The sequence below is a fragment of the Mesobacillus persicus genome, from assembly GCF_900109925.1.
GTDB classification, from domain to species: domain Bacteria; phylum Bacillota; class Bacilli; order Bacillales; family Cytobacillaceae; genus Mesobacillus_B; species Mesobacillus_B persicus.
Map to the genome: position 1 here is coordinate 123,052 of NZ_FOBW01000010.1, position 57,671 is coordinate 180,722.

55 protein-coding genes (2 of these 55 only partly in view) are annotated in these 57,671 nt (G+C 40.0%); 13 read left to right on the forward strand and 42 right to left on the reverse strand.

The annotated features are described in order from the left end of the window. From nrfD to BMX30_RS14825, 8 genes are all read right to left on the reverse strand, one after another. Positions 1–294, reverse strand: the start of a protein-coding gene (nrfD, locus tag BMX30_RS14790; protein ID WP_090747218.1) for an NrfD/PsrC family molybdoenzyme membrane anchor subunit. 603 nt of this gene lie to the left of the window's left edge; only the first 294 of its 897 coding nucleotides appear in the window; it begins with the start codon at positions 292–294; its stop codon lies off the left edge, out of view. Between the two features lie 5 nt (positions 295–299). Further along, the gene (locus tag BMX30_RS14795; protein WP_090747221.1) at positions 300–836 is read right to left on the reverse strand and encodes a 4Fe-4S dicluster domain-containing protein; all 537 of its coding nucleotides are present in this window, start codon (positions 834–836) and stop codon (positions 300–302) included. Then, the gene (locus tag BMX30_RS14800; RefSeq protein ID WP_090747225.1) at positions 836–3,031 is read right to left on the reverse strand and encodes a molybdopterin-containing oxidoreductase family protein; all 2,196 of its coding nucleotides are present in this window, start codon (positions 3,029–3,031) and stop codon (positions 836–838) included. The genes BMX30_RS14795 and BMX30_RS14800 overlap by 1 nt, the downstream gene beginning before the upstream one ends. A gap of 82 nt (positions 3,032–3,113) precedes the next feature. Further along, a complete protein-coding gene (locus BMX30_RS14805) occupies positions 3,114–3,719 on the reverse strand; it encodes a TorD/DmsD family molecular chaperone (protein WP_090747226.1) in 606 nt (201 codons plus the stop codon). A gap of 346 nt (positions 3,720–4,065) precedes the next feature. Continuing rightward, the gene (locus tag BMX30_RS14810; protein WP_090747229.1) at positions 4,066–4,500 is read right to left on the reverse strand and encodes a GtrA family protein; all 435 of its coding nucleotides are present in this window, start codon (positions 4,498–4,500) and stop codon (positions 4,066–4,068) included. Next, positions 4,469–5,542, reverse strand: a complete 1,074-nt coding sequence (locus BMX30_RS14815; RefSeq protein WP_090747232.1) for a glycosyltransferase family 2 protein — start codon at positions 5,540–5,542, stop codon at positions 4,469–4,471. The genes BMX30_RS14810 and BMX30_RS14815 overlap by 32 nt, the downstream gene beginning before the upstream one ends. 37 nt (positions 5,543–5,579) lie before the next feature. Beyond that, positions 5,580–7,259 carry a DUF6044 family protein gene (locus BMX30_RS14820; RefSeq protein ID WP_090747235.1) on the reverse strand — a complete coding sequence of 560 codons (1,680 nt, stop codon included), beginning with the start codon at positions 7,257–7,259 and terminating at the stop codon, positions 5,580–5,582. A gap of 175 nt (positions 7,260–7,434) precedes the next feature. After that, the gene (locus BMX30_RS14825) at positions 7,435–8,142 is read right to left on the reverse strand and encodes a hypothetical protein (protein WP_090747237.1); all 708 of its coding nucleotides are present in this window, start codon (positions 8,140–8,142) and stop codon (positions 7,435–7,437) included. Between the two features lie 221 nt (positions 8,143–8,363). Here BMX30_RS14825 and BMX30_RS14830 point away from each other — a divergent pair, with 221 nt between their 5' ends. Then, on the forward strand, positions 8,364–10,109 hold the full coding sequence (locus BMX30_RS14830) for an AAA family ATPase (protein WP_090747240.1): 1,746 nt from the start codon (positions 8,364–8,366) through the stop codon (positions 10,107–10,109). Between the two features lie 50 nt (positions 10,110–10,159). Here the strand turns inward: BMX30_RS14830 and BMX30_RS14835 are convergent, their stop codons facing one another. From BMX30_RS14835 to BMX30_RS24100, 4 genes are all read right to left on the reverse strand, one after another. Beyond that, positions 10,160–10,405: a cytoplasmic protein gene (locus BMX30_RS14835; RefSeq protein ID WP_090747242.1), complete on the reverse strand. Its 246-nt coding sequence runs from the start codon at positions 10,403–10,405 to the stop codon at positions 10,160–10,162. Between the two features lie 70 nt (positions 10,406–10,475). After that, positions 10,476–10,847 (reverse strand): VOC family protein, encoded by a 372-nt coding sequence (locus tag BMX30_RS14840; RefSeq protein ID WP_090747245.1) that lies wholly within the window; start codon positions 10,845–10,847, stop codon positions 10,476–10,478. A gap of 607 nt (positions 10,848–11,454) precedes the next feature. Then, complete coding sequence (locus tag BMX30_RS23585) at positions 11,455–11,622, reverse strand: hypothetical protein (RefSeq protein WP_170843901.1); 168 nt, start codon at positions 11,620–11,622, stop codon at positions 11,455–11,457. A gap of 214 nt (positions 11,623–11,836) precedes the next feature. After that, positions 11,837–11,968, reverse strand: a complete 132-nt coding sequence (locus tag BMX30_RS24100) for a hypothetical protein (RefSeq protein ID WP_280139976.1) — start codon at positions 11,966–11,968, stop codon at positions 11,837–11,839. A gap of 236 nt (positions 11,969–12,204) precedes the next feature. Here BMX30_RS24100 and BMX30_RS14845 point away from each other — a divergent pair, with 236 nt between their 5' ends. Beyond that, positions 12,205–12,987 (forward strand): GNAT family N-acetyltransferase, encoded by a 783-nt coding sequence (locus tag BMX30_RS14845; RefSeq protein ID WP_090747248.1) that lies wholly within the window; start codon positions 12,205–12,207, stop codon positions 12,985–12,987. A gap of 170 nt (positions 12,988–13,157) precedes the next feature. Here BMX30_RS14845 and ltaE read toward each other — a convergent pair whose 3' ends face one another. Further along, complete coding sequence (ltaE, locus tag BMX30_RS14850) at positions 13,158–14,189, reverse strand: low-specificity L-threonine aldolase (protein ID WP_090747251.1); 1,032 nt, start codon at positions 14,187–14,189, stop codon at positions 13,158–13,160. Between the two features lie 218 nt (positions 14,190–14,407). Continuing rightward, positions 14,408–15,373, reverse strand: a complete 966-nt coding sequence (locus tag BMX30_RS14855) for a C40 family peptidase (RefSeq protein WP_090747254.1) — start codon at positions 15,371–15,373, stop codon at positions 14,408–14,410. 405 nt (positions 15,374–15,778) lie between these two features. On the opposite strand from BMX30_RS14855, the gene BMX30_RS14860 reads away from it, so the two are divergent. Continuing rightward, complete coding sequence (locus BMX30_RS14860; protein WP_090747433.1) at positions 15,779–16,948, forward strand: TIGR04053 family radical SAM/SPASM domain-containing protein; 1,170 nt, start codon at positions 15,779–15,781, stop codon at positions 16,946–16,948. 177 nt (positions 16,949–17,125) lie between these two features. Next, positions 17,126–17,422 carry a HesB/YadR/YfhF family protein gene (locus BMX30_RS14865; protein ID WP_090747257.1) on the forward strand — a complete coding sequence of 99 codons (297 nt, stop codon included), beginning with the start codon at positions 17,126–17,128 and terminating at the stop codon, positions 17,420–17,422. 171 nt (positions 17,423–17,593) lie between these two features. Here the strand turns inward: BMX30_RS14865 and selB are convergent, their stop codons facing one another. The 5 genes from selB to BMX30_RS14890 all read right to left on the reverse strand — a co-directional run bounded on the left by selB (position 17,594) and on the right by BMX30_RS14890 (position 26,602). Beyond that, positions 17,594–19,477: a selenocysteine-specific translation elongation factor gene (selB, locus tag BMX30_RS14870; RefSeq protein WP_280139977.1), complete on the reverse strand. Its 1,884-nt coding sequence runs from the start codon at positions 19,475–19,477 to the stop codon at positions 17,594–17,596. 111 nt (positions 19,478–19,588) lie between these two features. Then, positions 19,589–20,392, reverse strand: coding sequence for a type II pantothenate kinase (gene coaW, locus BMX30_RS14875; RefSeq protein ID WP_090747262.1), 804 nt, complete (start codon positions 20,390–20,392; stop codon positions 19,589–19,591). A 265-nt stretch (positions 20,393–20,657) separates the two neighbouring features. Beyond that, the gene (locus BMX30_RS14880; RefSeq protein WP_090747265.1) at positions 20,658–23,798 is read right to left on the reverse strand and encodes an AAA family ATPase; all 3,141 of its coding nucleotides are present in this window, start codon (positions 23,796–23,798) and stop codon (positions 20,658–20,660) included. Beyond that, on the reverse strand, positions 23,795–24,940 hold the full coding sequence (locus tag BMX30_RS14885; protein WP_090747268.1) for an exonuclease SbcCD subunit D: 1,146 nt from the start codon (positions 24,938–24,940) through the stop codon (positions 23,795–23,797). Before BMX30_RS14885 ends, BMX30_RS14880 begins: the two co-directional genes overlap by 4 nt. 579 nt (positions 24,941–25,519) lie before the next feature. After that, positions 25,520–26,602: a CotH kinase family protein gene (locus BMX30_RS14890; RefSeq protein ID WP_090747270.1), complete on the reverse strand. Its 1,083-nt coding sequence runs from the start codon at positions 26,600–26,602 to the stop codon at positions 25,520–25,522. A gap of 196 nt (positions 26,603–26,798) precedes the next feature. Between BMX30_RS14890 and BMX30_RS14895 the strand changes: the two genes are divergently transcribed. Further along, positions 26,799–27,356 carry a CotG/ExsB N-terminal domain-containing protein gene (locus BMX30_RS14895; RefSeq protein ID WP_090747273.1) on the forward strand — a complete coding sequence of 186 codons (558 nt, stop codon included), beginning with the start codon at positions 26,799–26,801 and terminating at the stop codon, positions 27,354–27,356. Between the two features lie 116 nt (positions 27,357–27,472). On the opposite strand, the gene cspD is transcribed toward BMX30_RS14895, so the two are convergent. From cspD to BMX30_RS14925, 6 genes are all read right to left on the reverse strand, one after another. Beyond that, a complete protein-coding gene (cspD, locus tag BMX30_RS14900) occupies positions 27,473–27,670 on the reverse strand; it encodes a cold-shock protein CspD (RefSeq protein ID WP_090747276.1) in 198 nt (65 codons plus the stop codon). Positions 27,671–27,815: 145 nt separating this feature from the next. Beyond that, on the reverse strand, positions 27,816–28,367 hold the full coding sequence (locus tag BMX30_RS14905) for a 4Fe-4S dicluster domain-containing protein (RefSeq protein ID WP_090747278.1): 552 nt from the start codon (positions 28,365–28,367) through the stop codon (positions 27,816–27,818). Continuing rightward, a complete protein-coding gene (locus BMX30_RS14910) occupies positions 28,364–28,627 on the reverse strand; it encodes a chaperone NapD (protein WP_090747281.1) in 264 nt (87 codons plus the stop codon). The genes BMX30_RS14905 and BMX30_RS14910 overlap by 4 nt, the downstream gene beginning before the upstream one ends. An 18-nt stretch (positions 28,628–28,645) precedes the next feature. After that, positions 28,646–29,044, reverse strand: coding sequence for a nitrate reductase cytochrome c-type subunit (locus BMX30_RS14915; RefSeq protein ID WP_090747284.1), 399 nt, complete (start codon positions 29,042–29,044; stop codon positions 28,646–28,648). 15 nt (positions 29,045–29,059) lie between these two features. Beyond that, positions 29,060–31,594 (reverse strand): nitrate reductase catalytic subunit NapA, encoded by a 2,535-nt coding sequence (gene napA, locus BMX30_RS14920; RefSeq protein WP_090747287.1) that lies wholly within the window; start codon positions 31,592–31,594, stop codon positions 29,060–29,062. Between the two features lie 193 nt (positions 31,595–31,787). Beyond that, positions 31,788–32,201, reverse strand: a complete 414-nt coding sequence (locus BMX30_RS14925; protein WP_090747290.1) for a hypothetical protein — start codon at positions 32,199–32,201, stop codon at positions 31,788–31,790. A gap of 573 nt (positions 32,202–32,774) precedes the next feature. Here BMX30_RS14925 and BMX30_RS14930 point away from each other — a divergent pair. From BMX30_RS14930 to BMX30_RS14940, 3 genes are all read left to right on the forward strand, one after another. Further along, positions 32,775–33,407, forward strand: coding sequence for a LysE family transporter (locus BMX30_RS14930; RefSeq protein WP_244532621.1), 633 nt, complete (start codon positions 32,775–32,777; stop codon positions 33,405–33,407). A gap of 83 nt (positions 33,408–33,490) precedes the next feature. Further along, positions 33,491–33,811 (forward strand): hypothetical protein, encoded by a 321-nt coding sequence (locus BMX30_RS14935; RefSeq protein ID WP_342028078.1) that lies wholly within the window; start codon positions 33,491–33,493, stop codon positions 33,809–33,811. 138 nt (positions 33,812–33,949) lie between these two features. Then, positions 33,950–34,444, forward strand: coding sequence for a spore coat protein (locus BMX30_RS14940; protein ID WP_090747299.1), 495 nt, complete (start codon positions 33,950–33,952; stop codon positions 34,442–34,444). Positions 34,445–34,876: 432 nt separating this feature from the next. On the opposite strand, the gene BMX30_RS14945 is transcribed toward BMX30_RS14940, so the two are convergent. Further along, on the reverse strand, positions 34,877–35,491 hold the full coding sequence (locus BMX30_RS14945; protein WP_090747302.1) for a LysE/ArgO family amino acid transporter: 615 nt from the start codon (positions 35,489–35,491) through the stop codon (positions 34,877–34,879). Between the two features lie 160 nt (positions 35,492–35,651). Here BMX30_RS14945 and BMX30_RS14950 point away from each other — a divergent pair, with 160 nt between their 5' ends. Then, complete coding sequence (locus tag BMX30_RS14950) at positions 35,652–36,446, forward strand: TIGR00266 family protein (RefSeq protein WP_090747305.1); 795 nt, start codon at positions 35,652–35,654, stop codon at positions 36,444–36,446. Between the two features lie 571 nt (positions 36,447–37,017). Here the strand turns inward: BMX30_RS14950 and BMX30_RS14955 are convergent. The 16 genes from BMX30_RS14955 to BMX30_RS15030 form a co-directional block, all read right to left on the reverse strand. Next, complete coding sequence (locus BMX30_RS14955) at positions 37,018–37,836, reverse strand: ABC transporter ATP-binding protein (protein WP_090747308.1); 819 nt, start codon at positions 37,834–37,836, stop codon at positions 37,018–37,020. Positions 37,837–38,012: 176 nt separating this feature from the next. Further along, positions 38,013–38,540 carry a gamma carbonic anhydrase family protein gene (locus tag BMX30_RS14960; protein WP_170843902.1) on the reverse strand — a complete coding sequence of 176 codons (528 nt, stop codon included), beginning with the start codon at positions 38,538–38,540 and terminating at the stop codon, positions 38,013–38,015. Between the two features lie 25 nt (positions 38,541–38,565). Beyond that, a complete protein-coding gene (locus BMX30_RS14965) occupies positions 38,566–40,074 on the reverse strand; it encodes a tripartite tricarboxylate transporter permease (protein ID WP_090747311.1) in 1,509 nt (502 codons plus the stop codon). A 36-nt stretch (positions 40,075–40,110) separates the two neighbouring features. Then, positions 40,111–40,617, reverse strand: coding sequence for a tripartite tricarboxylate transporter TctB family protein (locus tag BMX30_RS14970; protein ID WP_090747314.1), 507 nt, complete (start codon positions 40,615–40,617; stop codon positions 40,111–40,113). Between the two features lie 73 nt (positions 40,618–40,690). Then, positions 40,691–41,683, reverse strand: a complete 993-nt coding sequence (locus BMX30_RS14975; protein WP_090747317.1) for a tripartite tricarboxylate transporter substrate binding protein — start codon at positions 41,681–41,683, stop codon at positions 40,691–40,693. Positions 41,684–41,975: 292 nt separating this feature from the next. Continuing rightward, entirely contained in the window at positions 41,976–42,770 is a 795-nt protein-coding gene (locus BMX30_RS14980; RefSeq protein ID WP_244532612.1) for an enoyl-CoA hydratase/isomerase family protein, read from the reverse strand. A gap of 13 nt (positions 42,771–42,783) precedes the next feature. After that, positions 42,784–43,998, reverse strand: coding sequence for a CaiB/BaiF CoA transferase family protein (locus BMX30_RS14985; RefSeq protein WP_090747320.1), 1,215 nt, complete (start codon positions 43,996–43,998; stop codon positions 42,784–42,786). Positions 43,999–44,330: 332 nt separating this feature from the next. Continuing rightward, the gene (locus BMX30_RS14990) at positions 44,331–44,978 is read right to left on the reverse strand and encodes a GntR family transcriptional regulator (protein WP_090747322.1); all 648 of its coding nucleotides are present in this window, start codon (positions 44,976–44,978) and stop codon (positions 44,331–44,333) included. 660 nt (positions 44,979–45,638) lie between these two features. Next, positions 45,639–47,006: a (Fe-S)-binding protein gene (locus BMX30_RS14995; RefSeq protein ID WP_090747326.1), complete on the reverse strand. Its 1,368-nt coding sequence runs from the start codon at positions 47,004–47,006 to the stop codon at positions 45,639–45,641. A gap of 22 nt (positions 47,007–47,028) precedes the next feature. Further along, entirely contained in the window at positions 47,029–48,465 is a 1,437-nt protein-coding gene (locus BMX30_RS15000; protein ID WP_090747329.1) for an FAD-binding oxidoreductase, read from the reverse strand. 12 nt (positions 48,466–48,477) lie between these two features. Further along, positions 48,478–50,370, reverse strand: a complete 1,893-nt coding sequence (locus BMX30_RS15005) for a sigma 54-interacting transcriptional regulator (RefSeq protein ID WP_090747332.1) — start codon at positions 50,368–50,370, stop codon at positions 48,478–48,480. Positions 50,371–50,491: 121 nt separating this feature from the next. Then, positions 50,492–51,214 carry an aconitase family protein gene (locus BMX30_RS15010; protein ID WP_090747335.1) on the reverse strand — a complete coding sequence of 241 codons (723 nt, stop codon included), beginning with the start codon at positions 51,212–51,214 and terminating at the stop codon, positions 50,492–50,494. Between the two features lie 33 nt (positions 51,215–51,247). Next, positions 51,248–52,414 carry a pyridoxal-phosphate-dependent aminotransferase family protein gene (locus BMX30_RS15015; RefSeq protein WP_090747338.1) on the reverse strand — a complete coding sequence of 389 codons (1,167 nt, stop codon included), beginning with the start codon at positions 52,412–52,414 and terminating at the stop codon, positions 51,248–51,250. A gap of 343 nt (positions 52,415–52,757) precedes the next feature. After that, on the reverse strand, positions 52,758–53,522 hold the full coding sequence (locus tag BMX30_RS15020) for a sulfite exporter TauE/SafE family protein (RefSeq protein WP_090747341.1): 765 nt from the start codon (positions 53,520–53,522) through the stop codon (positions 52,758–52,760). 304 nt (positions 53,523–53,826) lie between these two features. Beyond that, positions 53,827–54,108: a hypothetical protein gene (locus tag BMX30_RS15025; protein WP_090747345.1), complete on the reverse strand. Its 282-nt coding sequence runs from the start codon at positions 54,106–54,108 to the stop codon at positions 53,827–53,829. 12 nt (positions 54,109–54,120) lie between these two features. Then, entirely contained in the window at positions 54,121–55,365 is a 1,245-nt protein-coding gene (locus BMX30_RS15030) for an MFS transporter (RefSeq protein ID WP_090747348.1), read from the reverse strand. Between the two features lie 167 nt (positions 55,366–55,532). Between BMX30_RS15030 and BMX30_RS15035 the strand changes: the two genes are divergently transcribed. The 4 genes in view from BMX30_RS15035 to sat are tightly spaced (at most 36 nt apart) and all read left to right on the forward strand, a layout consistent with a single transcriptional unit that may run on beyond the window. After that, complete coding sequence (locus tag BMX30_RS15035; protein WP_090747351.1) at positions 55,533–56,318, forward strand: phosphosulfolactate synthase; 786 nt, start codon at positions 55,533–55,535, stop codon at positions 56,316–56,318. Beyond that, positions 56,284–56,823, forward strand: a complete 540-nt coding sequence (locus tag BMX30_RS15040; protein WP_090747354.1) for a histidine phosphatase family protein — start codon at positions 56,284–56,286, stop codon at positions 56,821–56,823. Before BMX30_RS15035 ends, BMX30_RS15040 begins: the two co-directional genes overlap by 35 nt. Before the next feature lie 15 nt (positions 56,824–56,838). Next, positions 56,839–57,549: a phosphoadenylyl-sulfate reductase gene (locus BMX30_RS15045; RefSeq protein ID WP_090747357.1), complete on the forward strand. Its 711-nt coding sequence runs from the start codon at positions 56,839–56,841 to the stop codon at positions 57,547–57,549. 36 nt (positions 57,550–57,585) lie between these two features. After that, positions 57,586–57,671: the 5' end (the start) of a sulfate adenylyltransferase gene (gene sat, locus BMX30_RS15050; protein ID WP_090747359.1), read on the forward strand. The gene runs 1,063 nt beyond the window's last position; the window shows 86 of its 1,149 coding nt (coding positions 1–86); the start codon lies at positions 57,586–57,588; the stop codon falls past the right edge of the window.

Here is a 57,671-nt window from a genome sequence, read left to right on the forward strand (position 1 = left end):
AATATAAGCTGCTGCCATCATGAAGAAACTGATGAAATAGGTTCCGATCGTCATAACAGAACTAAAATTAGTAAAGAGGTAAATGAACCTTAACGGGTCTTTCAAACCAGCCTCTGCGTCGACAATCAATAACAGTAAACCTACTCCCATTAATACCGGGCTGATAAACCTACCTACTTTCCTAATAATAGTTGCTTCCGGATATTTACGGGCAACATAGGAAGAAGTTAAAAACGCTCCTGCACTTAACCCTGCTAGGAATAAATAGGCTGCGATAATTGTTCCCCAAACCATCATACTCACCTCGCGTAATAGATTTTTGATTTTCCTAAGTCCGGCCTTAACGGCTGGGCATTATGTTTTACAATTGCTTTTGATACCTCGCTATTTGGATCATCAAGGTCACCGAAAATCCTTGCATCACTGATACATGTACTTACACACGAAGGCTGTTTTCCTTCAGCAACTAAATCAGCACAGAAGCGGCATTTATTAATGACACCGGTATGATGATCCTGTGTTCTTGCTCCATAAGGACAAGCCACTACACAATACTTACATCCAATACATTTGTCTTCATCCATCAAGACAATTCCGTCTTCTGTCGTATAAGTTGCCTTTGTCGGACATACAGTTTCGCATGGTGCATCTTCACAGTGTTGGCACTGAACCGGGATGATTTCATTTCGAACATTTGGGAAAATCCCTGTCTCTTGTTCGTGGAAATGGATATATGAAATCTCAACCGGCAGCTCATTCTGCATTTGGCAAGTTACACGGCAAGCATAACAACCCACGCATTTTTTCGTATCAATAAACATTCCATATCGTGCCATCAGCCTTCCACCTTCCTCACTTTAACGATTACTTCATGGATATTTCCTGAACCACTCCACTTTTCAAAGTCAAACGGAACATGTTCCATGTAGCCAAATCCAATGCCATATCCGATTTTTTGATCCTTAGAAGTAATACCATAATGGCTTGGAACAAAGATAGCTTCGGGATGAATCCTTTCGGTCACCTTGACTCTAATTTTACTGGTTGCCTCACTAGAAGTTACTTCCACCATATCCCCTTCTTTAATACCTAAGGCTTTTGCTCTTGCTGGGTTGATCCAAATTCTCTCTAAATCATAATCTTTCGTAATTTGCATCAAAATGGATATATTTGCGGTTTGAGTATGACTATGGATGGCTTGTTTTCCTGTGATCAAACGGAAAGAGTTTTTATCTGGGTTGACCTTTGGTTCGACCCATTCAACAACCGGGTTGAATCCCGCATTCTTATAGGTCTCGCTATAGAATTCGACTTTCCCTGATGGTGTTTTAAGCTTAGGCATTTCACCAAGTGTAATCGCTTGATCTGGGAACATGATGGTCCCTTTTTCTTTTAACTCCTGATAGGAAATTCCTGTAGGCTTAAGCATGGCTTCATTTAATTCATCAAGGGTAAAATTAAAGTATTGCCCCACCCCGCATGCCTCAGCAAGTTCCTTGTAAATTACATCAATCGGCTTCGTTTGCGGGTGCACCTTGTCAACGATTTGCTGCCTTAGTGCCATACCCGGAGTTTTCCCTTTTAGTCCTTCAATTGCTTCCGTTCTTTCAATATAACTAACATCTGGTAGAATATAATGTGACAGCAGAGCTGTTTCAGACATCTGAACATCAATCGATACAACTAAATCCAATTTTGAAAGTGCTTCCTTCATCACTTTTGGATTTCCGTAACCTAAAGCAGCATTTGAATGGTTATAAATAGCTGCCTTCATTTTTCCTTCAAGTGCTTCTTTTGCGACAATCGTCGCCACTCCGTTCGATTCATAAGCAAGAGGGAATTCTTTCACGCCTGCTTTAGGTAGTTCGGGTTCTTTTGGGGAAGGGTGTTTTGCCGAATCCAACTTTCCAAGGTTCGGTTTTCCACTAAAGACGCTTCCACCCTTTTGCTGTAGATTTCCTAGCAATGCGTTGAACATCGCTACAGCACGCCCTGTTTCTGTACTATTTTCATAGTTACAGCCAAATGCACCTCTCCAGGATTGTTCGATTAAAGCTTTCGGTTTCGCTTTCCCCATGTCAATGGCAATGCGAGAAATCGTATCTGCTGGAATGCCCGTTAATTCTTCAGCCCACTCTGGAGTATATTTCTTAAGAACTTTTGCGTACTCCTCGAATCCTACAGTGTTCTTTTCGATGAATGCTTTATCATGAAGATTCTCCCTGATTAGAACATGCGACATCGCCAATACTAACGCAAGGTCCATACCTGGACGAATCGCTAACCATTCCGTTGCCAAATTTCCTGTATTGTTTAATCTCGGGTCAACGATGACAATTTTAGCACCATTGTCCTTTGCTTCAGCAAGGGCTTTAACAGAACTAGGGCGAATCGCATCTCCATAGCTTCTACCAATGAACATAATGTACTTTGCACTGCCAATATCAGCACTCGTAGACGTAGCTCCAACAGTATGAAGGAACCCTGCATCACGGGCATTTGAGCAAACAACATGATGTGTATAATAGTTGGCAGACCCCAAAGCATTAATGAAGCGTGGAGAATAATATTTCCCTGAAGCTCGTGGATCCTCTGTTAGAGATATACTTTCTGGTCCGTGATCTTTAATAATCTGATTTAGTTTCTCAGCAATCTCCTTATATGCTTGGTCCCATGATATTGGTTCAAACTTTCCTTCGCCAACTCTTTTCAAAGGTTCAGTCAACCGGTCTGGAGAGTATACCAACGTCGCATACCCGTGTCCCCTTGCACATAATTTTCCTTTTGCATAAGGATGATCAGGGTGCCCTGTGATTTTCCATAATCTCCCGTTTTTTACATGTCCGATAATTCCGCATTTACTTGAACATCCATTACATGTACTTGGGATTTCTAGTACTTCAACGTTCTCACTTGCCTTTACATACTCATTAGACCATTGATTAAATCCAACAGTACCAACAGAAGCTAAAGCAGCTGTAGCCGTGGATGCTTTAATAAAACCTCTCCTTGATAGTTTCGTATCTAGCATAATACAGACCCTCCTTTTTCTTTCAACGCTTCTTTCCTATTGTTAATGTTTCTTATTCCCAACTGGAAGTAACTGGTTCTAATTATTTTTCTCTCCTTAGGTCCATGAGGATTTCCATCAATAAACCTGTCATTTGAAGATAGAATACATTCTTATCCCCAGTTGCTTCTATTAACTTTTTATAGAACTGTTCTAGCCAATCGAAGTGGTCATCGATAAACTGCTGAACAAATTCCTCAGAGGAGTTATCAATAAAATATGCCAGCAGTTCAAGTAAAATCGTTAAATGATCTGGTGTACTTGCATATTCTGCCGGAATCTCAATTTCAAACTCTTTTAAGATATGGCGAATATGTAAAGCCGAATCTCCTAGTAAATAGCCTGTACTTTTAGAGAATGGGAGTGTACAAGTTCGGTCTTCTGTCCATTGTTTGTATAGAGACTCTACTGGATAGGCTGCTGTTTCTACTTGATTCGATAACGTTTGGATATAGAGGTTCTGCAATTCTTCAAGACTTTGAGGTATTCTTACACCCCATTTGCTATATGTTGCTCTGTTATTGATGTTATCTACGAATTCACCCGATACTAAATAATGCCAAAATTCTCTTGTTGGAGGTTGGTACACTTCTGCGAAGAGAGAAATTATTTCAGCAGTAGTTCCTCTTAATTCTTGTACTTCATTCATACGCTTTCACCACCTTCTTTGAAACATCTGCTCCCTACATGTCCACTATATGAAAAACCACTATGTGAAACAACGAACATTATGTGGCTATTTAGTTGAAAGTAACTAGAGGATATCACCTAAAAAGAGATTGATAACCGTATTCAGTTAGGCTTAGATCATGAAGAAACAAGTACTATATAGACTTCAGCTAAGTTTTTTCCTCATTACTTTGTGAACAGATTCTTACTATTGTATGAAAACCTCAGACAAATTTCGGCAATTAACTTAGCATAAAAATGAATAAACGAGCTAGGAAACCCAGCTCGTCTTCAAATCTTTTATAAGTTAATACGTTTTTATGTTCTTACTCTTCGGATAGTTTTCGAAAAACAAAACTCTTTTGTCCCAGATAATTCGTGAGTGTGTAGAGAATCGCCCCTCCCAAAATGGCTAACTCATCTTGAGTTACAAAGTTTGTAGCCCAGTTCGGGATGCTAACGTAGTCTGCAACTACTTCACTCATGGAATAGGAAATAAGGTAACAAATGAAGATAACAACAACAAACTTAGGCATTCCTTCTGACACATTTAGTTTGCTATTAAAGGTAAACGAACGATTCAAAAAATAACTGACCACTGCACCTATCGAATTCCCAGTAAAAGTTGCCAACCAGTAAGTCCACCCAAACAGGTTCAACAAAACAAACATGGTCGATAAACCAATGAAAGTATTTGCTACCCCTACAAGAAGGAAGCGGAAGAAAGAATTAGTTCGTTTCAGTCTGTTCACCGCGATCATCAATAATAGACTCCTTGTTTGCATTTATAAGATTGGTTCGCTCATTTAAAGAACTTGAAAAGAGGGGTGCATCCACGATATCAGGTCTACCTAAACTAAGTAAATCAATATCAACATTGTATTTTGGACGCCGCTTCGTTTCTTTATAGATTTTTCCAATATATTCCCCAACGAGTCCCAAGCCAATTAGCTGTAGCCCGCCGATTAACCAAATCGAGGTTATTAACGAAGTCCAGCCCGTTTCCGTTTCCCCAAAGAACTTCAATGAAAGAAAATAGCTTCCGAAAAGAAAACTAACGAAAAACGAAATGAAGCCAATCAGTAGGACTAGCCTGATAGGTGTAACAGAAAAGGACGTAATCCCATCTAAGGCAAATGCTAACATCTTCTTTAGTGGATATTTCGTTTCCCCTGCAAGACGTTCCTTCCGATCATAAAAAACAGAAGTCGTTTGAAAACCTATAAGGGGCACAATTCCTCGTAAGAACAGATTCGATTCCTGGTAACGCTCAAGCTCTTGAACCGCCCGCTTACTCATCAATCGGTAATCAGCATGATTATAAACCAAGTTGACTCCCATTTTTCTCATAAGCTTATAAAATCCTTCTGCCGACGTTCGTTTAAAGAAACTATCTGTATCCCGCTTAGCTCTAACCCCATAAACGACCTCATAGCCTTCCTTAAACTTAACAATGAATTCTCGCATGACTTCAATATCATCCTGCAAATCAGCATCAATACTAATCACACAGTCAGACCTGTCCTTGGCTGAAAAAAGGCCAGCTAACAAAGCATTTTGGTGGCCAACATTCCGCGCAAGCTTCAACCCCCTAATGTGTTCGCCTTTAATACTTTCTTTATAGATCAAATTCCATGTATCGTCCTTACTTCCATCATCAACAAACAGAATCCGACTTGCTCCGGAAATATCATTTCTTCGTATCATGCCCTTAAGAAATTCCTTTAGTTTATTGAAGGTGACTGGCAGAACATCTTCTTCGTTATAACATGGAACCACAATCGTTAGTACTGGTTCTTCCATCGCTGTATCCTCCTTGGTGCAACTTGCACTTACTATTTTAAATTGCTCTGTATAAATGTATTTTCCAAGCAGATTTATCGGAGTGGAACACTTCCTCTAAAGTTAAGCCGTTTTCTGCTGCGTTATCAATTGGTATGGCCGAAAAAATATATCTCCCACCCATATTCTTAAATTGAAGGATATTGAGTTCTAGATTCTTCAAACTTTTCTTCGAATTCTTCTTAAACATATAGTGCTTACCTAACTCATCGGTAAAGATATAACAACGTCCGCCCCACTCATCAAAATAGGTTCGAATCTTCTTATTTTTTTCTAATTCCTTTTCAATAATTTTACGGAACTCATATTTATAAGAAAGTGGATAAAAATTGTTGTATGTATCAAGTGTAAAAAAGCCATTATATTGGGCAATCGCAGGATGAATACCTATACTAGCAACCCGATACTCCTCCTGTGGAAGCCCTATATGGTTTTTGATTTCAGAGAATTGTTCAACTGCGTAAAACTCGCCAACTGAAGGCTTATTTTTGAAGATAATCTCTTCATTAGCAAAAATGAGCAATGCAATTTGTGCAGCTGTCAGCCACGGAACAATTTTTCTCCACGATGGGCCGCTTTGCCAAATAACTTTCAACCCAATGGCAAATAAAACATAGATAATCAGTGGCCGTAAAAAATGGTAGCGAGCAAAATTAAAAGTATCAAGAAAATGAAAACGTTCAGTCAATGGGAGCCATCCTTTATAGAACCAGAAGGCATACCAAGCAGAAAGGGCAAAGTTTAGGAAAAACAAAAAAACAAACACTCTTTCCTTATGCCACCAGTTTTTGAACCATATCAGAATGAAAGCCAGAAACATAACAGGCTGAATGAAGATTGTATGGACGGTTAACACATGATTATGGCCAAGAAAGTAGTTCTTAAAGGTCAGTCTGACTGAATGCCAAAAGGTTAACCGGGCATGAAAATATTCATCCCTGCTGTTTGGCTCGTGATCAAAAAGGAAGGAATAGACAAGTCGGTATTCGACTAGCATAAAAATTAATGTCATATATACAATTGAAAATAAAAACGGCCAATTCCATCCTTTCCCCCTAATAACATCAACTACCCAGAAAACTCCCATTGCACTTAGAAAAAAGAAAAAACCTAGAACAATGCTGGAATATAACGGGAGTAGTGTAAGAACTAAATAATACTTCCATGAGAGGTTGCCATTTCGGATGTGTAGAAATGCCCATAATGCCAGTGGCATTCCAAGGGTACTGAGCATTCCTGATGGCCAGAATGGGGTCATCGCAAAAGCGAGGGCAACTCCCACTCGGATCAGTGCCCATTTCTTATCTGGTACGAAATGGGACTTCAAGAGTAGGTACATTCCCAAAAAGGCCACAAATCTAGTAACGGCTTGGCTGATCCCGTAGGCAACCATCGTAGGAAACAAAGCGTGTAACCAAACAATTAGACTAAACTCCGTTCCAAAGGCATTCCGCTGTAATTCACCATTGATTACTTGGGGAATCCTCGCGTCTGTTGCCCCTACTAGCTCGCCACTCTCGGCTAGTACCTTGTACCAAGCCAAATTTGAATCTAAATTATCATGTACTCTAATATGGGCATCCTCACCAAGTATGAACGGTGGAGAAAGGAATAACGCCAAAAAGATAAGAGCACCTATTAATAGTTTCTTTTCAGTATTAGATTCTGTTAAACCCAATCTTTCCACCCCATAATTGCCGTAATCTTACGCTTAAGTTGTACTTTCCCCCTTGTTTCTATTCCCTCGATTTCCAAGATTGAGTATTTACGGGATAGATTTCATTTATTAAATAAATTGCTAACGTTACATAAAAGAAGAGCACCAACTTCATGGCGCTCTTTTTACACATTTATTAAAATTCATCATACCCAGTTAAGGAATCCATATGACTGGCTATCATGGCAATAATCGTACCTGCTTCTTCCTTAGTGAAAATAAAGTTCGATTCGTCCTTAATCAATTCATCATCTTCAGTCCATAATCGGTTAATACGTCGTAAAACACCGTCCCCAGTATCAGTGACAACCCCAAATTGATAGGTGACTTCAACCTCATCTTCCTTTTGGAAGGCAGTAACTTCTGGAGTTTCCCATTCCACATCGATTTCTTCGAAGATATCTCCGTCTTCATTCATGACTTCCCCAACGTAGTATTCATCTACATCATCGTCATCTTCAACATAATATTCCACTTCAAATTCATTTTCTTCATCTTCATCTTCGTCTACAAAATAAACCTCTGTGTCGTCCTCATTTAAGAAATCATGGAAGCTCTCATGGACGGCATCCACAATATCATCAATGTCTGCAAGGATGGTACGTGAAGGCTGTTCAAGGTCCACATCAAACGTCTCAACATAAAACTCTTCATTATGAGGGTCAAAAAACAAGGTGCAGAAATATTCTCTTTCATCGTCCTCTGTTTCCACAAAAAACTCAATTCGTGGGTGTTTTGCACTGCGATCAATGGACATATGACCAGTTTGATCAAACTTTTCACAAATTGATTCCAAATGTTCCTGTAGTTCTCCTGTTACCCTGTCAAACCATTCTAATGACAAGAGCCTCACATCCTTTCGATTTACTCGCAAGTATTATGTCCGTTTTTTGCCACCTAATCCCTAATCTAGTTTCCTCCAATATCTACCATCCTAGGTACCTGTACAATAATACTCGGTTAAGCTTGAGCGAGCGTTTTCCTCTTTTCATGAAATTACCATCTCATTTCCTTTATATAAAATTTATAATTAGAGGAGATGAATGAAGGAGATGGATGGACTGAATGATGAACAGATCAAAGCTTATCTCTAAACTACTCCCCTTTTTAGTGATTTTTCTAATTGGATCCATAGTAGCTTTTACTTGGTTTCTACAACAACCAAGCAACAAGATCACCGTCCCTTTTCCAACGTTGGTTCAAACCGTTGAAGCTCTCGGTTCCAATTCTGCGACGCTAACAGAAAAGGCGAACGGGGTTTTAGAACTCGAGACAAAAGACGCAATTTATATCTCCCAGGTTCCACCAAACAGCCAGATGATAGCTAATCTACTCGAATCCAATAATATTATCTATAGTTACTCTAGTAGCAGTGAATACGGCCCGTTAATATTAGGAGGTGTCTTGTTCCTTCTTGTTATCGGCGCGTTAGCCCTCCAGCGGAAAGCACAAGGTGGTATTTCGCTTGGCAATAAAATGAAAAGTAGCTTAACCAAACCAACCCAGTTGCCCTCGATTTCATTAGATGATATTGGAGGGTTACAGGATGAAATGAAGGAGGAAATTCTTCAAACCCTCTCCATCCTAAGGCAACCTGAACAATCATTAAAAATGGGTATCAAAGCCCCAAAGGGAATTCTTTTCTATGGCCCCCCAGGAACAGGGAAAACCTTACTTGCACAGGCCATTGCCCATGAGTTGGGCGCTACTTTCTTTTCTAGTAGTGGGTCTGCTTTTAATGAGATGTTTATTGGAGTTGGTGCCTCACGGGTCCGTAACCTTTTTGCAAATGCACGGAAACAAGGGCCTGCTGTTATTTTTATTGATGAAGTTGATGCCCTTGCAGGAAAAAGGAAGCCACATGGCGGGGAAGAAGGCGAAAAAACACTTACTGAACTTCTTGTCCAACTAGATGGGGGTCATGCGAATGATGGAATTTTGTTTATTGCAGCAACAAATCGGAAAGATATGCTAGATGACGCTTTCCTCCGTCCTGGCAGGATTGACTTTACCTTCCAAGTTCCACTTCCAGATACAAAGGGTAGAAGAGAGATCATCGAAATTCATACAAAAGGGAAAAATCTCTCCGATGATGTTCGAAATTCGCTAGATGAACTAGCCGAAAGCACTTCCGGTTTTTCCGGTGCTGAAATTGCCTCATTATTCGCCAATGCTGGTCGACTCGCACTCAGGAATGGTCGTGATTCATTGGTCAAGAGTGACCTTGATTCGGCGCTCGACCGAACAATCCTTGGTAGCAGTTCTCGTGCTCTTCAAGATGCCAACGTAAAACGCAGAGTGGCTATCCATGAAGCTGGACATGCACTACTTTCCGCTGTAACAAACCCTGGGTCTATTAGGAAAGCAACCATTGTCCCACGAGGACAAGCACTTGGATATGTAGCACCCATTGCGAAGGAACTTCAATTATCTACAACTAGTGAATTGCTAGACCGAGTTGCCATGATACTTGCTGGGGGAGTTGCTGAGCGTATCTACCTTGGCGAACATAGTATCGGCGTAAGTGGTGATGTTCAGCAGGCCAAGCAAATCATTGAACAAATGGTAGACACCGGTCTATTACAGGATGAATTTACGCTCACGTTTAACAAAGAAGATAAAGAGGCAAAAATGCAGGTCCTTTTCGAGAATGCTCTCGAACGTTCAAAAACGATCATTCGAACTCATGAAGACCAGTTTCAAGGACTTGTTGAAGCACTCTTAAAGAAAGAAACACTTGAAGGAACTGAAATCGAAGAAATCGTAAACCAGAACAACCATAAAGCTCCAGAAATGCTAGCTTTCGTATAAAAAATGAGCAGTGATAAATCTAGAAGATTTTCACTGCTTTTTTATTAGACCTAAAACCATACCTTCTGCAGTTCTCTTAAAAATCCTACGTTTATAGGAACCCCTGAGCTCTCCCCGATGATTGAGTCTATGCCGCAATAAGGACATATGGCCGTTTCACCATTATCCACCCATTCATCGATTTCTCTAGGATGGAAGATTTTCAAACAGTGAAAACAACCACAAACATGATCCTTCGTCAATTCATTTCTGTTTTGGCTACTAAACCGATGTGCTTCTGCTAACTCTTTTTTCATTTTTTCTCCTTTTTTTCATGTGCCCGAAGAATTTGCGCCTAGAAAAGACTCCCTACCAGCCTTTCTACATCTAACATTTCCATTCTAAAAGTTCAATCCTATTTCCAAAAGGATCATTCACATAAAAGCGATTGGCGCCTGGTAGCTGATTGTCTTCAGTAAAAGGAATCCCGTTATTCATTAAGTGAACTTTTAACTCCTCAATATTCTCAACTTCAAATGCAGGATGTGCTTTTTTAGCTGGCGAAAAAGGCTCCTCAATCCCTATGTGTACTTGCAACTTTCCGCAGCTGAACCAAACCCCACCTCTTTTTTTCAATGCATCCGGTTTCTCAATTTCGTCAAAGCCTAAAATATCAACAAAAAATCTTCTTGCAGCATCTTCCGCCCCACTTGGTGCAGCTAATTGGATGTGATCAATGGATTTAAAGACAAAAGACATATTGTGTGCACCTCCATATCCATTATTATGATGTTAACCTATCGATATTTAAACTCTTTCATAATGTTTCTATATACGACAAAATGTTAATGATAACCTGTAAGAAAATAAAAAATACGCCATGAAAAGATTCATGACGTACGCAAAGAACAAAAGCGTAAGCGCCTTGGTCAGCCCCGTGAGTCTAGACGAGCCGACAAGAATTGCCATCAAGTAAGCCTCTAAATAAGGGGAGAAATTCCTCTTATTATGAAAAAAGCACGAAAAATAGAGTAAATAGGGGGAAAGATTCCCCCTATTTACTTCAGAACCATGAAAATGAACCATTTTGCTTTGCCTTAACGGGAAAAACTCCCCTTATATCCTCCGAACCTAGCCCTATTCTGAAGGTTAACGGGAAAAACTCCCCTTATTTAAACAATCAGAGGTCTCAATTAAGGATAAGAAAGAAGATTTGCTTCATTCTTCTGCCTCTCAGACAGGGACCTCCCCATTTGTAGCACATCAATTAGCATGCGAATTTTCATGCCGACAAAATTTATGACACCTTGTTAAAGGGGGTCCTAAACAAGAAAACCGTCATGTATGGACGGTTTTTGAATACTCTTTATAAAAAATGCTCTATATCTTCATTTTCTGGGTCTATCGCCTCAGCTATTAAGTGAATATCCTTCATAATTTGTACTTTGATTTTTTCATCTCTACATTTTTTATATTCGTTAAATAATCGTCCCAATTCCTCGATGAAAATTGTAACCTCTTCGGCCTCCGCCATTGTTATTACCCCTTCATTATTTATCCTATATTTTCATTACCCTATTAAATGACTTTGACATACACTAACAATCTCCCATCAAGGTCCTTAAAAATGTGGACATTTCTTCTTTACCCTTAGACTTATTTCGTTAAACGTTTTATTACAATATTATTAATTTCTACCTACTTATTTTAAAAAGCCGCCCTATTAATGGGCGGCTTAATTTCCTATGTTATTGCCAATCACTCGTTCTCTCAAGTAAATGATCAATTTCAATTTGTTTCAGTTGGATGCACGATGCTTCTTCGGCCATATCTGCAGTCTCATCTAGTAATTCATCAATATTGGTGTAATTTATCGCCATGTCGAACCTCCAATTATGTATCTATTAAAACATCCGCTAGTTTTAACAAGTTTATGGGGGTTGCAAAAAATAATTTTAAATAAATCTGTATCAATCATGCAATATGTACTAAAATGAATATCAAATTTTTACTTTTTTGCTGTGTTAAAGAACATTATCTATTTATAATCAATTGATTGGAGCGGGGATCAACAGCCTCGTTTACACAGCTATTTTTAGAAAAAGGGGATTGGGGAATGATTAGAAAACTGAGAGAAGAAGACAATCAAAACGTTATGGATTTCCTAAGAGACGAACCATCCATTAACCTATTTATCATTGGTGACATCGAAGCTTTTGGATACAATGCCGATTTCCAGGAGATCTGGGGTGAATTTACTGAGAACCAAGGATTAAAAGCGATTCTATTAAAATTTCATAATTCGTTTATTCCTTATGCAAAGGGTCCATTCGATATCCATGGGTTTGCAGAAATTATAAAGTCTTATACAAACGAACCCTTACTCTCAGGAAAAGCTGACATCGTTGAACAGTTTGAAGGAATCGAAGGGATTGTTCTTGGTAGAAAACAGAAGACTTTCTTTGCAGAGTGTCAATCAGGTGATCAATTAGGTAAAACAGACCTACCTGTTAAACAGGCTACTATCTCCGATGTTGATCGCATCATTCAACTTCGAAGTTCTATTGACGAATTTGTTGTAAATGAGAAATCACGAGAAATGCTTGTCCAAGCTTTGGAGACGAACACAGGTAGAACGTACTCTATCGAAGAGGATGGTGAATTAATTGCCTCTGCCTCTACTACTGCTGAAAACACCTTCTCTGCGATGATCGTTGGAGTATGTACGAGTCCAAAACATCGACAAAGGGGATTGGCAACCTCCGTTATGCAGAAACTTATTCAGGACGTATTAGATGAGGGCCGGATTCTCTGTTTATTTTATGACAATCCAGCTGCCGGGCGGATATACAAAAGGTTGGGCTTTAAGGACATTGGCAAATGGACAATGTATAGATAGCTTAAAAAGGTCCTTCTCATTGGCGAGAAGGACCTTTTTAAGATTGTATTCATTGACCAAAGGGTTAGGTCTACAAACCTTTCACTTGATTTTTCATTAGAATTAGGTCCATATCCACAGCATTAGCTGTAACCCCTCACCTTTAATCGTTTCATCAATCCAAACAACGTTTATTGGCAGGATGCAGCTACGCGAGAAATCACTTTACTTGCTTGGTTTAGCTGTTCTGTACTAACATCATAATTTGTTACGAATCGAACCAAAGTTGGTCCAAACCCACCTGCTAGAACTCCTTCTGAATAAAGTTTTGCAACAAACTCCTGTGATGTCACGCCTAACTCCTTTACATCGACAACGACAATATTTGTTTCAACTTGGTTATCAACCCGAAGACCCTTGATATTTTGAATGTCTCCAGCTAATTTACGCGCGTTCGCATGGTCCTCACCTAGTCGGTCCTTCATTTTGGTAAGAGCGATTAATCCTGGGGCGGCAATAATTCCTGCCTGTCTCATTCCACCTCCAAGACGCTTGCGCCATTTTCTCGCTACCCGAATAAAATCGGCACTTCCGGCGATAATGGACCCTACTGGTGCACCTAGACCTTTTGACAGGCAAAATTGGACTGTATCAGCGTATTGAGCAAACTCTTTTACCTCTACTCCAACAGCTTCAGCTGCATTAAACAAGCGGGCACCATCTATATGTACTGGAACCTTATGCATTTGCGCAATTTCATAAACACTTTTCATATTTTCAATTGGAACGACTGCTCCGCCAGCACGATTATGGGTATTTTCAATTGAAATCATTCCCGTTTCAGGATAATGAATATCCACACCCCGAATCGCATCACGAACTGCATGAGGATCCATCGCACCTCTATGCCCCGAAATCGTTCGCGTTTGAACCCCAGCTAAGGCTGATACTGCTCCGGATTCATAGTAAAAAATATGGGATTCAGCTTCGAGAATAATTTCCTGGCTAGGACGACAATGTGTAAGAACAGCAATTTGGTTTCCCTGTGTGCCACTCGTTACCAAAAGGGCAGCCTCTTTTCCTAACATATCTGCTGCTGTTTCTTCTAATTTAAGGACACTTGGATCCTCGCCATACACATCATCCCCAACCTCAGCCTCATACATCGCCTTCCGCATTTCCTCTGTCGGTTTTGTAACCGTGTCACTTCGTAAATCAATCATCACAAACTCCCCTTTCATACCAACTATCAATTTATTTGTTGGAACCAATTGTTATTATTTTAACAGGAATTGAACATTATGGATGAAAAAAAATAAAAACAGCAATAGCAGATATAATCGCCGTTGCTGTTTTTATAATTAGCTATGAAAAACGAGGAAGTTGATTTCTGTTCCAATTCCCATGAAGGAAAAACTCGAAATCCAAAGCTAGATTAAAATTAAAATGTTGTCTTTGCTCCAAGGTAACGTGGTTTCCAATAAGAGTTGTTCATATCACTAATTTCAACACCTCTAGAAGAACCTGCGTGAATAAACTTATTCTCCCCTAGATAAATTCCTGCATGTGAAGGTCCTGATTTATAGGTTTCAAAGAAGACAAGATCCCCGACTTTTGGTGCAGCAACTGGCTTCGTTGCACTCCAGATTGTTGCTACTGTCCTAGGGATTGAAACTCCAACTTTATTGAAAACATATTGTAAATAACCACTGCAATCAAATCCTGCAGGCGTGCTTCCTGCCCAAACATAAGGGACACCAATATGCTTTTTTGCTTCGTTGATAAGAGCTGTTACTTTAGAAGCCTCAGTTGTGGTATTTACAGGATTAGAGGTTGTGGTTGTTGCAAGTTTTAGGACTTGTCCAACATAAATAATATCTGAGGTTAAGTTATTCCACGATTTTAATTGTGCTACCGATACATTATGGCGAACTGCAATATGTGATAGTGTATCTCCGCTCTGAACACGATAAGTGTTTGCAGTCGGAGTAGCAGGGGCAGAAACAGTTGATTGTTCAACCGTTGTTCCTGACACACGTAATGTCTGACCAGGTTGAATAAGATTTGAAGTTAATCCATTCAGTGTTTTCAGGTCATTGATCGACATATTGAAATTTCTTGAAATTCCCCATAACGTATCGCCAGATTTCACAACATAGGATGTAGCCGTAGTCGAGACCTGCTTTGTTTCTGGAGCAGCGACTAGTAGTTTTTGATTCACATAGATGGTCGAAGATGATAATTGATTCCATGTTTTTATATTTTCCATACTGACATTATAAGTTTTAGAAAGATTCCATAAAGAGTCACCTGATTGTACTGTGTGAACACTAGCACTTGCTGAAACACTAAACGATGTAAATAGTAGACCTGCTGCTGCAGCAATTGTCACAAGCTGTTTTTTCATGTTAGCCACTCCCTCGATGTATGTTTACAAGATAATACTAGAGTTTTATTTCCTAGATTCATAGCTGAAAAATTTGGAGCAAATGGATAACTTCCCCACAAGAAAAAAGCGTTTTCATCAAGCTCTCGAGGGAATCCCAGAAAAGTCAAGGATTTTGCTCTAACTAGCAGACCCCTCCTCTCTCCTTGTAACAATTTTGAAATACAAGTTTAAAACCGTTGTAACGTTAGTTAATGGAAATTACTTCCTTTAATGTAGAAGAATTGTAACAAACCGGATGATAGATACGAATCTATCAACATTATAATGAAACTATATTAAAAGGTATTTGTTGGTGAATACCTTGAATAAGGTGGCATAAAGTTTGACCACTATTAAATAAAAATGAAAAGTATGGTGATGAAAATGCATGGACATGGACATAAAAATGGGATAGTTGGAACGGGAATGCCCCCCGGTGTCATTGATTTTAATGTGAATCCATTTATTGTTATTTGGGAAGTAACTAGAGCTTGCCAACTAAAGTGTGTTCACTGCCGGGCAGATGCTCAAACGGAGCCAGATCCTCGTGAACTCAATCATGAAGAAGGATTAGATTTAATAGATCAAATTTATGATATGGGAAATCCGATGCTTGTTTTTACCGGCGGGGATTGCATGATGAGGGAAGATCTTTTTGAGTTAGCTGATTACGCAGTAAAAAAAGGAATGCGTGTCTCGATGACACCAAGTGCTACACCCAATGTAACTAAAGAAAAAATGGCTCGGGCAAAGGAAGTTGGTTTGTCACGCTGGGGCTTTTCCATTGACGGTCCAACACCTGAAATTCATGACCATTTCAGAGGAACTCCCGGAGCTTTTGATCTGACACTTGAAAAAATTCAATACTTAAATGAACTCAACATGCCGCTTCAAATTAACACGGTGATATCTCGTTATAACTATGATCACCTCGAGGAAATGGTCAAGCTTGTGACCGATATGAAAGCTGTCATGTGGTATATTTTCCTGCTTGTTCCGACTGGCCGTGGTCAAATCGATGACTGCCTCACACCAGCAGAGCATGAAAAAGTTTTCCGCTGGTTATACGAGTTAAGCAAAACAGCGCCATTCGATATTAAAACAACTGCCGCACAACATTACCGCAGAGTCGTGTTCCAGCAGAAGGCACGTGAGCATATCGTTGACAAACATGATATCCGCTACGAAGACACGTTAACGAAAGACATGGCTTCCTCTATAGATGGTTTAAAGCGCGCACCAAAGGGAGTGAATGACGGCAATGGTTTTGCCTTTGTTTCACATATCGGGGATGTAATGCCGAGCGGCCTACTCCCGATAGTGGGTGGCAATGTTCGCGAAAAACCGCTTGCTGAAATTTACCGTGAAGCAAAAGTCTTTAAGGAACTACGCCAACCGGACAATTATAAAGGCAAATGTGGTGTATGTGAATACCGCAATGTTTGTGGAGGATCCCGTTCAAGAACGTATGCTGTAACGGGTGACTATATGGAAAGTGAACCATTCTGTGTTTACATTCCAGAAGCGATGCGTAAGAAAGCAGTTGTTTTATAATAAGAGTTGGAGACTTACGGACAAAGAATCAGCTGGACCTATAAAAGCTCCAGCTTTATTGTGCAGATATATACGAGTTTTGACGTTTTTATGACACCAACATTCTTGGTGATATTAATCACACAGAAATAAGTCATTGATAGATTACAATATAAGTAACGAAAGGATGGTGCATACATGATGATTACAATTGAAAACAAAGCTTACAACTGGTTTGAGTCTGAGTTCGAAGTACCAAAACCGTTTTTCGTTCGTCTCTATCCCCAATACGCTGGTTTTGGTGAAAAGAACAAAGGTTATAGCCTTGCATTTTCACTTGAAAAACCTGCATTACTTGCAACCGAACAAGAAATAGATGGGATTACTTTTTATGTTGAATCAAATGATTCTTGGTTTTTTGACAAAACCAATGTAAGTATCCAATTCTGTGAAAATAAGAAAGAAATATTCGCAACTTATGCTGAACTAAACTAATTCATATATTTAAGTAGTCTTTGCAACTAGCAAAGGCTCTTTTTTATTTTCCGCAAGCAATTCGATGTTATAAAAAAAGTCCTGCACTTTCCCTATTAACTCTCTGATAAGCAATAATGTACTATACTAGAACCAAAAAAGCAGTGGATAGGAGCCTATCCACTACTCAAATTACTTCCGCCAAACGCGCTTATTTTCAATCCGCTTTGTTAAGCCCATCGCATCGAGTCGCTCTAAGAAAGGAATCATATACTTTCTTGATAAGTCGACCGCTTCCTTTGCTTCCCCGACCTCAAATTCAGAACCTGTGTGATTTCGAAGTTTGGCCACAGCTTCCTCAAATAAATCTATATGCCAGTAGTATTGATCATCTAAAGGCATAATGATTCTCTGCTCCTCTAGATAACGTTTCAATTCCCCAGTTAATTTTTCAGGGATTCCGGCGTCTTTAAAATAATCCGTTAAATAACGTACTTTTAAACCATCCTGTTTTATTTCTAGCAGCAGGTTTTCGGTTCGCTTTTCCCAGTTTTTCGGTACATGTGGTACAAAGGTAGACATCTTAACATACTGGTCCTTACGGCTAAAAACTTCCTTCTGAAATCCATTTTCGATAACAAAATCCAGTAGACTTTTAGGAAACATTTCTTGCATTCCTGAAAGAATTTCAGCCTTATTCAACCCTGGGCGCATTGGATTTTCACGGTGAAAGTCCTCAAGCTTGTCCGTAATATCGTCCTCAATAGCCTCAACCAATTTCTTAAGTGTATATTCCTTTGAGTTATAGAAAAGAAACTCTTCACCCATAAGAGTGGATCTCAATGTTTCCTCATCAAGAGCCGTTCTTTTACTCAACTCTACCATAGACAAACTTTTGGCTTCAAACAAGGCTGCGGTTACCCGCTCGACAGGTGTTCCGACCTTTTTCTTTTCGAGCTCGGAAATCGTCTGTTCACCAAAGCGGTATTTATTTCCACGCGGATCAATAACCCAACCACCACCGATGGTCTCCTGTGGGCTTGGACGACGGATGATAAACCGATCGCCACGCTTCGTGACGATTTCTTCCTCCAGGCGTAACTGGCAAAGGATTTCATCACTTTCTTCTTTAAGTTCATTTCGATCGAAAAAGACAATCCGGCCCATTACCTCGGCTGTCCCAATATGACACTTAATTGGCGTCCGTTGTTTCACTAAGTATTCGAGGTCCTCGACGACTTTAATTGCCACATCAATTGTCCTTGTCACGATGAATTGCTCAGAAGAAACGAGGACCTCTCCCCTTTCGATATCCTCTCTCGAGACACCCGAAAGGTTGATTGCAGCACGCTGACCTGCAAAAGCAGTAGACGCAGGCTTATGATGCACTTGTAACTGGCGTGCTCGAACTTCGAGCCCCTTTGGCATCACTTTTAACTGCTGTCCTTCCTCAACCGTGCCCTCATAGACGGTTCCTCTAACAACCGTCCCCTGACCTTTCACTGTAAATACCTGATCAATTGGTAAACGAAAGGCACCGCGAGAATCTCGTACCTCTTGTTCTTTTAAGGTTTCAATAATGTGAGCCTTTAACTCTTCTATTCCTTTTTTAGAAAGCGAATCAACCATCATAAAAGGAGCATTTTCGAATACTGTCCCCTCAAGCTCACCTAAAATATCATCTTTGACAAGGTCAATGAATTCTTCCTCCACCCGATCAACCTTCGTTATGGCAATAATTCCAGCTTTAATGCCGAGAAAACCCAAAATATCGAGGTGCTCCCTTGTTTGTGGCATAACTCCTTCATCGGCCGCAACAACGAGCACAACAAGATCAATCCCTGCTACACCAGCAATCATCTGTCTAATAAAACGCTCATGACCCGGAACATCGATTACCGAGATTTGAAGCTCATCATCCTCATATAAAGGAGCGAAGCCAAGTTCTATCGAAATTTGCCGTTCCTTTTCTTCTTTGAGGCGGTCTGTATCTACATTTGTTAACGCTTTCGTTAAGGTTGTTTTTCCATGGTCGATATGACCAGCCATTCCAATTGTAAAATATCGTTTGCTCAAATCTGACACCTTCTTTATCTCATCTACCTTTAATACTCTACCGTGAAAGACCTTTTTGTTCAAGGAACGTTTTATGAACATCAAGAAAAGTAGTTCAGTGTTTTAAGTTCATTAGACAATCAGGGCACCAATGGCCCCACTATATTCACCATCCTGCAAGAAATTCGGTGACAACCCAACCATGGTTGAATAGGATGCCAATCCATCTTTTAGAGATTGGTTCCCAATTAGGCTACTCCCAATATAGACGACCTCACTCAGCTGATGAGCTACTGAAGTCTGCTTGCTTAAGAGGACAATTGTTTCTGCCATCATATTAACAGTTGATGCCAACTGGTCCGCGGGGGTGTGTTCATTGGTGAATGTAGCCTTAGCAAAATTACTCGCGGTTAAATCTCCTCCAATCGGAGATTCAGAGTGATAGATATCCTTTACTAGTAGGTCCACCTTCTCCCGGTCCCCTTCCTTTATTAGATCAACAAGATTCTGATAATCATCACTCCCCACCAGAAGCTTTCCGAGGCCCATAAAAGTTCCTCCACCAATTCCACTACCTAGTATCCGTTCATTTTTATGACCATCAATTAAATACCAAGAGGTACCCGTTCCAATATTGACGAGCAAGTATTTGGCTCCAAGCTTTATTTCATCTTTATTAAGTAAATAGATAGCACCCTCGCAAGAAGCTTTAAACTCCGGAACCACTCTAGCTTGTTGGAAATAGTTCTCCTTTAGATAATCTGCTCTTCCCCCAGTGAGATTGATTTCAGCATTTCCAGCTGTCATCTTAAGCCAGTTTGCCATCTCCTTTAGCTCGCTAATCGGGTATTTTTTTAAACGAAACTGTCCATTTTGTTCGAATGCAATCTTTATGAGAGAACCGCCGGCATCGATTCCAAGTCTCTGTCTATTCAATTCGCTATACCCCTTTACATTATTTTACAACCATTCTATTGTTTATTTCCCGATGTGACAATAGTTATAGCTAGGTATCTATAACTTTGTATTTAAAAAACCACCTGGAACAGTCTTTCCTTCTTTGACTTCACTGCTGGACTGTGTGCCCCAAGCGAAAGTCAACAACTACGTTAGAACAACCTTCAAAATAGAAAAGAAGACACAAACCTGGGTTCGTGTCTTTGAGTTATTCTTTTGTTGGATTACTATTTCATGACTTTCCTTACCCGTTCAGAAAATAAAACTCCGTCTTACTTCCTGATTGTGTAGCAATCACTTCAAGTCTAGCATCGATTCGCTCTTTTAATTCCGGAACATGGGAGATGATACCCACCAATCGGCCACTGCTTTGGATATCAATTAGTGTTTCAATTGCCTGATCGAGTGATTCCGGATCAAGTGTACCAAACCCTTCGTCAATGAACATCGTTTCAAGTGATACACCCCCTGAATAGTTTTGGACGACATCAGCAAGACCTAGCGCTAGTGAAAGGGCTGCCTTAAAACTTTCTCCCCCAGAAAGTGTTTTGACATGGCGCTCCTGACTTGTATACTGATCAAATACAAGCAACTCAAGACCACTCTGAACATTCCCTTTTGAACGATCCGTTTTCCGAAGAAGACGATAGCGTCCACTAGTCATTTTAGCAAGTCTTACATTTGCCTCTGCCAAAATATCGTCCAAGAAGGCTGCAAGAACGAAACGCTCAAAGGTAATTCGATAGGTATTTTGCCCTTTCGAAATTTCATACAAATGGCCAATTAGCTTGTACCGCTCTTCAAGGGTTTTAATTCGCTCGTTAATACTCTCAACATCTAAGATAATCTGTTCATTTTCACGCTTCTTAATGTAGAGATTTTGGTAGTCTTCTTGTATTATTGAAATTCTTTCATCAACCTGATTTAAGGCCGCACGTAACCCCTCGATATCAGGTTTCTTCACATCCTTTAAAAGCATAGAGTATTCTTCTAGACGATCCGTAACAGAGCGAAGTTCTTCGTGATATTTACGGACTTCAGATTCAATTGCTTCAATCTTTATATCCGTCCGTTTCGCCTGATGATAATCTGGATACGTATCGAAGCCCTGCTTGTTCATAGTCTCTCTAAAAAGATCGCGCTCTTTGGCTAATTTTTCTTTCGTTTCTTGGAGTCGTTTTTCTGCTTCTTCAGCCCGAGTTGTTTCTTTGTCCAAGGAATCCTTTGCTGCCTGAAACTGCTGTTGAGTGGATTCTAGCTGACGAAGCAATTCTTCCTGTCTGTTCACTGCACGATCGTATTGTTGTACAAATGCTTGCCACGATCGCAAGTTCTCAGGGATACTTTCTGTCATCCGATTCAATGTCGTGTTCTTTTCAGTATATTGAATCGTTAAATTTCGATGGTTTTCAGCGAGATATTTGTTCTTTTCTTGTAAATCAATCTTCATTTTCTCGAGATTTACAACCTCCTGCTTCACAACAGGAAGTTTTTTCAGCTTAATAGAATGCTGCCTTTGTACCAAAACAAATTGGGCTTGCCTTGACTCAATCGTTAATATTGAATCCATTAATTTAGTTGGGTCGAAGTCTGGATGAATCTTTTTAATCTCTAAAAGTAGTTCCTCTCCACTTTTAATAAGTGTTCTTAAGTTAGAGTCTGTCTCGTAATAACTTTTTTCGAATTTAGTTTTTTCTTTTTCTAGTTGAGTCACTTGCTCTCTTGCCGCTTTTAAATCTTGCTCAGTTGGAATAAAACCGTTATCAGCGACAGCGAGTTTTGGGTGATGTTCCGATCCACATACTGGGCACTCTTCTCCGTGATGGAGATTACGAGCGAGAATCGACGCCTGGGAGTGTAGCCATGTTTGCTCTAACTCTTGAACCAGTGTCTTCGCATCAAGAAGTCTTGCTTCTGCTTTCTCATATTCACTACTGCGATTTCCCGCATCCTTTTGAGCTAGTTTTACGGAGTTTAGATGACTTTCATATTTTTTCAGCTTATCTAACTCCTGCTCAAGCTTTTCCATTGTTCGTTCATTTTCAAGGGATTCTAGCTGAGCTCTCTCAATCTCTTCTTTTTCTATTTGTAGATTCTTCAACTTATCTTCAGCTACTAGTAAGGACTTCTCCGCTTGATCCATCTGTTTAACTACGGTTGAGAGTGACTGAGAGACTTGCTCAGTTTCCTGTTTTAATCCAGCATAAGCCTTTACGTCTTCCCTAATATGTTCGAGTCTGCTCAACTCCTCTTGCGCAGCCTTGCGCTCTGGCTCTTTAGAAGTTTGAAGCTCTAGCTCTTGCTCCCTTAGTTTTAACGTTTCCGTTAGTTTTGAGATTTTTGCTGAGCTCTCATTGAAGTAGGACTCTAGCTGATCCGCATCCTTCTTCAGCCGATGGCATAATTCCTCTTGGCTTTCAAGAAGGGCCGCTTTTTTTGCAAGCTGTGCTTCCCGTTGTTTTGCTTCAAAAGATGTTTGTTGGCCTTCTAAATTGATTTTTTTCTGACGTAGCTCCTCCATTGCATGGAGCTGTTTCAGAACCGCTTCTGCTTCAAATGTTTTTTGCTGTAACATATCTCGTTCCTGTTGTTTGTCGGTTCTTTCTTTATTTAAGGTTTCCAGCTTTGACGTCATTGCTGTTATTTCTTCTTTGATCAGAGGGATCATTAAGGCATCGTTTGTACTTCCTGCCTCGATGTATTCCTTTAATTCCTCATGCTCGAACCAATGGGCACGTTTGAGTGTGGATCCTCTTTCTTCGGCTTGTGCTTCTACATGTTTTTTTAGCTCAGTTGCTTCTTCTTTTAGACGTTCTTCCACTTTTTTATATATTTCGGTGTGGAAAAGGCGTTGGAGAATCACCTCTTTGTCTTTACTATCAGAAGTGAGAAGTTTTCTAAATTCTCCTTGAGGGATCATGAGGATTTGACGAAACTGATTGCTATCGATGATCATAATCTCTTTTATTTTTTCATCCACATCCCGGACATTGGCAGCAAGTAGCTTTGGAGTATCATCTCCTTCAATAAGGTACAATTCCGCCTTAGCTCCAACTGTGGTATATCCATCTCCGCGTTCCTTTTTCTTCTCTTGTTGAGGGGAGCGGATAATCCGATATTTTTTTTGTCTTAGTGAGAAATCAAGGCTAATCTCTGTCAATAAATCATCCTTGGCAAACTGACTACGAAGATCAGAACCATTACGGTCTTCCCCACTTGCCTTCCCGTATATCGCATAGCTAATTCCGTCAAAAATGGTGGTTTTCCCAGAACCTGTTTTACCCGATACAACAAACATCGTCCGATTTTCTAGGCTCGTAAAGTCAATGACCTCAGTTCCTGCGTATGGCCCAAAAGCCTGTATCGTCAGTTTTAATGGCTTCATTTTTGTGCCTCCTCTTTCAAGACCTTATTTACAATGCCTGCCATTAGCTCGCGCTTTTCGTCTGTGAACTCAGCGGTTGTCATTTCACGATAAAATTGTTCAAATAAATCCAACTCTGACTTTTTCTCCTCTTTTATCGATGAAAAGTTTCTTAATTGCTTCTGATCTACAGATTCAATTTTTCGTTCAAGGTGTAGCACATGTGGATAAATTTTCCTTAACTTTCCGATTGGGTCAATTAAAGAACCGTCATCAAGCAATGTTACTTTTAAGTAATCATCCGTTTTTTGCTTTTCGTAGAATTTTGGGTCTAGCAATTCTTCTAGATGTCCCTCTAACTCACGCATGTCCTGCCTTGGAGTAAGCGTACGCTCCCTGATTTCGAAACTGCCGTTTTCGTTCATCTCAATAATAGATATCGTTTTTCGCTGCTTTGCCTCAGAAAAAGAGTATTTCATTAATGAACCAGAGTATTTAATTTTGTCGTGTCGAATGGCATCCGGGCTATGTAGGTGCCCCAGCGCTGTATAAGAAAAAGGTGCAAATAAGTCCGAACTCACACATCCAGAACCACCGACCGACAATGTCCGTTCCGATTCACAAGTCTCCCCGCCAAGAACAAAGGCATGTCCAACGAGAATATTGGGCTCATTTGGATTAAGATTTTGCTCCATTTTCCCGATGACTGCTTTCATGGCATCCTGATGCGAATGTACAGATGAATCATCAAGTAAATGTCGGACGTGTCCGGGTTCTGCGTATGGAACTAGGTGGAAATTAACACCCTTAATTTGGACCGGTCGAAAATCATATATCAGCTTCCCAGTTAAATAGAAATGGTTATGACGATACCATGAGCTGCCAAAGGATAGCCTTTCCGCACTATCATGATTACCGGCTATGGCGACAACCGGAATATTCAATTCCACATTAATTTTAAAAAGAATTTCGTCTAATAGCTCAACGGCATCTGTTGGTGGAACCGAACGATCATAAAGGTCACCAGCAATCACAACCGCATCAGGTTGTTCCTCTGCAACAACCTCAATAAATTGATTGAGCAGATAGCGTTGGTCCTCCGTCATATAGATTCCATGAACCAGTTTCCCTAAATGCCAGTCCCCTGTGTGGATAAACTTCAAAATCCTTCACCTCTCCTTTAGGTCATTTTCCAATAATATTATTATATCAGACTAGCTATCTAGTGAATCTCAACAAATTAAGGAAACATTAGTGTAACTAGCATTTCAAACTATAGATACGATAGCACGGAATTCGGCAGAAGAAACCGGCGTTAACTTCATTTTCTATCATTTGGCTGTGTTAAAGGACAATGTTGATTTTGAGCAGGTTGATTGGAGCTCCAGGCACGAAGACTCCTGCGGGAGTGCAAGGCCAAGGGAGACCCCGCAGGAGCGGTAGCGACGAGGAGATAGAAAAGCGGAAGCGCCTTGGTCAGCCCCGACAAGCGCTGGAAGGCCGGCAGATGAAGTCGTTCTTTGACTTCAACTGACGGACTGAAGCGACTCGAGGGGCTAGGCGCTGGTGCTGGCCAGGCTCCGGGACTGCCCGCGAACCGCTCGTGCCTGGAGCGGAAATCAACATCCACGTATAATACAGCCATCATTTTAAAAACTACAAAAAGAATAATACCAACGTAAAAAGGATGCACCGAGATAGATTCGCAATGCATCCTAACTATTTTATCAATAAACAATACTCTAACTCAATTTATACAATTGTTCGCTAATGAACTTGCGGCGGTTTTTAATATAATCATAAATAACATGTGGTTCCTGTTCGAATTGTTTGATTGCATGTTTGGTGTATGGATCTATTACGATATAAGGGTGGAGTTGTTGAACCAAACCTTCAACCTTCGGTGTCATATGTTCTATGGTAAAATGTGTATTCAACAACTGTATTAATAAACGTTGATACTTTTTTCGAAAATCATCCACATCCAATATCCTTGCGGTTAAAGTGTTAAAACCATCAATCGGTACATAATCGGACCTAAGGACCCTACCATGTACATCTCTCCCCCATGTTGCATCATAATCCCATGGAATCATTTCAAAACGTCCTGAATCGCCGTTTCTGTATAGAGCATAGTTATGGACAAAACCGTCATAGTTTTGTGTTAGCACAACACCGGCCAGCCAACGAAGGTATTTTTCAACATTGACCACCTTCTCCACCTCTCTGCCAAACTCCGCCTTGCTAATTGTATTAATTTTGAAAATCATCTCTTTGAGGTATCGATCATCTTTCCTATTCCCGACCTTCTTTTGATAGCCTGAGACAAGGGATTTTTTCGTTCCTTTGTTTGAACCACTTTTAAGGGAAAAATTTGCATTTCCATTTATCGCATAATAGATGGATCCCGTAGGTAATTTCCTTTTAGCTAGGAAATGTTCATCAACTGATTCAAGTTCAAGATATACCCCATGCGCCTTCCCATTCAAGCCTAAGAAGACATGCTTTGATTCGGGAGAAAGACAGCCAATTTCAGAAAAGAAATCTAGTGATAATTTATTTCTAATCAGGGACGGATCATTAAATTCTGCGTTTAGATGAATCTCTTTAGCCCTTTGATATCGTGGTGGGTTGTAAAATTGGATATTGTAAGATTTTTTTTCGAATTCCCTAATATGGGAACCTCGATAGGTAATATCAATGTCTAAATGATTTCTATCGATGATAAGATTGGCTGGAACTGGATCATCAATCCAAACGTCACGTTGAAGTTCTTTAAAATCTAGGGGATCAATATACAGGTTGTACAAAGGGATGTCCTTCATGTTCCCCCTCCTATTGTTTTTACTTAATCGTATGTTGAAGGGGGAATGTCATCTAAAACATCCGTCTATTTTTAGCAAAAATACGCAGTTGCCTAATACATTTTTAGGTCATTACAGTACCTTATAGTAGAGACCTAAGAAACATCGTGGAGTTTTAAGCGATTGTTCTTTTAAAGACGAAAAAGGAGGTTTGGTTTTGAAACATAATTATTCGAGTTACGATATTGAGCGAGCAGTTGAGCAGGCAGAAGCAAGGGGATTGGATGAATTTATGTCGAAGGATCCGCGTGGAGGAAAACAAACTACAGATCATTTCGATACAAGAGAAAGTAAGGTTCATACTGACCAAAAAACAAAGCCACCGCGAAGAAGTATCTTCGACGATCTTATGTTTGGTTCTCGCTCTCCTAAGAACGACGAACTTATATCATCAAGTAGCTTAATAACTAGCAGTATGGACTTAACAGGAGATATCCTCGGTACGGATGACCTTCGAACTTGTAATCCATGCGAGGAAGTTCGTGAAATTGTTAAAGGGATTAGAGAAGGCAAATACACACTTCGCTCGACTGGCTTTGAGGAAGACCTTGATGATACTTTTCAGCCTACCCGTCAATCCTCAGGCAAAAATCTTAGATTACCAAAACATTGGAGAAGCCATCAAGTAGACCCATCCGATGGATTTAAATACCATGAGACTTATTGGGACGGCGGAAATATGGCAGCTTTAAGAATGACAAATAAAGAATTGTAACCTAAAACGAGTATTCCATGTAGGAATACTCGTTACCTTTTTGGGTGACGCTTATATATATTCCATAAGTTAATGTAGCCCAGCCAAGTGGCTGAGCTAATATGAGAAAATGAAAATTATCTTTTCACAACATTAGATGCTTGAGGTCCGCGTTCCCCTTCAACAACATCGAATGAAACTTCTTGACCTTCATCTAAACTTTTAAAACCGTCGGTTTGGATAGCGGAGAAATGAACAAATACGTCATTTCCTTCTTCAGTTTCGATGAATCCAAAACCTTTTTCAGCGTTAAACCATTTTACTTTACCATTCATTAATAGATCCTCCTAGCTTGGCTACATATATAGCCGTGTTGAAATTTTCCCATTTACAACGATTATTATTGCTTTACATACCTCAACTTATTCAAGCAATTTCAGGCAGAAAAGAGCTCTCTGTTTACCTACAGAGAGCCTTTTACTATAGCTTTATCCATATTCCCTTATCAACGGATATGCATCGCGAGACACATAACCCACATCCATTACAATTCTCCGCTATAACAACTGGTTTACCATTATCTAAGTATATCGCTTGAGTCTGCGGACATGCCCTAATGCAATAGTCACACATGACATCTTTAAATGCCAAACAGTTGTCTGGTAGAATATCAGCAAAACCAACCACAGCAGATCCACCGTTTGCTATAGTGGTCAATGCATGTGAAGGGCATACATCGATACATTTTCCACACATTGTACACGGTCTGATGTTCGGATCAATGAACGGAGTATTAGCAAGCTTTGCTCCACTTGCTAGCGAAAATAAGCTGATGGTTTCTTCAGGACACGCATTCTTACACAATCCACACCTTGTACACAATGTTAAAAATTCAACCTCGGTACTCGCCCCTGGTGGCCGAAAAAACTCACGTTCGTCGTCAAGTTGAGAAAGAACAAGATTCCCAACAAATCCTACGGTAGCATCCCAGTTCATGGATAAAAACTGGCGCCGATTTAAACGCTCGTTCATTGGTTACTCACAGCCTGCACAAATTGGAGATCTTCCTCAAAATGATTGTAGACAAGACAAACCATTAAGACTCCGTCTATGTGTTTAAACTTGTCTGAAATTTGATAACTCTGGTCAACTGTTTCGGCCTCAATTGTTAAGACGATTTTATGATTTTCCTCGATATGATGGATTTCCACTCCATTTATTTGGGCCACAGAATTAGCGGCGCCATGGGCTCTACCAGGTACCGTTTCAATATATAAGCCAGAAATCACCATAGTTTGTTCCTCCAAATCTTATTCTACGCTGTTAAAAGCTGTTTTCTGATCATTTTGTGTTGCATGGCATTGAATGCAGTTATCGCGGAAAATCTGACCATCTTGATTGCCATCAATATAGTGATCCTCCGGAGGCTTCGGCGCCCCTGAGGCTCCTACTTGATGGCAGGTTAAACACCCCTCGTGACGTAATTCTGGCACCCAACGATCAATATGATCAGCAGGCTTCGTTGGGGGAACACCCACTAAACCCATTGTTGCAGCATCCGGGCGTCCTTCTTCTTCTAATTGAATGAGGGTAGGTTTTTCTGCTTCCGTTGTCTCGCCAACTTCGTCGAAAAAAACAGTCACACTTACAGCAGCTATAAAAACAACGATGAATAACCCGATATAGAGTAGCCTCTTATTGTTTAACATTCCATTCCCTCCTCCTTATGCCTTTACTATTTTAACAGCACATTTTTTAAAATCAGGCTGCTTGGAGATCGGACAATAAGCATCCAGTGTGACCAGATTAATGAGGGTTTCTTCAGCAAAAAATGGTACATAAACAAGTCCTTTCGGGGGAACACCGGTCCCTTTTGTTTCAACTTTAATTGTTACTTCTCCTCTCCGAGAGATGACCTTTACCATATCTCCACGCTTAACACCAAGTGACTCTGCGTCTTCTGGATTGATCTCACAGAAGGCTTCTGGTACCGCACGATGCAGTTCAGGTACGCGCCTCGTCATCGTTCCTGTATGCCAATGCTCGAGCACCCTACCTGTACATAACCAGAACGGATAATCTGCATCTGGTATTTCCGGGGCATCCTCAAAAGGTCTGAAAATAACAGATGGACGATGCTCTGCGGACTTATAAAAATCGATGTTCTGATATTTTCCTTTTTCACCGAATTCAGAGATGCCATACTGGTCAAAACCTTCTTCTTGTTTGCCATCAGCATATCGCCAGCTAGTTTCCATCCATTCACCATTTACGTTTCGAACCGGCCAGGTTAAGCCTTGCTTTAAATACTCCTCATAAGGAGCAAGTTGTTTAGCCGTTAGTTTTAATTTTTTCCCTAATTCCTGAACCTCTTTATTTGGGTGTTCGTGAGGATTTGTGAACAGCCGATATTCTTCAAATAGTGTTTTGTTTAGTTCACGTTCATCCTTGATGACATCGTCCTGTTCATGATCCCATACATTTCCAAATAAAACATCGAAAGCAGGCTTGCCACCAATATCCCTTCCACTTAGAATCCTTTTGGCCACTTGGATAATTGCCCACAAATCATGTTTTGCTTCACCTGGAGGCTCGACTACTTTTTCAAATATATTGGTTCTTCTTTCTGCATTCCCAAATTGCCCTTCACGCTCAACCCACATCGCAACAGGCAACACAACATCTGCTAATTCCGTCGATTTTGTCGGATACCCGTCTGATACTACGATAAAGGCATCCAAGACCCCTTTTCCATCAGCGTCCTTGCCAAGGAACCTATTTAATTTTGGTAAACTCTGGCCCCAGTTATTCGACATGCTCCAAAGGAATTTGATGTTTCCGTTCCCAAGCTCCCTGAACATTTTGACTGTATGTAATCCAGGTTTTTCAATTGGATCTAGGTAGCCCTTTGGTAAGTTCCAAACCAGCTCCGCATAGTGACGATGCTCGGGGTTATTTACCACCATATCAGCAGGAAGACGGTGTGAAAAGACGCCTACTTCTCTAGCCGTACCACAGGCACTAGGTTGGCCAGTTAATGAAAATGGACCACTACCTGGTTTCGAGATTTTACCAGTTAACAAATGAAGATTATAAATAAGGTTATTCATCCATGTTCCACGTGTATGTTGGTTAACCCCCATTGTCCAAAGAGAAACAACTTTTTTGTTAGGGTCAGCAAATTCCATCGCAAGAGCTTCGATATCTTTTGCAGGTACTCCTGATAGTTCGGAAACCTTTTCAAAGGTATATTCCCTTAGCTTTTCTTTATATTCCTCAAAAGTAATCGTCCAATTTTTATCTGCTGCTTGTCCTATTTCGGACATATCATAGTCATCTTCTAAAGAATGGCCAAGGTTCTCTGTACCTGCTTTAAACTGTATGTGTTCTTTGACAAACTTTTTATCATACTTCTCATTTTGGATAAGATAATTGGCGATCGCATTCGCAATGGCTAAATCCGTTTGTGGGCGAAAAACCAATGTAGCGTCAGCAATTTCTGATGTACGGGACTTTCTTGTCGTTAAGTCATAATGCATAACACCTGGGGTACTTAGTTTTCTAGCTGTCAATCTTGAATATAGCACAGGATGCATTTCCGCAACATTCGCTCCCCAAGTTACGAAAACATCGGTTTGATCCAGGTCCGCATATACACCCATTGGTTCATCCGATTGAAATGTACTCATAAAACCTGTGACTGCACTTGCCATGCAAAGCCTGGCATTAGGGTCAATATTATTGTTAAGCATGCCGGCTTTCCAAAGCTTTGCAGAAGCATAGCCTTCAGTTATGGTCTGTTGACCAGATCCCCAAAAAGCAATTGATTTTGGATTTTCTGTGTGAGCCTCAGCCATTTTATTTGCGACTAAGTCTAACGCTTCTTCCCAGGATGCCTCCCTAAAGCCTTCCATCGTCCCTTTCTTGGTTTTATCTTCGCGAATAAGCGGCTTCGTAATCCGATCTTTTCCAAAGAGAATCTTCCCAACATAATAACCTTTAATGCAATTCAATCCTTTGTTTGAACGGTTATCCGGGTCACCTTTCGTTGCGATTATCTTGCCTTCTTTTATTCCGATTAGAATACCGCAGCCAGTCCCACAGAATCGACAAACTGAACGCTTCCACTCATCTGGCTCTACCGTATCAGTTGCCTTTTCAGCGGTGACAGGTTTTCCTTCCGATTGACTACAACCGGCGGCAGCCATGGTTAATGTGACAGCGGTCGCTTTGAGCAAAGTTCTTCTTTTTAGCTCCATTTCCTTGCCCCCTATTCTTTTCTCATATACATCTTTAGCGTATTCTGGAGTGCCTTTATATTCAATATCTTGTTCACGATTTCACAAAACGTTCATGTCTTTATGGCAAATTACATTAGTGGTGAGAATTGTCATACAAAATTAAAACCCGAAAGACTAGTATCAGTCTTCCGGGCTTGTTTAGAAGTTTAGATTATCTTCTACGACGTTTTTTTCTTTTGTCCTTGTCATCATCATCTTGTGCAGCATCAACTAGATCATTGATTAGACAACGACGTACTGCGCGACAAATATCTTCACTGTCGATAAATGCTTTCACAGGGACTTTGAAGTTCTCGTCGAAAGCTCCAAGTACATCATCGTCTTTTCTACGTGGTCTATCAAATGTTCCTGCTACATCGCCAGTTGTTCTTCTCTTACGTGGTCTGTCAAATGCACCTGCTACATCACCAGTTGTTCTTCTTTTACGTGGTCTGTCAAATGCACCTGCTACATCACCAGTTGTTCTTCTTTTACGTGGTCTGTCAAACGCTCCGGCTACATCACCTCTGCGTCTTTTATCGTCCCCCGTAAAAAGACCAGCTACATCATCATTGTAATATCCCATTTAAAGTTCCCTCCTTTCATGCTTTGTACTGTATACTATGTATCCTTTGTACATGCTGTTAAGGCAAACAACTCATTTTAAATGAAAATGGGTGCGATAATTTGAATCCTAACATGTGCAAATCAATCCCTTGTGTGTTAAAATGGCATATTTTTCGTATTAGCTAATATAAATAATAAAACCTCCTCAATTTTTTATCTGACGACGGTCCTTTCTCCGTTAGATATTTTTCAACTCTATTGTACTCCCTGGAGGATCCAACTTTTTAGGGGGGAAGTCTATGCTAGAAATCCTGTTAGTCTTAGCGTTACTATTATTTTTCGTATTTCTTAAAATGGGTATCACATCATACTTCAAAAAGTCAGACAGGAATTGGCTTTATTTTTCATTTTCCTTTCTAAGTATGGTTGCTCTGGCACTTATGCTTATGTTATTTCCTTAAACACCCGAACTCCGATCGCCCCCACTTAACAGTATGTGGGGGAAGTTTTATAGGACAAGTAGTTTTAAATCTCCATGAACGCTCATAAGATGTAAAAGTTATAACGAGCGTTGGGAGTGGGAGCAATGAATATTAGTATACAAGTATTGGCCAGCTACATCTTCTTGGGAATCACTTTAGCTGCTCCAATTGGTCCAGTAAATTCGGCTAGGTTGGATAAAGGAATCAAAAATGGGTTCTGGCATGCTTGGATTGTTGGGACAGGCTCCATGATTGCCGATGGTATTTTTATGGTATTGATCTATATGGGGCTTGTTAATTTTTTGGACATCCCCATTATTCAAATTTTCCTCTGGCTGTTTGGTGGGTTTGTCCTCATTTATTCTGGGGTTGAGAGTATTCTTAGTGCTAATAAATTTTCAATCGATACAACGAGACGAAAGGATTCTCTATTTAGATGCTTTCTGACTGGTTTTGTTATGTCCATCACCAGCCCATTATCCATTCTATTTTGGTTAGGAATTTATGGATCCGTTCTTGCAAAAACGGCGTCCTCATATGGGACCGGGGATTTGCTTGTGTACAGTAGTATGATTTTTCTGGGACTGGCCGTTTGGGATTTACTTGTGGCAGCCCTAACTTCAGGTCTAAGGAATTATTTAAATTACAAAAGCCTTATTGTCATTTCCGTATTTTCTGGCTTGTCACTAGTTGGGTTTGGGGTTTATTTCGGCTATCAAGGAATTCTGGCACTCTTTTCATAGAAGTATCATAAGGATCGTAAGAATAATTTACTGTACCGATGTTCATTCTATTGTTAAATAATAGGATAATACTAGGGGTGCTAATGATGACCGTTTTTGTTTATCAGACATTTGAAATAAAACAGGATAAATTTAAAGAAGCCATCGACAACTTACGTGAGATTCAAAAGTTCAGAAATGAACATTTTGCTCAAAAGGTAGAAATTCTTTCCCCTGTTTCGGGTCAAGACCATACATACGCGCTTTTGTCAACGTATGACGGATTAGCCGAGATGGAGTTACAGGATAAAAAAATGTTTGATGATGAAAAGTACTTAAAGTTAATCGGGGATTTCTTTTTAAAAAATATTACCCAAGGAAGTATGCATACTCAAATTTACCGGACCACCAATGGAAAAGGCTAAAAACAATAAATATATTCTCAGCCTACTAACGACAAGAAGACCCCACCACTCAATTCCGATATTCATGCGGACAATTTTCCTTCTTATGTACTACAGAATAAGCTAAATTGACGCTAAAAAAGGAATGGGAGTGCTTTTATGTATTCAGGGGTACGTAATACTTTAGCTTGGCATGAAACATTAGAGCTACATGAATTAGTTGCTTTTCAATCCGTTGGTTTAATGAAATTAAAAATGTCATTTAGAAAGATAATGGATTCTGAATTACGAGGAATATATGAAAAGAGCATTCAGGGTCTAGAGAGAAACATTAACGAGTTGATGCAATTTTACTCTGCCGCACCAGTTAGAACAGCAAGAAATGAAACATTAACTAATGATTTCGCCTTTTACGCTGGGGATCTACTGGCTTTCTCTAAGGCTTCTGTCCGAAACTATGCGATTGCCATTACTGAAACGGCAACTCCTGAACTTAGAAAAGTTCTCACGGACCAGCTCAATCGAGGGATAAAATTACACGAAAGAGTTTTCCGATACATGTATAAACATGGGCTATATCCTTCGTACGACTTAGGTCAATTATTGACTAATGATGTGAATCTTGCCCAAAAAGCTTTATCAATGGATTATTAATGCAACTTAACTTAAAGGTGTCCTCTTTGAAAAAAGGACACCTTCTTTTATTTGAGGGCATTGAAAAGTCCCTTGAAATTTAGAAATGTACTAACACAAAGTTATTGATTTCCCTTTCAGGCGGCTTTGCTTTCCGCGGGCATGCCGGAGAGTCTCCTCGGTGCCTTAGGATCCTGTGGGGTATTCCCGGCCCCGTACTCCCGCAGGACACTGAAAAGCATCTTCGAATATGCCCATGCACGAGAAAATGTGTAGTTCATTTTCGAGGAGTCTTCCCCGCCCTCCACTCCAATCAATATTGAAAGCTAATAGGCAACATCTTCTAAACGAGTTTTCGAAACTTGGTTATGAGTTTAACTCGATGGAGTTACAAAGTACCCTGACTATATTTCCAGTAAATCACAAAAAAACCATAATACTTAAAAAAGCCATTTACAAATACAACAATTGAATCCCAATATATACAGCAACAGCCCAAATCATAACAGCTGAAACCTTATTAATGATTTTTAAAAGTCGCCCATCCGGGTCCAAATGTCCAACCATTCTTCCTGCGATCGCTAGCCCCAAGAACCATATCCAAGAAACAACAATGCAGGCTGCAGAGAACGCCACCTTTTCAGCTCCCGAGTAGCTTAGCGAACTTGTCCCAATGACGCCAACCGTATCAAGGATGGCATGCGGGTTTAGAAGCGATACAGACATTGCAAACAAGATTTGCTTCCTTGGTGCCATCGCCCCATTTTGTTGATTCGATTGTGCAGGTGAGCTATTCCAAATCGACCATCCCATATAAAGCAAAAATAAAAAGCCTACAGAAAATAAGGTTGTTTGTAAGAACGGGACTGTCAAAACAAGGACAGATACACCTAGCACAGCTAAAAGAATTAAGAGTGTATCACAAAGGGAAGCTGTGATGACGACTGGAAAAACCCTCCGAAATAGAGGCTGTGAAGCCCCTTGATTAAAAACAAATACATTTTGGGCACCCAGAGGGAGAATAAGTCCGAATGCCAAAACAATTCCATGCAACAATGCCACCACCATCCGAGTATCCCCCTTTCGGTGTCATAGGACTGCTTTGATCAATCTTTTAGTAAATAGCTTAATAAAAAATATAATATATGTCGACACTTAATATGAAACTTTTTCCAATAATAATCGTACAAATATGTGGAAGTAGATAAAATATTATGGGGATGATGAGATGAATAACCATGAGATTGACTACGAAGTAATTGGCGATGACATGCAGTTTGTTCAAGTAGAACTTGACCCAGGTGAAACGGTAATTGCCGAAGCCGGAAGCTTAATGATGATGGATGATGGAATAACAATGGAAACTGTATTTGGAGACGGCTCCAACCAAGGTGGTGGGATAATGGGCAAACTGCTAGGTGCAGGTAAACGCGTGCTAACGGGTGAAAGTCTATTTATGACGACCTTCACTAATGATCAGAATGGGAAAAAACGTGTTTCTTTTGCCTCCCCTTATCCTGGTAAAATTGTCCCATTAGACTTAAGTGAGCTCGGTGGAAAGATTATCTGTCAAAAGGATGCCTTTTTAGCTGCTGCCAAAGGAGTCTCAGTTGGGATTGAATTTCAACGTAAGTTGGGGGCAGGTTTCTTCGGCGGCGAAGGTTTTATCATGCAAAAGCTCGAAGGCGATGGCATGGCCTTTGTTCACGCAGGGGGAACACTTTATAAGAGGACACTGGAACCCGGCGAAGTGCTTCGAATCGATACTGGTTGTCTCGTTGCGATGACAAGCGATGTCGATTACGATATTGAAATGGTTCGTGGTGTGAAAACGGCCCTATTTGGTGGGGAAGGATTATTCTTTGCAACACTTCGTGGACCAGGGAGCATATGGGTTCAGTCGTTGCCATTCAGTCGACTTGCGAGCCGAGTGTTCGCTGCTGCTCCACAAACTGGTGGCTCTTCTAAAGGAGAAGGCGGAATTGGTGGGCTGTTTGACCTTTTTGGCGGAGATCGAAACTAGTTTATTTTTAAAAAACAACCTCCTAATATTAAGGGGTTCTGTTTTGAAGTACAAAATATGAATCAATATTGCTTTACGTATAGTAATTCGCACCATAACTAAAAAGCAACTTGAGGAGAAAATCGGAAAAGAAAAATGCTTCGAGAAATATATGCTTCAAGCATTTTTTTTCCCACTGATTAGCGATCTCCAAATCTACAGTATTGCCAGCAAAACAGCTACTAAAATAAGGGGAGAAATTCCTCTTATTAAGGACATAGCACGAAAAATAGAGTAAATAGAGGGAAAGATTCCCCCTATTTACTCGAAAAACATGAAAATGGACCATATTGCTTTGCCTTAACGGGAAAAACTCCCCTTATATCCCCCGACCGAGTCCTAATTTACAGAATAACGGGAAAAAGTACCGTTATTTAAACAATCGAAGATTACACAATTAAAGATATGTCAACAAAAAAGAAGTAGCCAATCCAGGTGAATAGGACTGCTAATTGGTTGCTAATTTAGTTTTTGTTTTCGAAATCCAACCCGTTATCCTAAAACTGTAAAGCTAAAGTTTAGCAGGTTGGTTTTATTTTTTCTCAGCAAAAGTTTTTATCCGAATCCATGGCCGTCTATTCTCCCATTCTAGTGAGATTGGCACACGGAAGGTTTGTTCCAACAACGTTTCAGTAAGAGTGGATGATTTATCTCCTTCGGCTACTACCTCTCCAGACCTAATTAATAGTGCATGGGAAATAGAAGGCACAATTTCTTCAATATGATGAGTGACATACAATAATGTTGGACCACCAGGGGTGGCAATCATCTCTTCAACTGTTGAAAGGAGTTCTTCCTTTGAATAAATATCAAGACCATTACACGGTTCGTCTAAGATTAATAACTTTGGAGATGAGATCAAGGCCCTAGCAATCATGACCTTTCTTCTTTCACCTTGGGATAAAGAAGTAATTAGTTGATTAGCTAAGTGTTTAATCCGAAAGCGTTCTAATAATTCGATTGCCTTGTCCACGTCCTGCTTTGTAATTTCTTCATAGAGTCCGATGGAAGCAAACTTTCCACTGATCACAACCTCAAGCGCTGTATCACTAGGTCGGGTATGAAACTGGTCATCCAATGATGAACTTACCCATCCAATCGATTTTCTCAATTCTGGTATGTTGGTTTTTCCAAACAGATTCCCCAACACTGTCACTTCCCCGTTATTTGGCCATTGATATCCGGTAATCATTTTTAAGATCGATGTTTTCCCAGAACCATTTAGTCCTAATAATGCCCAATGCTCCCCACTACTCACATTCCAGGAAACATTCTTTAATATGTCTTTCCCATTTCTATGCCATTTGATGTTTTGTAGAGATATTACATCTCCTCTAACTGGCTTACCCATTTGTATCCCCCCAACGAGTCTAGTAAATAGTATGTATATTCAGTATATTCTAACTGAACGCGAAAGAAAATAAAAAAGATGGTGGGTTGCGCTAGAAATGAATTAATCACACTAACAACCACCATCCCTATTAACCACTCTTTATGCAAGTCCCACTATATTTAATAGAAACAAAGCTATTCTTTCGAAACAATCCCATTATCTCTGAACCGCTTCCCGTTTCTTTGATAGTGGCTAGCCCCTTCTAAGATTCTTTGCTTTAGCCCCTCATTAATTGGCTTTAATGGTTTTGCTGGTACACCTGCTGCCAACATGCCTTCTTCGATGATCTTATTTTCACCTACAACAGCACCTGCAGCTACAACGGCTCCCTTTTTTATGTGAGCCCCATTCAAGATTACTGCCCCCATCCCAATCAAAGCCCCATCTTCAATGGTACACCCATGGATGATGCAGTTGTGACCGATTGTAACATTCTTCCCAATTCGAACAGGATACCCTTCATCAACATGAATGGTCGTCCCCTCTTGGACATTGCTGCCGCTTTCAATCTTAATTGAATCATTCTCCGCTCGTAGGACGGCATTAAACCAGATTGAAACATCATTCTCTAATGTGACATCCCCAATAATATGGGTACCCGGGGCGATATAAACTGATTCATGTACATTTGGTTTCATTCCATCCAACTCGTATAACAACATAACCCACTCCCACTTTAAACAGAATTTAAGATGCGATATTTTTTTCGCCCCTCAATTTTGCTCTTCTTTTATTTATCCAGCCCTTAATTAACGGGTAAAGAATACTAACTAGCGCAAGTAACAGTAAAACTAAGCTAATTGGACGGGTAAAGAAAACAGTGAAGTCATTATTCGCCATTTGCATCGCTCTTCTGAATTGGTCCTCGGCAATGGGTCCCAGCACGACTCCTAATACAATTGGAGCAAGTGGAAACTTAGCATTCTCAAGGAAATAACCAACTAAACCGAACAATAACATCACGCCGACATCAAAAATAGAGTTTCTCACCGCAAAGGTACCGATGATACAGAAAAGCACAATCAACGGACCAATAATCGAGTATGGTACTCTAAGAATCTGTGAGAATACTGATATAAATGGCTTGGCAATAATTAGAATAAATAGATTCGCAACAAGAAGCCCAATTAAAATCGTATAAACCAAAGGAGCCTGCGTTGTAAACATTAATGGCCCTGGTTGAATCCCATGAAGGATAAACGCCCCTAGTAAGATGGCCGTCGTAGCACTACCAGGAATACCCAATGAAAGCAATGGAACCATTGCGCCCATCGCAGCAGCATTATTAGCGGATTCAGGTGCGGCTACTCCTTCTGGAACACCGGTTCCGAATTCTTCCGGTTTTTTTGACCATCGAGCGGCTTCACTATAACTTAGCATCGCTGCTGTCGTCGCTCCAATTCCGGGCAATATACCGATAAAAACCCCCATAAGCGATGAACGGCCAATTACACCCGAGATTCGCTTCATAAGATTTAAGCTCGGGAGTTCGGTTCTAACTTTTTGCTTCCCTGTTTTCCGAGGTCTTTTCTGCACTTGTCGCAGCACTTCAGATATAGCGAACAACCCGATTAAGACAGGGATAAAATCAATTCCAGACATCAATTGGCCCGAACCAAAAGTAAAACGGGGTGTACCAGTCATGGTATCAAGCCCAATCGTAGCAATAAACAAACCAAAAGAAACACCGATAAAGCCTTTCACAAGATTTCCAGCGCTCAAGGAGGCCACTACTGTCAAACCCATCACTGCCAGAGCGAAGTACTCTGGAGCAGAAAAACTTAAGGCAAATGTCGCCAAGAGTGGAGTTAAGAAGATTAGGATAATGGTCCCAATGACTCCTCCCGTCGCCGAACTAAAAATGGAAACACCTAGGGCTTTTCCACCTTCCCCTTTTTGAGCCATTGGATATCCATCAAAAACAGTTGCTACTGCCTCTGGTGTACCCGGAGTCCGGAATAAAATCGCACTAATGGACCCAGAAAATACCGATGTGGCATAAATCGATGTTAATAATAGGAAAGCGGCAGTTGGATCCATTGCATAGCTGACCGGGAGAAGGATAATGACTAACATTGTGCCACTAATTCCCGGAATCCCACCACCGATAAACCCTAGGAGAATACCAGCGATTAAAATTAGAAGATTAATTGGATCGATTAAATTTCCTAATCCCCCTAATAGGCCTTCAATCATTGAGCTCACCTCTTTTATAGTAAGTTGTGATGTAGATTAATAGAATAGTAAACTGAAGGTACTAAAAATTCCAACTCCCCTAGGAAAGGGTGTGTTTAATAGAATCGGAAATAGAATGACAGCACCTGCTGTAGCTAAGAATCCAGTTAACAAGCCACGTGTCCATTTACCTATTCCGAAAATTAAGGACAACGCAAAGATAAAGAGTATGGTGGCAATGATAAACCCTATATACTCGAGAAAAAGCGTGTAAACAACGAGTGTCCCAAATAAATAGAAAAACCTTTTTGGATAGACTAATTCATCCTCATCATTCGCTAAATCTTCGGCCTGTTCATTGGCTGTTTTCACCTGAGTTTCCTTAACACGAAAGGTTTTTATCAATAACACGATGGACAGAACTAACATGATTGTCATCAACGCCCCTGGCCATGAACCTGGTGCGATTAAGTCTCCTGATCGGTTTTCGATTTGAAATGACATCACGAGGAAAAAGGTTGAAAAAGCAATCATAAAAATGGAAATAGTCCGTTCAAGTAACATGTCTTTCCCCCTAATCGTTACAGCCATAATTTAATATAGAAAGGCAGGTTCACCTGCCTTCCCATGAAATAACTTAGTTTCCTGCTAGAATCTCTTTATACGTTTCAACTAGTTTTTCTAATTCAGCATCATATTCCTCTGTAGGAAGCCAGCCTTCACGAAGGTGTAAATAACTTGCTTTTTCATATTCCTTATAATCCGGACGATCCTTTGCTTCTTCCAATGCTTTCGCTAAAACTTCAACAATCTCATCTGGGGTATCTTTATGAACCATAAATCCTCGGCCCTGACCGTCCGTTACATCAATTCCTAAATCAGTTGAGATTGGAACATCTTCAAACCCTTCCATTTTCTTGTCTGTAAAGGCTATCAACATTTTAATGGAACCATCCTCAAGTTGAGCAACTGATGGCCCTGGCTCTTCAGCAATTACATCAATATGGCCTCCAAGCAATGCTGCCGTCATTTCCCCAGATCCATCAAAGGAAACATAGTTGAAGTCTGTTCCTGTTGCTTTTTCGAATTGTGCTAAAACTAGCTCATCAAACCCTTTTGCTCCGGTACCACCGACAGTAATTTCACCTGGTTTTTCTTTTGCTTGGGCAATCAGATCATCAATATCTTTAAACTTCCCATCACTTTTTACTTGTAATGTCATTGTATCTTTCTGTACACGTCCAATTGACTTAAACACACTCATGTCATTTGGTTCAGATCCAGACGCAATATTAACAGGATGATTCGATGTCATTGACCAAATGGTATAACCGTCAGCTGGCTTCCTCGCCACATAATCAGCTGATGGAATTCCTGCTGCGCCTGGCATATTGATAACGTTAATATTTACACCTAGAATTTCTTGTAGCTCCTTTGTAACCGCACGGGCGAAATTGTCACTACCGCCACCAGCTCCAAAGCCAACGACAACTTCAATTTGTCTTTCTGGGTAAGTACTACCGCCTTCATCACCTTCATTTGAGGTACCAGCTTCATTTGAATTACAAGCCTGCAAGATCATCCCGATTGTTAGTAAAATAATGAGAAATGAAAACTTTTTAACTTTCATATTAACCCCCCGTTTTTTTCAATCTTTTCGTCTTTCCTACTAATCTGGCAGAAAATCTGTCACTCTGGAAAGCGTTGTCATTCTTCACCAATGGACTAGCAACATTCACCCCCAAGAACTATCTTCTTTTTCTAATTTTATTAATATTCTAAATTTTATATATGCAATTATCGTGCCAACCTTGGAAACCTTGGTTTCTAGTGAAACTACAACGATTCCAACTTATAAATGTTCCATTTCGAATCACTCTTAACGATAAGCTTGTTTCAATCAGGAACAATTTGTGAGACTTCTATGAAAATTTGAAATTTGGTTTCCGCTTTTCTAAAAATGCAGTGACACCTTCACGGTAGTCCTCTGAAACAAACGATTCAATAACAAGATTAGAAGTTTCATTCGAGTCCGTTACATCTCCGTGAAGAACACGATTAATAATTGTTTTCGATCCCCTGACAGACATTTGTGCATTTTGGCAAATCAGCCGCGCGAAATCATATGTTTGCTTTTCTAATTCGGTACTATCAATGATTTTGTTTATTAATCCCATTTGTAGAGCTTCGCCCGCCTCAATAATTCTTCCAGTAAACAAAATATCCTTTGCATTAGCAGGACCGACTAAATCAACTAGGTTTTTCGTCCCTGGTGTATTGTAAATCAAACCTAGTTTGGCCGGAGTAATTCCGAAACGGCCCGTTTCATCGGAAAAACGGAAATCACATGCCACAGCAATTTCACAGCCACCTCCGACGCAAAACCCAGAAATCATTGCAATACTTGGCTTTGGACTTTTAGCAACCTTTTCTTCTAGTACCATCGTCGCATCATTGTATTTCTCTGCACCCTCTGCTGTATAGCGCATCGTTTTAAATTCTCCAATATCAGCCCCAGCTGAAAAAGCCTTTTCAGTCGTACTTCTGAATACAATCACCTTAACTTCACGATTTGCATTACACTCATCCACCAAGTGGGCTAAATCAAGCCACATGTCATAAGTGAGGGCATTTCTTTTCTCAGGTCGATTAATGTAAATTGTTCCTACCCCATTTTCCACTTGCAAATACACTTTTTTCTGATCGGTTGTACTCAATGTTTTAGCCTCCTTATTGATTTGAGACACTTTGGGGATATTGCTTGATGACCCCTCTGTCTATTAATTTTTGAATTCTTTCACTCTCATACCCTAGCTCTTGAAGGACTGTTTCACTGTGCTGCCCTAAGAGCGGTGCCGGAGTTTTAATTTCTGCTGGTGTATCAGAGAATTTTGTCGGAGAACCAATAACCTTCATCTTCCCAATCACAGGGTGCTCCAACTCTTTGACCATATCTCGAGCTAGGTAATGTTCATTATTCATTGCTTCGCCAAAGTTATTTATCGGCCCAGCTGGCACACCAGCCTGCTCACACTTTTCAATCCAATAAAAAGCTTCCTGTTGTTTCGTGATTTCTTCTATTTCTTGCTCAAGTTCAGCTACATGCTGATGACGAAGTGAATTCGTAGAGTATCGATTGTCTGTAATCCATTCAGGTTTTCCAATCACTTGAGTACAAAACTTTTCCCAAGTTCGTTGGTTAGCACAACCAATCATCATATAGGCATCTTTTGCTTTTATTGCCTGATAGGGTGCGGACACACGGTGTCTATGACCCGTTGCCTCAGGGATTGTTTGATTAGCAAAGTAAGCTGCCGCTTCCCATGTGAACCATGGCAACCCACTCTCTGCTAGTGATACATCAAGCATCTGCCCATTTCCTGTCTTTAATTTATGAATATAGGCAGCTAAGATCGAATAAACCGCTGTAATTCCAGCACCAATATCATAAACAGCAATACCGGATTTTAGTGGCCGCCCTCCAGGCTCGCCTGTCATGCTCATCAATCCCGTCATTCCTTGGGCAACTAAATCGAATCCTCCTTTGTGAGAGTAAGGTCCCGTTTGGCCATAGCCTGAAATGGAACAATAGATGATTCCATCGTTTAGTTTTTTTACTGTTTCGTAATCAATACCCAATGATTTTGTAACTCCAGGACGAAAGTTTTCAACAAACACATCCGCTCCTTTAATCAATTCATTAAAGATTTCTTTTCCTTCTTCTGACTTTAAGTCGATGGCAATACTCTTTTTGTTACGATTAATTTGGTAAAAGCAAGTCGACTCTCCGTTGACAAAGGGACCCATTTGCCTGGAATCATCTCCGCCTTGAATCTTTTCAATTTTTGTAACGTCAGCACCTAGATCAGCAAGGACCATCGTACAATACGGACCAGCCATGATCTGTGAAGCATCAAGAATTTTTGCTCCCTTTAGAGGACCCATTAAGAAAACCTCCTATAATTTTGAAAGATGAACCTTCCACGTAACTATTTTCTGGGGTTTTTCCCCGTTTCTATTTTTTCACCTATATATATGTATACTGTATACAGAATACAATATCAATTTTAACGAGATGGATTTTAAAAGTCAATATAATTATCTAAAAATTTTATATATTTAATCAATTGCGAGAGGCCAGCATTTTTGGAGGTAACTGTGGAATCAAATGGAACGCGAAGCACATATAACGGAACAAAAAAAGACTGTAGCTAAGCTCGATTATTTATCGAGTTTGTCTACAGTCTCAAGCATTTCAGAGGAAATGACTTTTTTGTTTATAAATCTTCTAATCCTCTTTTTTGATCATTTAACATATGGGTTTCAATGCACTGAATGGATTTCTCAACATCCCTAGTTTTAACTGCTTCAAAAATGCTTCTATGCTCATGATAGATATCCATATTATTTTTCGCTTTTTTGTTAATGTTTGCACGATAAATCAGAAGTAACGAACGCACATAATTCAATAGTTGAATCATTCTAACGTTAGGACAATAATTCATTAAACATTCATGAAATTGTGTATTAGCCTCTAATATTTTATAAGGATCTTCCTCTTGAATCGCCTTCTCTGATTCTAATAGAATGGATTCAATTTTAGGAAAGTCTTCCTCTGGAATTAAACCTACAATTGATTTAATTACTTCTTTTTCTAAGACTATACGGGTTTGGTAAAGATCTAAAAAGTCATGTTTATTAATTTCTACAATCTTCATTGTTGTATGGTCCTGAATTATCAAACCTTCAGATTGGAGTTGCCTTAATGCTTCTCTGAGTGGTGTTCTACTAATCTCATATTGTTCAGCTAGTTTAGACATGATTACTTTCTCACCTGGTTGGAGCTTACCTGTCACAATCAGTCTTTTTAACTCCTTGTAGGCTTGCTGATATAGAGGTTCTGGAAAGGTTAAAGCCAACTTCATCCCTCGCTTTCTTTTGAAGAAGGGCTTTGATAAAGAGGTATGTTGATATCCGACTCCAATTTGTCTTTTACCAAAGCACTTGAATAAGTTATATATATATGTATACAGTATACAATAAATATAATCCCCTTTGTAGCAGTTGTCAAACCACAGTTAGCGCCTCCTTTGTGCCCCTTTCACAAATTACGACCCGGATAATAGGTTTAAACATAACTATTATATTGAACCTTAAGATTAGGGTGTTTAGTAACCAGTGTAAGTAATATTCACATACCAACAGGGGTATTTATTCCTAGTACAGGGAATATATATTCTCGTACCAGGAATATAACGTCTCTTACCGGGAATATAACGTCTCTTACCGGGAATATAACGTCTCTTACCGGGAATATATCGAAGTAACCAGGAGAAAACACCCCAGCGCACCCTCTAAATTGTCCATTAAGGTTAAAAATACCCCGCAAGTTAGAGAAAAAAAGCCTCATTTCCTATGAAATGGGGCTCTTTTGATTGCTTTCTATGAAAAAATTTGGTCATTTTAGCAAGTTTCCGATACAAACGGTGCTTCGTGAACAATTCGCGAATGGCCTATGCCTGTTGCCTCGCCCTTTTCTAGTACAACAATATCATCCGGTCGAGAGTCGGTGTGCGTTGTTCTGATTAGGAAGGGGACTTACTCTCTGCACGGTCAATTGATTCTACTAAATAATCGACCACATGCTTTGTTTCAATCACCTTTTCCATACCTTCTTTATGGACTCCTAATTTCATTTGCAAATAACAACCTGGATTGGCGGTTATTAAGACCGCAGAATCTGTTTCTTTCACTTTTTCCATTTTCTTATCCAAGATTTCATTTGCTAATTCTGGTTGAAGCATATTATAAATACCAGCAGAGCCGCAGCAATATTTCTTATCTGGAAGCTCAACATATTCTACATTAGGAACGGTTTTAACTAGTTTAGCAGGTGCATCCTTCACTTTCATTACATATTGCAAATGACAGGAAGGCTGGTATGTGACACGTTCACCGCGCCCAACTGTTGCTGGCATCTCACCTTTTTCATGAACAATTTCACTAATATCACGAATTTTACTTGAAAAGCCTTTCGCCCGCTCGAGCCATACCGGATCATCACGGAAAAACTCTTCATACTCTACTAAAGCCGCTCCACAGCCGCCTGCATTCGTAATAATATAATCAACCTTCGCCTCTTCAAACGCTATGATATTTGCTTTAGCCAACTCAATCGATTTGTCTGTTTTCCCGCTATGATGGTGCAATGCACCACAGCAAACTTGCGATTTCGGCGTAACAACGTCAAAACCCGTCTTTGATAAAAGTTTAATAGAGTTATCATTTGTTTCCCTGAACATCATATCCATAAGACATCCTTGAAAGAACGCTACCCTTCCTCTCGAATCTCGTTTCTCATTCGCCCGCGGGGTAAATTCGGGATGGTGCTTACGCTTCGAAGGAGGTAAAATATCAGGCATAATTCTTTCCATTTGCTGCATTTGTTCCGGGAAGAACTTCATTATTCCAATTGCTCTGGTCACCTTCTGCAAGCCACTCTTTTGATACATCCATAATAAATTTCCAACTTTATTTAGGTTCTTTTGATCAGCAAGGACCTTATCAAATAGGAATTCTTTTACATTTCGTACAGACTTTGCTTGTTTTTTTATATCAACTTGGTTCGTATCTAACTTCACGCTCTTCTCATGAAAAGAATCCATCTCTACTGCTGCAGCAATTTGCTCTTTTGCTACCATAACAATATCCGGAACCTGGACATCCATCGGACAGGCATCAACACAAGCTGAGCAGAGAAGGCAGCGATCCAACTGATCCTTGATTTCTTGATTTACTGAGATAGTTCCTTCAAGTAACGCACGGGCCATTAACACCCGTCCTCTAGGTCCATCTGCCTCTCGTCCTGTAATATTTAAGGTAGGACAGACACCACGACAGGCACCGCAACGCACGCATGTATACATTGACTGTTCAGGTGTAAGTAATTTCAAACGATTTCACCTCATTCCCTCTCTAGTTAGGCAGTGCCATTTTCCCTGGATTTAGGATATTGTTTGGATCAAGTGTCTTTTTTATAGCACGCATGATGTCCATCGCCGGACCATGCTCTACATCCATATACTTCGCACGCACAATTCCAACCCCATGTTCAGCTGTTGTCGTGCCTTCCATTTTTATCGCCAGATCATGGATATCATCGATCATTTTTTGAACATTTTCCATTTCAACTTCGTTATTGCTGTTTACAACTGGTCCTGTATGCAAATTTCCGTCACCTACATGGCCATAGATTCCGCAAACGATTCCATATCGGTCTGCTATATTATGAATCTCCCTTAATGTTTCGGGAAGTCTTGAAATCGGAACACAAATATCCTCGCCACCATAAACCCGGAAACCTCCTGGCTTTAACAAACCAACAGCAGCACCTACCAATTTTCTTGCCTGCCAAAGTTTTTCACATTCTTCTGGTTCATCACTGAATTTTATATAACTCGCATACTTTTCAACGACTTTCTTTAAGCGGGTCACTTGAGAGGAAACCTCTTCTTTCGCTCCATCCACTTCAAACACAAGAATCGCTTCATTATCAATAGGCAGATTTAATTCGGGTTTCATCATATTCACTGCTTTCGTACAGTTAAAATCCATGATTTCAATCGCAGAGGGCTGGAGGCCTGAAGAAAACACCGCATTAACCGCTGCTCCTGCATCCTCTAGTTCCTTAAAAGAACAAAGGACAATTCCCCTTGTCACTGGAAGAGGCAATAATTTTAACCGCAGTCGAGTAACAATGCCTAGTGTCCCTTCTGAACCAATCATCAAATGCGCTAAGTCATAACCAGAAACCGATTTTAACGCTTTTGAATGAGCGCCACCGGTCACAATGACATCTCCTGTCGGAAGCACGACTTCCATTCCAAGAACATAATGTCTGGTTACCCCGTATTTTACCGCCCTAAGTCCACTCGAGTTATTTGATACCATGCCACCAACGGTACACATATTGGCACTCCCTGGATCTGGGGGAAACCTTAAACCATATGGTTTGAGTGCTTCATTCAAATCATTTTGAATGACACCTGGTTCAATCATTACCTGCATATTCCGATGATCAATATCTAAAATCCGATTCATTTTTGAAAGGTCCATCATAATCCCGCCCTTTGTTGAAACAGCACCACCAGTTTGACCAGTTGCTGCCCCTCTTGGATAAACAGGGATTTTATACTCATTGGCAAGCTTCACACATTCACTAACTTCTTCCGTCGATAAGGCAATAACCGCAACTTCTGGTTTCCTAGGATTCAATTGTGTTTCAAAGGATGCATCATAGGAATAGGTAATCATATCGGTGTTATTCGTTAAAACTCGGTCCTCACCGAAGATTTCCGTTAATCGGGATATTACTTTCTTATCTAAAGGAGGTCGCGCCATCGTTTCTGTCATAAATATTCTCCTTTATGAATTATTTATTTTCCGCCATAATGTTGTCCGGCCAATTCCTAAAATTTTTGCTGCTTCTGTTTTATTTCCATTCACTTGATTCAATACTTCGAGGATGTACTCGCGTTCATATTCTTGAAGTTTCCCTGTATCTTGTTGCTCTCCGTTTTCTTCCTGATTAGTTTTCAGTTGGAGAAAGTCCTTTCCACCAGCAAGCATGACCGTTTCCTTGCTGATAACTTCATCTGGGGACAAAATCATTGATCGTTCAACTATATTTCGAAGCTGACGAATGTTACCTGGCCAATGATATTGCTTAAGGATTTCCATTGCTTCAGGAGCAAATCCGAAGATTTCTTTTTGGATATTTGGCTCTAGCTCTTCAATAAAGTGTTCGCATAACAAAGGCAAATCCTGTATTCTTTGACGTAAAGGCGGGATAGGAATATCCAAAATATTCAAGCGGTAATAAAGATCTGCCCGGAACTTTCCTTCCTCGACCATAACCTCAAAGTCACGGTTTGAGGCAGCAATTACCCGAATATTGATGGGAATAACCCTTTCGTCGCCCAGACGCATCACTTCACCTTCTTGAAGAACCCTTAAAAGTTGCGCCTGAACGGACTCTGCTAATTCACCAATTTCATCGAGAAAAATGGTTCCCTGATGGGCTAATTCAAAGAGACCCGTTTTTCCTCCCTTGCGCGCTCCCGTAAATGCACCATCTACATACCCAAACAATTCACTTTCGAGTAAATTTTTCGGAATAGCGGCGCAGTTTACTGCCACAAAGGGTCCATCTGAGCGTTTGCTTAGGCTATGAATTAAATGGGCAAAGACTTCCTTTCCCACTCCTGTTTCGCCTGTCAATAAAACCGTCGAATCTACCTGTGAATACTTTTTTACCTTATCAATCGCTTTTTGATACGATTTACTTTCGCCGACAATATTCTCTAGCTCGTATTTCGTCACATGGCCACGATGTAATAATTTCTTTCGAATTTCCTGTTCCTGCTGCTGAAGCTTTTGGAGTTCTTGGAAGGTACATACGGCACCAAATACTTTGTTCTCATGTAGAATCGGGATTCGATTGGTAATGATTTTAACGCCATTTTCATCCTGAATTCGATTTAGTTCCTCTTTTCCGGATAAAATTACCTTTTTCATTCTGGAATTTAGCAAAATATCGTCAATCCGTTTGCCAATTACATTTTCAAACTGGATGCTGAGAATCCGGTGAGCGGAAGGATTGCAGACGGTAATGATGCCGTTTTCGTCAACAGCGATCACACCATCAGCAATAAAATCCAGAATGGCTTGCAGCTGTTTCGTCCGTTTCGCTTCTGTACGTCGCACATCAAGTATGCTCTTAGCCTCTTGAATTGCTTGGATTACTGATTCTACACCGGATGTAAGCACAACCGTCTTAACATTAGGGTCATTTACTTTGTTAACGTAGACACTTTTACCAATTAGAACATCAATCTTACGACTCACCAGTGTTCTAACGGCACTTTCTACTTGATCAATCTTGTCGATTGTATACTTCTCTATTGATAACCCTAGTGCCGCTTCTATTGCTTCGACTCCTTGAAGGACATCTACAGTATCTGCAATTCCAATTTTCAGCCCGTATTTTCTCGCTTCGGTTATGGTTCGCAATAAGTCATAGCCTGTTATCGGAATTTGAACGACCGGTATATTGAGTGTTGATTCGGTCATTTTTGCCCCTACAGTTCCTCTACTAATAATGACCTCTGTACCACTTTGTTCAAGTTGTTTAGCGATGGAGATTGCATTATCAAAATTTATTTTTTTGATTATGAAACTTTCCCCGGTTCTACTACAAGCTTCCTCAGCAACCGGTATGATTTCATCGATGGGAGCTAGAATAGCGATTTTAGACATATACACACACCTCTAACTTCTCTATTATTTAGACAATCCTTATCTTTATTTTAAACGATTGTACAATAATGTTAAGAAAAATTAGAAAATTATCTGTATAAAGTTCCTATTTATTTTTGATTCATACCTTTTGATTGAGGATATGTTGAGCTTTAATTTTAACAACACTTTCAACTTGACCTAGTGGACCAGAAGGAGAGATGATAGCGACCGTACCTCCTAGTTCGTCTAGTTGTTTAATCAAGCTTACTCTTTCCCCTTCATCTAGTTGGCTTATTACTTCTCCACCGAAGATAATTCCCCAGCCTGCCAAGCTATCATTGAAGTAGCCTCTTAAATAGTCACAAATTGCATCGACATCCGCGGTACCCTTAAACCTCCCGCTTAATTCAACATAAATACTTTCTGGAATGGTCATCTGCATTTTGCCCGTTGCTAAACATTTAGCCATTCCTGCAGGAGAAATCTTAATGGGAATGGAACCAAGTGCCCCTAATTCAGCAACTCGGTCATCCACTCCAGCAATGACTTTTCCTTCAAGTAAATCAACTTGTTTTTTCAAGACTTGAATTCTATTAGTTCCATGAATAATTGGTAAGCCTTTCGCATTCGAAAACTGCCTTATATCTGACCAATGCTCAGATGCGATAGCAGTCTCATTGGCCATAATCATACAGCGAGGATGCTCGATGGCTTTGTATCCTAATTCGCAAAAATTCCTTATGACATTTAAACTATTTTCTCCTGATAGAAAAAGAATATCGGGTGTCAGTAAGTTTCGTTCCCCTGGGGCAGTCTGGTCCAGTTGGCTACACCGGGCTAGATTTATTTCAATAATATTCACCTATCCCACTCCCCTTTAGGAAAGGTACACATATCAGCAGTTTGGATTTTCAAGCCAATGTCTTTGTGCTCCGGAGACCCCAGCACCAAGCTCTACTTCATGACCGCTTTTCTTTAATGCTAACTCCATCGCAGCAAACATTTTTAACATATCAGCTGCGTCGGTATAGCCCATGTGTCCAAGTCTTAAAATTTTATTTTTCACCTTGCCCAGTCCTCCACCTAGTGCAATGTGAAACTCTTCTCTCATCATCTTGCGAAAAGCGTCGGCATTGTCTAATTTGACAGCAGTCAAAGTCGGACTCGCAGCAGCATCTTCTACTAATAATTCTAGACCCAATGCTCTGACCCCAGCTCGTGTCATATCACGAAGGGCTGCATGGCGCTTGTATTCGTTTTCTATCCCACCGCCACGTTCAATCATGTTACAAGCTTCTCTTAATCCACAGACAAGGGCGATATTCGGTGTGTAAGGCGTGCCCAATCCTGATTCAAGTCCTTTTTTGTATTCTTTAAGATCAAAGTAGAAGGACGGACATTGATGGTTTTCAATCACATTCCAAGCTTTCTCACTCATCGTGATCAGCGCAATGCCTGGAGGAAGCATTAATGCTTTCTGTCCACCTGTTGCAACGATATCAATTCCCCACTCATCCATATAAAGTGGTGCTCCAACAATAGAACTTACAGCATCAACCATAAAAATTGCTTCTGTTTCCTGAACAATCGCTGCGATTTCTTTTATATTGTTAAGTGCTGATGTAGAAGTTTCACAATGGGTTGCAAAGACTGCCTTTGCTTCCGGGTTTTCTTTCAATGCTTTTCGAACATCTTCAGGATCTACAATTTCTCCCCACTCAGCATCGACGCGAACAACTTTACAACCAATATGATTGGTAATGCCTTGTAGGTATTCCCCAAAATACCCGACAACACAAAGAATAATGGTATCATTAGGTCCAATCGTATTAATAATAGCCGTTTCTAGCGCTGATGCCCCACTAGCAGTTAAAGGAATAACTAGATTATTTGTCTGGAAAATCATCTTCGATTTTTCAATGGTTTCTTGTAATACTTCCTGAAAAGCAGGGTTTCGATAATCCATCATTGGATGATCAAAACTTTGCTGCATAGCAATCTGAATTTCTTTAGGTACTTGCACTGGTCCCGGTAATCTTAAGTCCATTTTTTCTGAAAACATTCTGACTCTCCCCTTAGTGAATATAATTTTGAAAATTCTATACTCTCTCTTAATGCAATTATCATGCCAACTTTGAAAAGGCACTATTTATCACGTTGTCACATTGTTTAATTTGTTTCACGTTCCATTACGGAACAACTATTGAAACACATGCGCTCCTATTGAAACAAAAGAAAGGTGCTGTCACCACCCATTTTATGGGAGGTCACAGCACCTTTCTTTTTGTTAGTCAAAGGCTCTTTATAAAACTTTGTTGCTTTTGGATACAAAACTGAGATTTAAATATAAGTAAAAAGTTTGCAAACATATTAAAACGACAAATTCCCTTACGAAACCAACCTTATCAAATCAACTTTAATCCACTAATTAGAATCATTAGAGCCATAATCGCTCTTAATGGTTTGGCAGGTATTTTAGCTGAAAAGGTACTTCCAATAATGACACCTGGGATGGAGCCCAATAATAAGTTTACCATTAGCAGGTAATCTACATTGCCTATTCCTGCATGCATAAGACCCGCTGCCGTGACTAGAAAGAAAGCGTGGGCAATATCGGTTCCCACCAACTCCGTCGGACTCATTCTATATAGATACAACATTACCAATGCAAATAATGAGCCAGAACCGATTGACGTTAAACCGACTAAAAAGCCTAGTACTGCCCCAACCACGATAGTCAAAGTTTTTTTCTCCTCTAATGGCTTTAATTGAATTCGATTTGATTCAAATCTTCCCTTCATGAAGGTTTTAACCAAGGTAGCTAAAGCAACTAAGATTAAAACATAGCCCAGCGCGTGTTTAATTACAGCTTCCTGGTTATTAAAAAATGAATCAAATAGTTGCAGCATCCCTACCGCTATTATTGCACTTGGAATACTTCCAATTGCAAGGTATTTCATTAGCTTTAGGTTGATTGTCTTTTGTTTCCAATGCTGCACAGAACCGAAAAATTTGGTTATAGAATTATAAGCAAGATCGGTTCCCACTGCAATGGCTGGATTTATCCCCATTAAGACTAAGACAGGAGTTAACAGGGCCGCTCCCCCTACGCCTGTTAGTCCGACCATAAATCCAATAAATAGGCCCATTACAATCATTCCGATACTCATTAGGTGCACACTCCTACAAATTCCTTTTTTTTACATACCACCAATTTATGAATAGGTTATATGCCTTGTGACCTAATAACAGGATTGAGGAGGGCCCAAATTGTAAAAAGCAAAGGGCTGTGTTTTTTTGTAAAATCCCAAGCCGATTTTAACGTGAGAAATAGTTATCCATGCTCTCCTCTCTAAAATAAATGCCTTTTTACAGTGAACCAAAGCTTTAACCATCATAGTTATATCAAATGTTAGATTCAGAAAAAGACAAAAAAACAAGCCCTATTTATACGGGCTTGTTCCCAGCGTATGTTTATTCTTCCTTTTGATCTTTTAATGTGATCTTTTTACAACCGACATATAGGCAGGATAGTATATCTAATCCCGGCTTTGCTTTTGCTAACCCTTTTATATAAGGTGTAACCAAATCCTTGAAATCCTCTCCAACGCCTTCCTCTTCTAAGATGCCGTATACAAAGAGTTTCTTTTCATCAAATAAAAACGCCACGTTTCCAACTGCCTTATTCTTTGTGTCCACTACATTCAACACTTGAAACTGTGGGGTAATAACCTCAGGTGAAAAGTAAATTTGCATCAATCCCACTCCTTACGTTAACTGCAATTTTTCGAACAATGTATCGCTATTTTCCGATGGCTTTGCTTTTTTAACATGAATTAACATGAGACATAATAACGCGACGATTAATGTTAAACCCGCTGTTATGAGAAACATTCCGGTCCGATTCCACGCCATTAACGCACCGTATATCGGTGGACCAATTGCCACACCTAAAAATCTTACAGACCCATACAACGAGGTAACAAACCCTCTTCGGTCCGTAGGAACCGAACCTGTAATAAAACTATTGATACATGGTAATGCCAACCCAGTTCCAATACTACTGACAACGAGGACAGAAAAAAATGGAACCAGACTTTTAAACAAAACCAGTGCCGAGAAAGAAGCAGTCATTAATAATAGTCCTAAAACAATGAGTGATTTCATAAGCCCCATGTTTTTCCCAATTTTACTACCGGTGATATAAGAGGTGGTTGTCATGAACAATAAAGGAATCGCTAAAATCGCGCCTTTTAGAACTCCATCAATCTTATAGTTCGTTTCTAAAATATCGGAAATATAAAATAAAATCCCAAATAGAGTAAATAAACAAGTTGCACCGGTTAAATAGGCAGCAAATAACCATCGACCTTCTGTTTTAAAAACAGAAATCAACCCTTTTACATATTTACCAACTGGCGGTGGTTCTTTTTCTTTCTTCTTTTCTTTGATAAAAAAGATAGCAAGCAATACAGAGAGGGCACAAAAAATGGGAAAGGCAAAAAATGCTGCATACCAAAAGAGCAGAGCTAGAAGAGAGCCAATAATTGGACTAATGACTTTTCCAAATCCATTTGAGGCTTCAACAATCCCTAGCACCTGACTTTGCTCTCCACCTTTGAATAAATCTCCCGCCAATGCCATCGCAATCGGTGCTGTTCCAGCAGCTCCAATTCCTTGGGTAATCCTCCCTGCTAAAATCCATGGATAGGCATTGGAGAACCAGGCCGCTGCCGCACCAGCTAATACCCCACCGATTCCGTATAGAATGAGAGCTGGAATGATGACAGCTTTACGGGAAAATCGATCCGACAAATATCCAAGGATTGGTATGGAAATAGCTGCAGCAACCGAAAAAGCTGTAATGACTAAACTAACTTGGAACTGAGATATCCCTAGCTCCGATTTCATTTGGGGAAGAACCGGTATAAGCATTGAGTTCCCTAGCACGAGAATTAAAGGAATTGAGCCGATTGCTGTTATCGTCAGACCCTTATGTTTTTGCTTTGACAATGAAAGCACACTCCTAACTGAAAGAATAAGCTTTCCTATTTTTTGGAGGAACCGTTCGAATTATACAAGGGCAAACGCCTATATTTCTTGAAAATAGCCTATAATTTACACAATCGCCCAATATTTGAATAATCTATCCTAGAAAAATGGAGGAGGGCACTTTCCCTATGGAATTTTTGAAACTACCTAAGAGAACCACTGGAGATAGGAGTTATGGGTTGACTTCCATTGCTGATTTCGGAACACCAGTTGGCCGTTTAATCAGTATTTTGGACGATTATAGTCATATCATCGATATAGCAAAGATGGGTATTGGTTCTGCTTATATAACCCCTAATATTCAGCAAAAGATTGATTTATATAAGGAATATCAAATCAAACCTTATTGTGGTGGTACTTTATTTGAAAAATGTTACCAACAAAATAAAATAACCGAATACCTTGCCTACTTAAAGAAGCTAGGCATCGAATGGATTGAAGTATCAAATGGTACTTTAGACATTCCCCTCGAAGAACGACTTACGATTATCGAGCGGGCAAAAGAAGACTTTCATGTGATTGCCGAGGTAGGATCCAAGGATTGTGATCTTGACATGTCCATATCTGAATGGCAAGAGGAAATCCAGATTTTTTTAGAGGCTGGGTGTGAATATGTCATTACAGAGGGAAGGGATTCTGGAACGTCTGGAATCTACGAAAAGAGCGGGCAAATTAAATCCGAATTGATTGATGAGCTTATTAAAGGAATTGATCCTAAAAAAATTATCTTTGAAGCACCTACTGCAAAACACCAGATGTTTTTCATTAACCAGATTGGCCCTAATGTTAATTTAGGAAATGTAAAACTAGATGATGTATTGACTCTTGAGGCCCAGCGCAATGGACTTCGAAGTGAAACCTTTTATTTGGAGGAACAAAATGCAAATTACATTAATCAGGCACCTGCCCACTGAATGGAATAAAAAAACTTGGCTACAAGGGAGAAAAGATATCCATATTTCCCCGTTAACAAGTGCTCTTCGACAGGGGATATCAGAAAACCAACAACATCTCAGCCAAAACTCACCTTTTGATATCGTTTTGGCCAGTTCATTAATTAGAACCCATCAAACAGCAATGCTCTATGGTCAACGAGCGGAGACTGAAAACTTATTGGATGAATTGGACTTCGGCAATTTTGAAGGCTGCCCAAAACAAACGCTTTTCGATGCTCATGGGGATACCTGGATAAACAACCCAAAGTCATTGGTTTTAGGAGAAAGTGTTGCCAACCTCGAAGATCGCATTACTCAATTTCTAGAAAAATACAAGGATTATAACCGAATCCTTGTATTTGGTCACGGTTCATGGATTAGAGCTATTTCATCCTATTGGAAATACGGGACGATCAACCATATGAACCAATTCACCGTGGAAAACAATGAATGCCTTTCATTAGAGTTTATCACGGTTGTATAGAGAGGAGAGCTGAAATTGCCTGAACATTTCACTTACGAAAATTGGAACGAGGAAAGCGTATCCTCCTTTTTAGATAAACATTCAGATTACCTCGAAATATTAAAATGGGCTTTTAAAGAATATAAAGAGGATATCGTATATGCCTGTAGCTTTGGTGCTGAAGGCATTGTCTTAATTGATTTAATTTATAAAGTAAACAAAGAGGCTACGATTATTTTCCTAGATACAGGAGTTCACTTTCGAGAAACTTATGAGTTAATTGATAAAGTAAAAGCACGCTACCCATCCTTAAACATAAATATGGTGAAGCCAAGTATGACATTAGAGGAACAAGCAAAAGAACATGGAGATGAACTTTGGAAACATAATCCCAATTTGTGCTGTCATATTAGAAAAGTTGTCCCTCTCCAAACCGCTTTATCTGGTAAAAAAGCATGGATTTCTGGTCTAAGGCGGGAGCAATCTCCTTTAAGGAGTAAAACTCAATTTATTAACAAAGATGATAAATTTAAAAATATAAAAATTTGCCCACTTATCCATTGGACTTGGGAAGACATCATGACCTATATCGAATTAAACAACCTACCTTACAATCCTCTTCATGACCAAGGTTATCCTAGCATCGGTTGTGCTCCCTGTACTCAACCTGTTACGAATAGCGCAGATCCACGTTCAGGCAGATGGTCTGGACAATCAAAATCAGAATGTGGGCTTCATTTAAATTAATGCAAGAGCATTTTAGAACAAGAGGAGGAAATTGTTTTGAGTAAAAGTGTGCCTCATGGCGGAAAACTGGTCAATCGATTTAACCCAGAACAGCCTATCGATTATTCATTGAACTATATTGA

Excerpts from the sequence above, each read along its gene's own strand:
- BMX30_RS23585 (WP_170843901.1), bottom strand. The coding sequence starts at position 11,622 with ATGGCGGAGGCCGAAGAGGTTACAATTTTCATCGAGGAATTGGGACGA.
- BMX30_RS14905 (WP_090747278.1), bottom strand. The coding sequence starts at position 28,367 with ATGAACGAGCGTTTAAATCGGCGCCAGTTTTTATCCATGAACTGGGAT.
- BMX30_RS14960 (WP_170843902.1), bottom strand. The coding sequence starts at position 38,540 with ATGTTGTTATACGAGTTGGATGGAATGAAACCAAATGTACATGAATCA.
- BMX30_RS14840 (WP_090747245.1), bottom strand. The coding sequence starts at position 10,847 with ATGTCTTTTGTCTTTAAATCCATTGATCACATCCAATTAGCTGCACCA.
- ltaE (WP_090747251.1), bottom strand. The coding sequence starts at position 14,189 with ATGATTGATTTACGAAGTGACACGGTTACAAAACCGACAGAGGAAATG.
- BMX30_RS14950 (WP_090747305.1), top strand. The coding sequence starts at position 35,652 with ATGAATAACCATGAGATTGACTACGAAGTAATTGGCGATGACATGCAG.
- BMX30_RS14945 (WP_090747302.1), bottom strand. The coding sequence starts at position 35,491 with ATGGTGGTGGCATTGTTGCATGGAATTGTTTTGGCATTCGGACTTATT.
- BMX30_RS15020 (WP_090747341.1), bottom strand. The coding sequence starts at position 53,522 with ATGAGTATCGGAATGATTGTAATGGGCCTATTTATTGGATTTATGGTC.
- BMX30_RS14890 (WP_090747270.1), bottom strand. The coding sequence starts at position 26,602 with ATGAAGGACATCCCTTTGTACAACCTGTATATTGATCCCCTAGATTTT.
- BMX30_RS14805 (WP_090747226.1), bottom strand. The coding sequence starts at position 3,719 with ATGAATGAAGTACAAGAATTAAGAGGAACTACTGCTGAAATAATTTCT.
- BMX30_RS15005 (WP_090747332.1), bottom strand. The coding sequence starts at position 50,370 with ATGTCTAAAATCGCTATTCTAGCTCCCATCGATGAAATCATACCGGTT.
- BMX30_RS14855 (WP_090747254.1), bottom strand. The coding sequence starts at position 15,373 with ATGAAAAAACAGCTTGTGACAATTGCTGCAGCAGCAGGTCTACTATTT.
- BMX30_RS15015 (WP_090747338.1), bottom strand. The coding sequence starts at position 52,414 with ATGTTTTCAGAAAAAATGGACTTAAGATTACCGGGACCAGTGCAAGTA.
- BMX30_RS14940 (WP_090747299.1), top strand. The coding sequence starts at position 33,950 with ATGTATTCAGGGGTACGTAATACTTTAGCTTGGCATGAAACATTAGAG.
- BMX30_RS14810 (WP_090747229.1), bottom strand. The coding sequence starts at position 4,500 with ATGATCGCGGTGAACAGACTGAAACGAACTAATTCTTTCTTCCGCTTC.
- BMX30_RS14860 (WP_090747433.1), top strand. The coding sequence starts at position 15,779 with ATGCATGGACATGGACATAAAAATGGGATAGTTGGAACGGGAATGCCC.
- BMX30_RS14985 (WP_090747320.1), bottom strand. The coding sequence starts at position 43,998 with ATGGGTCCTCTAAAGGGAGCAAAAATTCTTGATGCTTCACAGATCATG.
- BMX30_RS14830 (WP_090747240.1), top strand. The coding sequence starts at position 8,364 with ATGATGAACAGATCAAAGCTTATCTCTAAACTACTCCCCTTTTTAGTG.
- BMX30_RS14965 (WP_090747311.1), bottom strand. The coding sequence starts at position 40,074 with ATGATTGAAGGCCTATTAGGGGGATTAGGAAATTTAATCGATCCAATT.
- BMX30_RS14800 (WP_090747225.1), bottom strand. The coding sequence starts at position 3,031 with ATGCTAGATACGAAACTATCAAGGAGAGGTTTTATTAAAGCATCCACG.
- BMX30_RS14915 (WP_090747284.1), bottom strand. The coding sequence starts at position 29,044 with ATGTTAAACAATAAGAGGCTACTCTATATCGGGTTATTCATCGTTGTT.
- BMX30_RS14955 (WP_090747308.1), bottom strand. The coding sequence starts at position 37,836 with ATGGGTAAGCCAGTTAGAGGAGATGTAATATCTCTACAAAACATCAAA.
- BMX30_RS15040 (WP_090747354.1), top strand. The coding sequence starts at position 56,284 with ATGCAAATTACATTAATCAGGCACCTGCCCACTGAATGGAATAAAAAA.
- BMX30_RS14990 (WP_090747322.1), bottom strand. The coding sequence starts at position 44,978 with ATGAAGTTGGCTTTAACCTTTCCAGAACCTCTATATCAGCAAGCCTAC.
- BMX30_RS14795 (WP_090747221.1), bottom strand. The coding sequence starts at position 836 with ATGGCACGATATGGAATGTTTATTGATACGAAAAAATGCGTGGGTTGT.
- BMX30_RS14975 (WP_090747317.1), bottom strand. The coding sequence starts at position 41,683 with ATGAAAGTTAAAAAGTTTTCATTTCTCATTATTTTACTAACAATCGGG.
- napA (WP_090747287.1), bottom strand. The coding sequence starts at position 31,594 with ATGGAGCTAAAAAGAAGAACTTTGCTCAAAGCGACCGCTGTCACATTA.
- BMX30_RS15035 (WP_090747351.1), top strand. The coding sequence starts at position 55,533 with ATGGAATTTTTGAAACTACCTAAGAGAACCACTGGAGATAGGAGTTAT.
- BMX30_RS14865 (WP_090747257.1), top strand. The coding sequence starts at position 17,126 with ATGATGATTACAATTGAAAACAAAGCTTACAACTGGTTTGAGTCTGAG.
- BMX30_RS14935 (WP_342028078.1), top strand. The coding sequence starts at position 33,491 with ATGATGACCGTTTTTGTTTATCAGACATTTGAAATAAAACAGGATAAA.
- BMX30_RS14880 (WP_090747265.1), bottom strand. The coding sequence starts at position 23,798 with ATGAAGCCATTAAAACTGACGATACAGGCTTTTGGGCCATACGCAGGA.
- BMX30_RS15000 (WP_090747329.1), bottom strand. The coding sequence starts at position 48,465 with ATGACAGAAACGATGGCGCGACCTCCTTTAGATAAGAAAGTAATATCC.
- BMX30_RS14815 (WP_090747232.1), bottom strand. The coding sequence starts at position 5,542 with ATGGAAGAACCAGTACTAACGATTGTGGTTCCATGTTATAACGAAGAA.
- BMX30_RS14925 (WP_090747290.1), bottom strand. The coding sequence starts at position 32,201 with ATGGGATATTACAATGATGATGTAGCTGGTCTTTTTACGGGGGACGAT.
- BMX30_RS14845 (WP_090747248.1), top strand. The coding sequence starts at position 12,205 with ATGATTAGAAAACTGAGAGAAGAAGACAATCAAAACGTTATGGATTTC.
- BMX30_RS14835 (WP_090747242.1), bottom strand. The coding sequence starts at position 10,405 with ATGAAAAAAGAGTTAGCAGAAGCACATCGGTTTAGTAGCCAAAACAGA.
- BMX30_RS14910 (WP_090747281.1), bottom strand. The coding sequence starts at position 28,627 with ATGGTGATTTCTGGCTTATATATTGAAACGGTACCTGGTAGAGCCCAT.
- BMX30_RS14970 (WP_090747314.1), bottom strand. The coding sequence starts at position 40,617 with ATGTTACTTGAACGGACTATTTCCATTTTTATGATTGCTTTTTCAACC.
- BMX30_RS24100 (WP_280139976.1), bottom strand. The coding sequence starts at position 11,968 with ATGGCGATAAATTACACCAATATTGATGAATTACTAGATGAGACTGCA.
- cspD (WP_090747276.1), bottom strand. The coding sequence starts at position 27,670 with ATGAATGGTAAAGTAAAATGGTTTAACGCTGAAAAAGGTTTTGGATTC.
- BMX30_RS15025 (WP_090747345.1), bottom strand. The coding sequence starts at position 54,108 with ATGCAAATTTACTTTTCACCTGAGGTTATTACCCCACAGTTTCAAGTG.